Raw genomic sequence first — 52759 nt, 5'->3', positions numbered from 1 at the left:
CTTCCGTATCGGGTAGGGTGGGCGGGTATGCCACGCGAGGCGTCCGCAGGAGGTGTCGTCATCCGGGAGAGCGCCGGCCACTGGGAGGTGGTCGTCATCCGTCCCCATGGCCGCACCTTGTGGGCGCTCCCCAAGGGGCACGTGGACCCAGGTGAGTCGCCGGAGCAGACGGCCAGCCGCGAGGTGCGTGAGGAGACGGGGCTGTCCGTGTCGCTCATGGCCCCGCTGGGCGAGATTCGCTACGTGTACCAGTTCCGCGGACAGCGCATCTTCAAGCGCGTCCACTTCTTCCTGTTCCGCTATCAGGAGGGGGAGCTGGGGCCGCTGCCGGGACCGCGCATCGAGGTGGACGAGGTGCGCTGGGTGCCGGTGGTCCAACTGGTGCCACTGCTGGGCTACAAAGGAGAGAAGGCCGTTGCCTCGCGGGCGGTGCGCTGGTTGCGCTCCCAGGGCCTGCTCCCCGAAGCCCCCTCCCCGGTGAGCATTGCCGGGAAGGAAGGGGGCTGAAGGGAACCGCGGGGACTACTTGGGCTCGTCGCCCGTGTACTTGCCGGACAGCGCCTCGCGCACGTCACGGTCGAACTTCACGCGGCCGGTGGCCACCTCGCGCAGGGACAGCACGGGGGGCTTGTTCTTGGACTGCTCGAGGATGGGGCGGGCACCCGCCATCAGCTGCCGCGCGCGCTTGGCGCCGAGCAGCACCAGCGCGAACCGGTTGTCGACGAGGGGGAGGCAGTCTTCGACGGTAACGCGAGCCATGGAACGTCCTTCGGATTTCGGTGGGGCTACTGGAAGCCTCTGAACCTAAAGAGCACCCCCCGGCGAGTCAAGGAAGGACGCACCGGAGGGCAGCCGGGCGGGCGGCCCGTGGCTGGAAAGACGGCGATGAACAGGGCGACGAGGCCCCGGCTGCCAGCCCGCTCGCGTGGAGGATGGCCAGGTCCACGCCCAGCAGCACCTCCGCCACGCCGCTCAAGTCGACGCGAACGCCTCGCCGACGATGGCGCGCGCCTCCTGGAGGATGTCTTGGAGGTGGGCTTCGTCGCGGAAGCTCTCCGCGTAGATTTTGTAGACGTCCTCGGTGCCGGAGGGACGCGCGGCGAACCAGCCGTTCTCCGCCACCACCTTGAGCCCGCCGATGTCCGCGTTGTTGCCGGGCGCGCGGGTGAGGCGCTGGAGGATGGGCTCACCGGCCAGCGTGGTGGCCTTCACCGCCTCCGGGGACAGCTTCTTCAGCGCGGCCTTCTGCGCGGCGGTGGCCGGCTGGTCGATGCGCGTGTAGTGCGGCGCGCCGAACTTCGCCGCCAGGGACTGGTAGTGCTCACCGGGGTCCTTTCCGGTGCGCGCGAGGATCTCCACCGACAGCAGGTCCAGGATGATGCCGTCCTTGTCGGTGGTCCACACCGTGCCGTCTCGGCGGAGGAACGACGCGCCGGCGCTTTCCTCGCCGCCGAAGCCGAGCGAGCCGTCCAGCAGCCCGTCCACGAACCACTTGAAGCCCACCGGCACCTCGACGACTCGGCGGCCCAGGTCCTTCGCCACGCGGTCGATGAGGCTGCTGCTCACCAGTGTCTTGCCCACCGCGGTGCCGGGCTTCCAGCCGGGCCGGTTGCGATAGAGGTAGTCGATGGCGACCGCCAGGTAGTGGTTCGGGTTCATCAGCCCCAGGCTGCGGGTGACGATGCCGTGCCGGTCCGAGTCCGCGTCGTTGCCAAACGCGATGTCATACGCGTCCTTCAGGCGCACCAGGTTCGCCATGGCATGCGGGGACGAGCAGTCCATGCGAATCTTCCCGTCGTGGTCCAGCGGCATGAACCGGAACGTCGGGTCCACCGTGGGGTTCACCACGTGCAGGTTCAGCCCGTAGCGCGTGGCGATGGGCTCCCAGTACGCGACGTTGGAGCCGCCGAGCGGGTCCGCGCCGATGCGCAGCTTCGCACCGCGCAGGGCCTCCATGTCGATGACGGTGCCCAGGTCCTCCACGTACGGGGTGATGAAGTCGTACGGCTTCACCGTGGGCGCGGTGCGCGCGCGCTCGTGGGGGATGCGCTGGACGCCCTCGTTGCCCGCACCCAGCAGCGCGTTGGCGCGCTTCTCGATGACGGAGGTGACGTTCGTGTCCGCGGGGCCGCCGTTGGGCGGGTTGTACTTGATGCCACCGTCTTCCGGCGGGTTGTGGGACGGGGTGATGACGATGCCGTCCGCGAACCCCGCCGTGCGGCCGCGGTTGTACGTGAGGATGGCGTGGGAGATGACGGGCGTGGGCGTGGCGCCGTCGGTGAAGCGCACCTGCACGCCGTTCGCCGCCAGCACCTCCAGCGCCGTCTGCTGCGCGGGGGAGGAGAGGGCGTGGGTGTCCATGCCCAGGAAGAGCGGCCCGTCGATGCCCTGCTGCTGGCGGTACTCGCAGATGGCCTGCGTCACCGCGAGGATGTGGCCTTCGTTGAAGCTGTTGCGCGCGGAGGAACCGCGGTGCCCGGAGGTGCCGAAGGCCACGCGTTGCTCCGGCACGTCCACGTCGGGCCGGCCGGAGAAGTACGCGGCGCGCAGTTTCTCGGGGTCGATGAGGAAGTCTTCCGGAGGGGGCTTGCCAGCGAGCGGGTGGGCCATGGCCGCGGAACATAGCCATGCCCCACGGCGGAAGGCTCAACGATTCTGGCGAGCGTGCACCGCGTTACATCCTCCGGTGACGCGGCGCCGACGCTCAGGGCGTGAGGTTCTGCGTGTAGACGTCCGCGCTGATGTACACGGGGCGCATCCCCAGGTAGCGGTCACCAATCCGTTGGTTCCACAGACAGGAGTCGAAAGTCGTCTGTGGCGCATGAATGGCGTGGGCGTCTCCGGCCCAGAACGCGCCGTTGGCGGCCTCGGCGTAGAAGTAGGCTTGCCGGTGTGTCGTGTTGAGGACGTAGGCCGACTGCCCATTGTCGATGGACCACCAACCCCGCGTTCCCCAGACGCCCCAGGCGCCGCACCGGGCCGGGTCGTAGAACGAGATGCAGATCCAGATTCGATGGCCGTAGGAGTTCCGGAAATGGAGCTGGAACGAGCTCGCGAGCCCGGCGCCCGGGTCTGCCGCGGCAGCGGGCTCGGTGTCGTAGGGCGTCCGAATGAGCCCTGGGGAGGCGTTCACGCCAGGGTGTCCGGCGAGCCCGTCCCATTGGCGGGAGGCCAGGACGACTTCACGCGACGGGGCATCGCCCCACGCCCCGGTGGGATGGGGCTCCAGGCCACGGGCGCGCGCGGTGGACAGGCCACCGGCACCCAGGCCCATCAGTGTGCCTGCTCGAAGGATCCACCGCCGGTTCATCAGGAGCTGCTCGGATGGTCTCGCCACGAATCCCCCCTTGGGAATGGAAGAGCCGCTGCATCCTAGGATGGCGGGTCTTTCCGACTTAGGCGCGTGGCGCCAGCCTGTGCGCTGGTGAACAGATAAGGCTTCTGGGCCCTGTCTGTCTTTGTCTGGCGTTGGCGTGGCGGACCGCGCGCCACGGATTCCGCTCAGGCGGTGGAGACGCTCGGCGAGGCAGGGGCCGTCTCTGGAGGCTCGTCGGAGGGCGTGGCCGCGTTCTCCGGAAGGAACGCGAGCAGCACCAGCGCGGGCACGGCGAGCAGCACGGTGCCGGCGAAGAAGGTGGGCCAGCCCAGCCACTCAGCCAGGTAGCCGGAGGAGGCGGAGATGAGGCGGTTGGCCACCGTGCCCAGCGCGGACAGGAGCGCGTACTGCGTGGCGCTGAAGCTCTTGTGGCACAGCGACATCAGGTAGGCGGCGAAGGCCGTCACCGCCAGACCGCCGCAGAGGTTGTCCACGGTGATGGTGGCCGCCAGCATCAGGTCGTTCTTTCCCACCAGCGCCAGCCCCATGAACATCAGGTTGGTGAGGGCTTGCGCCGCGCCGAAGACGAAGAGGCTGCGCCGCGTGCCCAGCTTCACCATCAGCACGCCGGCCAGCAGTCCACCCGCGATGGTGGACACCATGCCCAGGCCCTTGCTGAGCGCGCCAATCTCCGTGTTGGAGAAGCCCAGCTCTTTGTAGAAGGGCGTCACCATTCCGGCGGCGATGGCGTCTCCCAGCTTGTAGAGCACCAGGAAGAGGATGACGGCGACGGCGCCCTTGCGCGTGAAGTACTCCACGAAGGGCTTCACCACCGCGTCCGTCAGGTTGCGCGGCGGCTTCGAGCCCTGGGGCTCAGGGGCCAGGAGCGTGGCCACCACACCCACGGCCATCAGCAGGCCCATGATGAAGTACGTCTGGGACCAGCCGGCGATGTCCGACAGCGTCAGGGCCAGGGCGCCAGCGGTGAGCATGCCCAGTCGGTAGCCGGTGATGTACGTGGAGTTGCCGAGGCCGCGCTCCTCCACGGTGAGGATGTCCGTGCGCCACGCGTCCGCGACGATGTCCTGACTGGCGGACAGGAACGTCACCAGCACGGCCATGGCGGCCATGGTCACCGGCGCGTCCTTGGGATTCACCAGGCCCATGGCGGCAATGGCGCCCATGAGCAGCACTTGCGTCACCAGCATCCACCCGCGCCGCCGGCCCAGGAAGGGCAGGGTGTAGCGGTCCATCAACGGCGCCCAGAGCACCTTGAAGGTGTACGGCATGCTCACGAGGCCGAAGACGCCAATCGTCTTCAGGTTGACGCCTTCGTCCTTCATCCACGCGGACAGCGTGACGCCCGTCAACCACAGGGGCAGGCCCGAGGCGAAACCAACGGCCACGAGCAGCCAGATGCGCGGGCTCTTGAGAACTTCGAGGATGGAGGGCTTGGACATGGAGGGCGCGGGAGAACAGCGGCCAGCATAGAGAATCCACCCCGCACGTCACCATTCATGCGCGGGAATGTCCGCTCGGCTGTCCTCCTAGCCGGCCAGCACGTCCAGCACCGCCATGCCCCGGCCGTCCGGGGCCCGTCGCGCGCCCTTGGTGCGTGTCATCGCGCCAGCGCGGCATGAATCCAGGATGGCGATGCGGATGCTCGAGGAGGGCTCCGCGAGCCAGCGCTTGAGGTCGTCGAACCCCAGCCTCGTGTCGCCCAGCCGCAGCAGGAGCGCATGCATCTTCCCGGCGTCGTCCCGAGCGAAGCGCAGCGGACGCGTGTCGGCGCCGCCCTGGTCATCGCCGGCCACCAGCGCGAAGCGGCGCAGCGTGTCCGCGTCCGCGGCGGACGCTGTCAGGGCGAGCACCCGCGCCAGGGCGCGCGTGAGGCCGGGCAGACGGCTCATGGCTTCTGCAGCACCCAGTGCGTCTGCGCTCCGGGGACTTCCAGTTCGGCCATCCGGCCGACGTCGCCATCCGCCTGGGCAAAGGCGCGCCGGGCGGCTTCCACCAGCGTCTCCTGGGGCAGGGGCTCGTCACTCAGCACGACGATGACGCGCTCATCTCCGGAGCCGGTGAACTCCCAGCCTCCGGGCAGCCAGTGCTGTCCGCTGCCGGGTGCCACGGGGGCGCTGGCGCCCGCCTCCGGATACAGCGGCGTCACCTCGCCAATGGCGTCCACCGACAACGCCGCCACGTAGCGGTGCGTCCCCGCCTTGTAGCCCACGATGACCCGCTCACCCAGGTCGAGCGCCTCGGGCCTGTCCGGAATGGCCTCCCGCTGCGGCCCCAGCCCCCCTCCGATGAGCAGCTCCGCCGTCGCGCCGCCCTTGAGTCGGTTGAGTCCCACGATGGCGCCCGACTCCGCAGTGGAGTCCAGCAGCGGGCGTACCAGCACCACCACCAGCAGCGACGCGGCGATGGCCACGGTCGTCGCCACCCAGCGGCGCGGCGGTGGCCGGGCGGAGTCCTGCTGCCGCCGCAGGGCCTGCTCCTCGCTGGCCTCGAAGCGCTCGAAGGGGACTTCCGCTTCGAACCGTGTCTGGGCTTTCTGGATGCCGCGCAGGGCCTGGGCGCAGGTCTCGCACGAGGCCGCATGGGCCTGGACGCGGGCGGCTTCGGTGGCGGCCAGCTCTCCGGCGCTCAGGCGGCGCAGTGTCCATTCCGATTCGTGCGCACTCATGGGACCTTCAGCTCCTCTCCACCCAGCGCCGCGAAGTGCTCCCGCCGCTTGCGGAGGGTGGGCACCGAGCGGCTCACCAGCGCGGCCACTTCTTCCAACGTCATTCCATCGACGTGGGAGTGGATGGCGGCCGCCTGTGTCTCCACGTCCACGCGCACCAGCAACCGGCGCACCAGGTCCGGCGTCTCCATGGCCTCCTGCCCGCCATGGCCTTCAGGATAGTACTCGGCCTGTGGGCCTTCACCGTAGAAGGCCGTCAGTCCCTGCCCGTTGTTCCTGGAGGGCGAGCGCATCTCCACCATCGCCTGGGAGGGCAGTCCTTCCCGGAAGGTGCCTTCGTCGCTCGTCGCGTTGTCGCAGCCCGTCACCAGCAGGGCGGCACACAGCAAGCTCTTGCGCAGCATGGTCCTCGTTCCCTTCGAACGGCCCCCGGCGGGCCGTGCAGCAGCGTGTCTGCCTGCATGGACACAGCTCGGCCGGAAAACGGAAAAGGCGCCTGCAGGGTGCGCGAAACGTCCGGAATCACAATGCTTGTAGGTTGGCTGCCCGCTCCCCAGGCATCTATTCCGCACCAGCGGACGGCCGAAATTCTCAGTCCCTACCTTTCGGCCATGGAAAAGAGACACCCCAACCATCCCGGCGAGATGGGTACGGACGCGCAGCTGGCAGAGCGTGAGCGGGCCCCGGACGAAATCAACGCCCGGGCCAGGGCCGTCGGGTTGCTTATCGACGCCGGGGTGCCCTTCGTCGTGGGCGGTGCCTACGCCTATGCGACGTACACCGGCATCTACCGCGACACGAAGGACCTGGACCTCTTCCCCCGCAAGGCGGACGCGCTCCGGGCGCTGCAAGTCCTGGAGAAGGACGGTTGGCGCACCGAGCGCGCGGACGAGGTCTGGCTCTACAAGGCCTTCAAGGGCGACTACTTCGTCGACTTCATCTTCTCCTCCGGCAACGGCGTGGCGGTGGTGGACGACGAGTGGTTCGAACACGCCCCGCGCGCCACCATCTTCGGGCACGAGTGTCTGGTCGCTCCCGCCGAGGAGATGATCTGGTCCAAGGCGTTCGTGAACGAGCGCGAGCGTTATGACGGCGCGGACGTGAACCACCTGCTGCTGAAGGCGGGCCGGAACATGGACTGGGACCGGATGATGCGCCGGTTCGACCGGTACTGGGAGGTCCTGCTCAGTCACCTGATGATGTTCCGCTTCGCCTATCCGTCCGAGCGGGACGCCATTCCCGAATGGGTGATGGCGGAGCTGATGAGCCGCACGCTGCACACCCTGCGCGAGGGGTGCTGGGAAGAGAAGCTGTGCCGCGGCAACCTGATTTCCCGCGTGAACTATCACGTGGACATCCACCACTGGGGCTTCAGTGACGGGAGGTCCTGGGACGAGAACGAACGACAGCGAGGGGACGAGAGTGGCGCGCGATCCGGGCTCGAAAATTCGGTTGGCGGCGGTCGGTGACCTGCACTGCCGGGAGGACCACCACGGTCGCTTCCGGCAACTGGTCAAGCAGGTGAACGCCACGGCGGACCTGCTCGTGTTGTGCGGCGACCTCACCGACCGCGGAATGATTGAAGAGGGCAAGGTGCTGGCGGAGGAGCTGTCCGCGCTCCGCGTTCCCTGCGCCGCGGTGCTCGGCAACCACGACTATGAGCACAACCAGGTGAAGGAGATTTGCAGCGAGCTGGCCAAGGTCGGCGTCCACGTGTTGGACGGGGACCACTTCATCTTCGAGAAGGTCCTGGGCGTGGCAGGAGTGAAGGGCTTTGGCGGCGGCTTCGGCAACGCGACGCTCCAGGCCTTTGGCGAGGGCCAGACGAAGGCCTTCGTGCAGGAGGCCGTCACGGAGTCGCTCAAGCTGGAGGCCGCGCTGAGCCACCTCGACGTGGAGAAGAAGGTGGTCATCATGCACTACGCCCCGGTGCCGGACACGCTGGAGGGGGAGAACATCGAGATTCGCCCCTTTCTGGGCACCAGCCGCCTGTCCATGCCCATTGACCACTACGGCGCGGAGGCGGTGTTCCACGGGCACGCGCACCACGGCGCTCGCAACGGAAAGACGAAGAGCGGCATCCCCGTCTACAACGTGGCCATGCCCCTGTTGGCGAAGCACACCCCGGACCAGCGGTATGTGTTGCTGGAGGTGTAGCTACTCCATCGCGTGTTCCGCGTCGTCCTGCCCCGGCGGGGGACGGAGGTCATCAAGCTGTGAGCCTCGCCAGGTCCTTGTTCCGCACCGGCGCTCGTGAAGGGATGCCGGTGACGGACGCTGACCTGGCGTGTATGGGCCCTGTCTGACGGTAAGTCGGGGACGGGGGCTCAGGGAGCCTGCTCCGTCTTCGCGGGCGGCTTCGGTGCGTCGGGGGCCTTCGCTGCTTCCTGCAAGTCCTCGGGCCTGGTGGGCAACGTCAGTCGTGACTCGGGCACCTTGAGGACGTCGGGGCCGGAGCCGCGGGCGTAGATCGTGCCGGGTTCGTCGGGGACTTCAGTGCCGAGCCAGAGCCGCGCCAGTTCGCGTCCGTCCGCGCCTAGCAGCACGGCGCCGGGGGAGTCCTCCGTCACGCCATACCGGGCCCAATTCTTGGGGTTCGTCTCGCCGTAGCCCGTGGCCTTCAGTCCTTCCAGCGCGCGCAGCAGCGAGGCGAGCTTGAAGTGCTGGGCCTTGCCCCGCTGCGGGGCCTCCATGTCCCAGTGCCCGGCGCCTTCGTTGGCTTCCGACGCGCTCACCACGGTGATGGCGGGCGCGCCACCGCCCGGGTGGAACACGATGCGGCGGACGTCCTGGCGCCGGAACTCCAGCACGCGCCGGTCCTTCAGCTCCCGGACGCTCACGTCCAGCACGCCGAGGGCGTCCTCGGGCACCTCACCCAACACGGCTTGCGTCCCCTGCTCGCGCAACGCATAGGCGCGCACGGCGCCGTCGTCCGTCACGCGGGACATCCGCACGCGCACTGGCTCGCCCGGGCCACCGGTGAAGCGGGCGTCCACCACCGGGGCCTCCAGACCCAAGCGTTTCCGGGACTCCGGCGTGTCTTCGGGGAAGGACAGTGCCCGCTGCTCCACCAGGGCCTTCAGCAGCTCCGCGACACGCATCGCGTTCGCGTTGGCGGCCACCGGCGCGACCAGCTGCCAGCCCGCGCCGTCCGCGTCTCGCGCCAGTTGATACGCACCCTGCGGCGCCTTCACCTCGATGCCCTTCAGCGTACGCTCGTCCAAAGGTGTCAGGAGGTCCTTGGCGCGCAGGGCGAAGGTGTCCCGGTCCAGGGCCCAGCGCACCGTCCCCGCGGCGGCGTGGACCGCCGGCTCCGTGTCTCGGTGTACGTAGACGGAGCCGTCGTAGGTGTTCTCCTTGCCACAGTGCAGCGTCACCGTGCGCTGGCGAGCGGGGTCCTGCGCCCCCTGGCCTTGGGCATCTGGCACGAAGGCCTGGGCCGTGACGGTGAAGAGGGGCGGTTTCAGGCCGTACGCGTCCAGGTCGGCGTCGGTGGGCGCCTCCTTCACGGTGGCGCTGAAGCTCGAAGACGCCAGTGTGCCGAGGATGGTCTCCACCACGGCCGCCTCCGCGCGAGCGGACACGGGCGCTGTCAGCTTCCATGTGCCGTCCTGCTCGCGAACCAGCTCTGTGGTGTCGCCCCGGGCCCGCACCGTCAAGTGTGTGAAGACAGGCTTCGCGGCAGGCGCCCCGTTGTCCTGTCCGCGCGTCTCCTCCATCCCCGTGATGAAGAGGCGCTGCTGGGCGTCGGCTTTCCGCCGGGCCTCGCTCGCTTCGGACGCCTTCTCACCGGTGCATGCGGTGAGCCCCAGGCCCACCGTGACGACGGTGAGGATGTTCCACCGCCACCGTCCGCGGGCCGGCATCACTTGTTGCGCCTCGACAGCCAGATGGCCAGGCCCACGCCCAGCAGCGTCAGCGGCATGAGGTCCGTGGCGAAGAATCGGATGCGGCTGAGCGTCGCCGCGTCCAGCTCCAGCGTGGACACCTCGCGGTCCGGCGGGCGGATGGTGATTTTCGTGAGCTGGTTGGACGCCCAGCCCAGCGCGTTCATCACCAGGTTGCGGTTGGGCTCATGGCCCCAGTTCGGGTCCAGGAGGAGCTCCGAGTCTCCCATCACCACCAGGCGCGCTTCATCAAAGCGCTTGCCCGGCGAGGCCTGGGTATCACGCGTCACGGCGGCCACCAGCACCAACTGGCCCGTCTTCTCGCCATCCGAAGGCACCGCGTTCTCCTCTGGCGTGCTCTCCACCCATCCGTACTGGGACGTGAGGACCACCGGCTGCACCTGGACGCCCGGCGCCATCCCCATGCGCAGCAGGGTCAGGCTGCGTGGGGTGGGGAACTCCACGTTGAGTCCCCGCTGGTGCAGCGGCTTGCCAATCTCGTGGTCGCTGTAGAAGAGCGACAGCACCACGAAGGGATTGCCGCTGTTGTACTGCGCGTCCGCGACGATGCCCTCATCCACCTGCACGCCGTGCTCCGCCAGCAGTCCGTCCAGGCCATCACGGAGGCCGGCGTCAGCGAAGTAGAGCATGCGTCCTCCGGAGGCGAGATAGCGCTGGAGCAGCTCCTTCTCCGGCGCGGTGTAGGGCCCCCGGGCCCCCGCGATGATGACCAGCGCGGCGTCCCGTGGCACGTCTTGGACACCCGCGAGGTTCAGCGGTTCCGCGGTGTAGCCCTCCTGGAGCAACTGCCTCCGGAATTCGGACAGGCTGGCGCCCGGGTCCTGGGGCGGCGCCTGCTCCTTGTCCAGTGGCCACTCCCCGTGGCCGGTGACGAAATAGACCTTCTGGGTGCCCACCGCGTTCAGCTTGAGGACCGCGTGTGTCAGCTCCTGCTCGGACACGGTGGCGAGCAGCGTGTGCGTGGCGTACTCGCCCTCGCCGCGTACCAGCACCACCGCCGTCTGGCCCTCACGCACCTGGTACTTCGCGGCCAGGTCCGGGCTTCGGCGCGGGTCCTTGAAGGTGTACTCGAACTTCCCCGGCGCTTCGGCATGGTAGAGCGCGAAGAGCGCTTCCAACTGGCCGTACTGGGCATGCGCCGGGGTGATGAACGCGATGGCGCGCACCTGGTCGGGAATGGCGGCCAACGTGGACACCGTCTGCGGCGCCAGCGTGTGGATGCGTGCCTGCGTCAAATCCCAGCGCCGGTTCTGCTTGAAGGCCAGGTAGTTCACCGCCACCAGCGCGGCGAACACGCCCAGCGTGGTGAGCACCGTGGTGGCGAAGAAGCTGCTGGAGCGGCGGGTGGCGAACTGGCCGAACTGCCGGTAGTTCGTCGCGCCGTAGATGCCCACCAGCACCAGCCCCGCGCCCGCCTTCACGGCGGCGGTGACGGCGCTGTCCGAGGTGATGAACAGGGTGAACGGACTCGACAGCAACAGCAGCAGTCCGAACGCGCCCAGGACCTTGCCGACATGAGCCGCCTTCATGTCAGGCCCACCGCTGCGCATCCACCGTGCGGTGGGTGAGGAAGAGCGAGAAGCCGATGACGGAGGCGAAGAACACCAGCGACTGCGCGTCCAGCACGCCCTTGATCATCCCCTGCAACTGGAGGTCGCAGGCGACGTAGGACAGCGCGGAGCGCAGCGGCTCCTCCGCGCGGCGGGCCACCTGGCCCAGCAGCATCCACGCCAGCAGGACACAGAAGGTGAGGAAGGCCGCCAGCATCTGGCTCTCCGTCAGCGCGGAGATGAACAGGCCCACGGCCATGCAGGTGGCGCCCCACAGCAGCAGCGCGCCGTAGCCCAGCAGGACGGTGGACCACTCCAGCGCCAGCCCGGACTCGCTGTGGCCCAGCACGGACAGCAGTAGCGGGAAGACGAGCGTGAGCGCCAGCGTGGCGGAGATGACGCCCAGGCCGCCCAGGTACTTGCCCAGCACGATTTCAATGGGCCGCACCGGGGCCGTCATCAGCAGCTCGAAGGTGCGGTTGCGCTTCTCCTCCGCGAACAGCCGCATGGACAGGAACGGCGTGACGACCAGGGTGATGACCAGGACGCTGCCCCACAGCTCCACCACCACCCCGTCCGTGAGGTTGCGGTACATGTTGAAGTCCGGGGACATCTGCGCCCAGCCCACCCGGCGCGCCACGCCCTGGACGTCGTTGAACGCCTGCAGCAGGTCCATGAAGTAGAAGGCCGTCAGCGCCGCCATCGCCGTGAAGACGGCGTAGGCCCACGGCGTGGTGAAGTAGATGGACAGTTCCTTGCGGGCAATCGCCAGGGCGGTGCGCATGGAGGCGGGGTCCTCGAAAAGGGGGCCGCGCTCAGGCGGCGGTCAGCTTGATGAAGACTTCTTCCAGCGACGCGTTCTCCGCCTGCCCGTGGATGCGGGCCAGTTGGGAGATGTCGTCGTACGCGGCCATCTTTCCCTGGTGGATGATGAGCACCTTCTGGCACGTCATCGTGACCTCCGGGAGGATGTGCGTGGAGAGGATGACGGTGTGCTTGCCGGCCAGGCCCTTGATGAGGGCGCGCAGCTCGGCGCGCTGTGCGGGGTCCAGGCCTTCGGTGGGTTCGTCCAGGATGAGCACCGGCGGGGAGCCGAGCAGCGCCTGGGCAATTCCCACACGCTGCTTGTAGCCCTTGGACAGGTTCTGGATGACGCGGTCCATGACGTGCGTCACGCCCATGAGTGCGGCCACCCGCTCCAACTCGGCCTTGAGGGCGCTCCCCGACAGCCCCTTCAACGAGGCGACGAAGCGCAGATAGCCTCGCACCGTCATCTCCACATAGAGCGGCGGCATCTCCGGCAGGTAGCCGATGCGGCGCTTCACCTCGAGCGGCTGGGCCTCCACGTCATAGCCCCCGACGCGGACCACCCCCTCCGACGGCGGGAGGAAGCCGGTGAGGATTTTCATGGTGGTGGACTTGCCCGCCCCGTTGGGGCCCAGGAACCCGAGAATCTCACCCGCCTCGACCTGGAAGGTGAGGTCGTCCACGGCCACCCGGTCTCGGTATCGCTTCGTGAGGTGCTGGACCTCGATCATCGGCATGGGCGCGGTATTAAACCCGACATTGGCGTGTCAAGGCGACACCGACTCCGGGTGTGGGCGGCGTTCTGCGGCTGGCCAGACTTCTGCAGGGAGGCCTACCAGTGTGGTTTTCCGGACACGCCGAACAAGGGTAGTGAGTCGAATCATGCCAATCGTGGTCCAGAAGTACGGCGGCTCGTCGGTCGCCGGCGTGGAGAAGCTCCGCAAGGTCGCCCAGCGGGTGAAGGACAAGCGCGAGGCGGGCTATCAGGTGGTGGTGGTGGTGAGCGCCATGGGCGACACCACGGATGAACTGCTGGCGCTGGCGAAGGGCGTTTCGGTGGACCCGCCGCGCCGCGAACTGGACATGCTGCTCACGTGTGGCGAGCGCATCTCCATGGCGCTGCTCTCCATGGCGCTCCAGGAGATGGATGTGCCGGCCATCAGCTTCACCGGAAGCCAGAGCGGCATCATCACCACGGACGCGCACGCGCAGGCCCGCATCGTGGAGGTGCGGCCGTACCGCATCCACGACGAGCTGGCGCGCGGCAAGGTCGTCATCGTCGCGGGCTACCAGGGTGTCTCCTTCAAGAAGGAAGTGACGACGCTGGGGCGCGGCGGCTCGGACACGACGGCGGTGGCGCTGGCGGCGGCGCTGGACGCGGAGGCGTGTGAAATCTACTCGGACGTGGACGGCGTGTTCAGCGCGGACCCCCGGGTGGTGCCGGACGCGCGCAAGCTGGAGTCGCTGAGCTACGACGAGATGCAGGAGTTGGCGAGCGCGGGCGCCACGGTGCTCAACGCGCAGGCGGTGGAGTGGGCCAAGGCGCGCGGCATCACCATTCTCGCGCGCACCGCGCACGGCCAGGGAACGGGCACCGCGGTCCAGGAGCTGGCCGTCCCCACGGACCACCGCCTCAAGGGCGTCACCGCCGACGCGGAGATGGCCGTGCTTTCCGCCTCGGAGCCCATCCGCCTGGCGGAGCTGCTGGAATTCCTGGATGCGCGCGCCGTGCGCGGGCGGACGCTGGACTGCGAGGGCTCGGTGGGTGGGGTACGCAGGACGGTCATCACCGTGCCCCTGGCGGACATCCACGGTGCGGACGCGCTGCGCCGGGAGCTGGCCACGCGCTTCGGTGACGCCGTGTCCTGGCGCGAGGACCTGGGCACCGTCACCTGCGTGGGCGTGGGGTTGAACGCCGACTGGGCGCCGCTGCGCCGCGCGCTGGCCGCCGCCGAGGAGTTGGGGGCGCACGTCCACGCGGCCCATACGTCGCCTTTGCAACTGACGCTGCTGGTGGACAAAGCACACCTGAAGGCGCTGACGGCCCGGCTGCACCGAGAGCTCTTGGGAGGGTAGGCCTTTCCCATCCCTGGGCTTTTGTTCGGGTGCTCCATCCCAATCATTGCTCCAGGAGGGCACCCGCTTCCCTCCTGAGTGTTCGTGGCTACCCTCCGGTCAATCGCCGTGGCTTGGAGGAACGGAATGGCTCAGGCAGGGCGTTGGGCGGGCTGGGTGTGCGGGCTCGCGCTCGTGTTCGGGGGCATTGGCTGTGAGGGGACGGCCTTGCGCCCGGTGATACCGGGTGACAAACACGACACGCCTCCCCTGAACGACGGCTATGACGGCGGCGACGGTGAGCCGCATCCAGGCATCCTTGACGCGGGTGTGCCGGACGCCGGCACCGGGCAGCCCGATGCGGGCCAGGTGGAGCTGCCCGCGCGAGACGCGGACGCCGTGCGCGAGGAGAACCGCCGCCCGGGGACCCGGGCGTGGCGCATCACCCGCAACGCCCACAGCCGCGAAATCGAAGGCTATGCCCTGAAGGCGACGCTGACGCAGGGCGAGGTGCTGCGCGTCGCCGTGTCGGTCTCCGAGGCCCGGACCTTCCGCTGGTACGTGTACCGGATGGGGCACTACGGCGGCACGGGCGCTCGTGAACTGGCGCGCGGAGGCCCGGTGGCGGGTGTGCGCCAGGGCGACTGTCCCGCGGACCGGTCCACGGGCCTCGTCGCCTGTCGCTGGGCGCCCACGCTGGAGATACCCGTCGGTGAACACTGGGTGCGCGGCGTGTACGTGGTGAAGCTGGTGCGTGAGGACAACCACCAGCGCTACGTGCCCTTCTTCGTGCGCGACGCGAATCCGCGTGCCGAGGTTGCCGTCCTCATCCCCACCGCCACCTGGGCCGCCTACAACACCTGGGGGGGCACCAGCCTCTATGACGACCGCGACCGGGTGATGCGCGAGCACGGCGTCAGCCGCGCCTTCCGGGTGTCCTATGACCGGCCCAACTACCGGGGGCATGGCAGTGGCCACCTGCTGACGGACGACCTGAGCCTGGTTCAGTGGCTGGAGTCGCAGGACCTGGACGTGGGCTACTTCACCGACGAGGACCTGGACGCCAGCTACGACTTCCTGGCCGGCGCCAAGGCCTTCTTCATGTCGGGCCACGACGAGTACTGGAGCCCGCGCATCCGCGAGCACGCGGACCGGGCGGTGGCGGAAGGCCGGTCGCTGCTCAACCTGGGCGCGAACAATGCGTACTGGCAGATTCAGATGGAGCCATCCCAGGACGGCCGGCCTCGGCGCATCATCGCCTGCTACAAGGGCCACGCGAACGACCCGTACACGGGCGCCCAGCGCACGGTGAAGTTCCGCGAGCGCGTCGTGGGCCGTCCGGAGAACGCGCTCCTGGGCGTGCAGTTCTCCTCTCGCTGGCACCAGTTCGGCTTCCCTGCCGTCATCACCAACCCGGGGCACTGGGCACTGGCGGGCTCGGGGCTGAAGGCCGGTGACACGCTGTGGATGGCCAACGGCTACGAAGTGGACCAGTTGGTGAGCAACGGCAGCTCGCCGGAGGGCCTGGAGGTGCTGGCCGAGTCCCCATTGCTGTCGCTCCAGGGCGCCTTCGGCTTCGGCCACATGGTGCTGCGCAAGCAGGGCAGCGCCTACGTCTTCTCCTCGGGCGGAATCGACTTCGTGCGCACGCTGGCCTCCGAGGACATGGCGGACCCGCGCGCGGCCCGCATCGTCGCGAACGTGCTCTACAAGGCGCTGGGCCGGCCGGTACCCGACACGCTGGTGCGCTTCGAGCGGCAGAACGCGTCGAGCGCGCAGGGGCCCTCCGCGGCCGATGTGCGCACGGTGGCGGGCGTGCCGGGAAAGCGTGTCCGCGCCGGTGTCCCCGTGGCGGGCAACTCGCTGGGGGCGCCCACCGCGGTGGCCCTGCTGCCGGATGGGGGCCTCGTGGTCGCGGACGGCATGGGCAACGCGGTGAAGCGCGTGACGCCGGGGGGCGAGGTGACGACGGTGGCCTCCGGCCTCAATGGCCCCATGGGCATCGCCGCGGACGCCGCGGGCAACGTGTATGTGGCCGACACGGACCACTACGTCATCCGCCGCATCGATCCGGAAGGGAAGGTGGAGGTGTTCGCGGGTGGGACGCCGGGCCTGATGGACGGCCCCGCGAAGCAGGCGGCCTTCAACCAGCCCACGGGCCTGGCGGTGACGCCGGATGGCACCGCGCTGCTGGTGGCGGACATGAACAACGGCGTGATTCGCCGCATCGACCTGGTGGCGGAGGGCCACCCGGTGACGACGCTACAGGGTGACTGGCTCTACCGGCCCTCGGGCGTGGCGGTGAGCGCGGATGGGAACACGCTGTTCGTCGTCGAGTCCGGCATGTCCCGGGTGGTGCGCATCCGCGACGGTCTCACGTCGGTGGTGGCGGGCACGACGCCGGGCTTCCGTGACGGCGCGCCGGAGTCGTCCCAGTTCCTGCCGTACCTGGGCATCGCGGTGCTGAAGGATGGCTCGCTCGCGGTGTCGGACCCGGGCAACTACCGCGTGCGCCGCGTCGTCCTGAACGCGGACGGCAACGCGCGGAAGGTGACGACGCTGGCCGGCAGCGGGCGCTACGGCCACTCGGACGGGCCGGGAGATGCTGCGGACCTCGTCCTCCCGGCCGGTCTGACGGTGGGGCCGGACGGCCGCCTCTACGTGGCGGACGCCGGCAATTCGCTGGTGCGCGCGATTACTCCATGAGCGCGGCGGTGGTGGCCTCGGGGCAGTCCGACGCCACCGCGCCGATGTCCGGCGCGGTGCCGCAGTAGGGCAGCCTCAGGTCCGTGCCCCGGTCCACCGCACACTCGCCGGGCATCAGCGTGTCCAGGTCCACCAGCGGCCCGCCGCTCTCATCCGAGTCGAACTCCACGCCGTTCGACAGCCAGTGGGCGAGCGTGCTGCCCACCCACCCGCTCTGTGGGGCGACGAAGATGCCCGTGTGGAACGCGGCGTCGACCAGGGAGAGGTTGGACGTCATGCTGAGTCCGGGGGCGGACAGGCCCATGCTGACGGCGTTGCGCGTGGCGAACAGGTTGTTGCCCGCGTCGGTGCTGATGCCGCTCCCGAACGCGCCGTGGTGCAGCTCGTTGCCCGCGAGCACGGTGCCCGTGGTCCCCGGACGTCGAACTCGAAGCCCTCGATGCGCCAGTGGGGGCGCTGCACGTGGGCCATGAACCAGCCGCTGTGGGTGGGAACGAGTATGGGCAGGTCCTCGCCACGCAGGGTGATGGGGGCCTCGGCGGTGCCGGCCTTGGCGCTGGCGTCGATGTTGAGCTTCTCTGTGTAGTGCCTCTCTGGACGCGGATGATTTCCCCCGGGCCCACCCGCGTCAGGGCCTTGGAGATGGTGCGCAGCGGCTTTTCACGCGAGCCATTCGCCGAGTCATTGCCAGACGGGCTGACGTACCACTCCCGAGCGTAGGCGCGCGGCTCCGGTGTTTGCGGCTCAGGGACGGGAGGCGGCTGCTCCACCACGGGCGTGTCGTCTTCGTCATCGTGGCCAGAAACGTCGTCGTTGTCGTTCCGCGGCGTGGGCGTCAGCATGTTGGAGGCCGAGGGCGAGCCGACAACGTTCCTTTCGCCGCGCCGTATTCTGCCGGAGGCCGCGCACGAGCCCTTCTCTGAATCCGCTCCCTCACTGTTCCAGCCGCAGGCGGAGTGCTGGCTGCGCCAGTCAGTCGAGCAGGGGAGTGGGACTTCAGTCCGGCGCGCGGGTGCTGCCCAGAATCCAGGAAAGGTACGGCGCGTGCCCCTCCGCGATGTCCACGCGCAGCACCTCCGGGACGTTGTAGGGATGCAGTTCGACGATGCGCGCGCGCAGCGGCTCGAAGAGGGCCGCGCGCGTCTTGAGGAGGAGCAGGACCTCAGGCTCGTCCTGGACCTTCCCCTCCCACCGATAGATGGAGCGCAAGCCGGGAACGATGTTGCCGCAGGCTGCGAGCTGCGCCTCCACCAGCGCGCGGGCCAGCTCGGCGGCCTTGTCCTCGGTGGGCGCGGTGACGAGGACGATGATGGCGTCAGTCATGGAAGCAGGATGCGCGAAGCCTCCGCCGGCCGTCGAGCGGGATGGCGCAGACAGCCGTCCCGCGTGACGTGACTATCGTCCCTGGGGCCGCCCGTTGCCCGCTGCATGGTGCATGGGCGCGTTCATTTCCTGTCGGGGGCGGCGCCGGTCCGGCGTCTCCTTCGGAAACTCGACGAAGGTGCACAGCTCGCACAGCCGGCTGTAGATGCGCTCGCCCACGCGCTCTCGCAGGAGCTCCGCCTCTCGGGCCGCGCTGCGCGAGTCGTCGGTGGTGCGGTAGCCCGACGGCGCCGCGCTTCGCATGGCGCGCCTCTCCGGCTCCAGGGAGTAGTTCGTCGCGAACAGCGTGGTGCGGCCCGCGTTGTAGCGGCGGGCAATCAGCTCATCGAGGGTCTCCATCTCAAAGGGGCTTCCGCGGCCCTTGCCCAGCTCGTCGATGGCCAGCACCTCCACCTCCGACAGGGGTCCGATGATTTCGCCGCCGCTCTTGCCCTCCTGAAAGCCACGCCGGATGGTCGCGTAGAGGAGGGAGATTTCGACGTAGCGCCCACGCACGCCCAGCTCCAGCGCCAGGTGCGCCAGCGTCGCCGCCAGGAGGTGGGTCTTCCCGGTACCTACAGGCCCGCTGATGATGTAGCCCTTAGACGACCCGCCTTGGACGTATTGATAGGCGAACTGCATCGCCACACTCCGGCCCCTGTCTTGTGCCTCCTCATAGGAGCGGTAGTTCTCAAAGTTCGCATGCGCTGCTGAGGCAGGCAGCCCCAGCGCATCGAAGCGAGCAATGCGCGTTCGCAGCTTGGTGCATGTGCACGTCTCCATCACCTCATAGCGCCGGGGGCCCATCTTCTGGCTGAACTCGCCCTCGCGCTCGACCAGCACGTGCCCGCGCCCCCCGCACACCGAGCAGTGCTCGGAGCACGCGCAGATGCGCGCCTGGGCCTGGTCCCCGCGGCGCTCGATGACATAGGTCCGCCCGCCGCACACACCACACGCCTCGCCATTCGCCTTTGGAGCCATCTCACGCACCGCCATACCAGAGCCTCTCCTCGGCCGTCAGTCCACTGAACGGGCAGTCAGGCGTCCCGCCCACCTACATCTCCTTCACGCCCAGCCGCCGGCGCACCGTCGCCAGCACCCGGAAGCGCCGGGACACCTTGCGGGCGCGCGGCGACATCACCTGTTGTTCCGCGGACGCCGCCAGGGCCTCACGCCACACGGCGCACCGGTCCAGGAAGGGCAGGGCGCGCAGCACCAGCAGGAACGCCAGCGCTTCCTGGGCATCCATGGCCGCCGGCTCTTCCGGGACATGCGCCAGGACGGTGATGCGCAGGTTGCGCACACGGTGCGACAGCGCTTCGTTCCGCCCCGCCAGGTCCTCGAGCGCCGCGCACAGCCGCGCGTGCCGCGTCTCTTCCCAGGAACGGGCCCGCTTGCGCTTGGGGCTGGAGGAGGGTTCCTCACCCGCGCCCGCCGCCAGCTCCCGGTACTTCTTGATCTCCGACTCCACCTGCCGTCGGCACGCGCGCAGCGAGCGCAGCACCGGCTCTCCGGGCCGCGCGTCCCAGAGGGCCTTCTCCGCCGAGCGGGAGATGCCGCGCGCCACCACCTCGAAGGGAACGCCTTCCCGGGCCCAGGTCGTCAAAAGCTCGGTGTCCAGCGCGGAGAGCATCAGCCCCGCACCACGCACAGCGAGGAAGTAGTCCTGCACCAGCTCTTCGAAGCTGGCGCTTTCGGGGAGGAGACTCATGATCCGACGCGTACTCCAGTGCAGGGAGGCCGGACAACCGACCGTCCGTTCCCCCATACCTGGCAGGTCCGACATGGCAACTCCAGCGCGCCGATTTTCACAGCGAATCTGGAAGATTTTGAACCGACGCTCCCCGAGGAAAGCAGGCGGCCAGTCAGTGTTGACCCGCCGCGCGGAAACCGCGCATAGTGAGGGTCCCCGAATGGAAATTCCCGAAGATTCCCGGACACTTGCCTACCAAGCAAGCAACTGGGGACGCCGGTGCCCCTCTCCTAGGAAGACCATGCGCCGTTCGCTTCTCGTCTGCCTCGTCCTCCTGGCCACGGCCTCCGCCGCCCAGGAGAAGAAAGCCCCGCGCGATGCCGATCTCGGCCGGAAGTCCGCCACCGCGGTGGACAAGTCCCTGGCTGGCGACATCACCCGTGAAAAGAAGAAAGAAGAGGTCGCCCCCGCGCTCCAGTACGACCAGTTCCGGCTGGGCGTCGAGCTGCAGGTGGCCTCCAAGCGGCGCGAGCAGATCCAGTCGCTGAAGAAGATCATCTCCCTGTCGCCGGATCCGAAGGAGGCCCCCAGCCTCCTGTTCCGCCTGGGCGAGTTCTACTGGGAGGAGTCCAAGTTCTTCTTCTTCGAGGCCAACCGGAAGGATGACGACCTCATCCAGGCCATGAACCGCAACGACGCCGCGGGCCAGCAGCGGGCCAAGGCGGAGAAGGCGGAGTTCAGCGCGAAGCAGAAGGAGTACGGCAAGCTCGCGGTGGAGCAGTACACGAAGATCGTCCAGGAGTACCCGAACTTCGAGCGCACCGACGAGGTGCTCTTCTTCCTCGGCCAGTACCTCATGGAGGATGGCCAGGACCGCAAGGCGCTGGTGGCCTTCAAGCGCCTGGTGGAGAAGCACCCGCAGTCGAAGTTCATCCCGGACGCCTACTTCGCCTTCGGCGAGTACTACTTCAACAACTCCAAGGGGAAGCGCCCGGAGCTGGAGAAGGCGCTGGTGGCGTACAAGAAGGCCGCCGAGTTCCCCGAGAGCCAGGTGTACGCCTTCGCCCTCTACAAGCAGGGCTGGTGCCACTACAACATGGGCGACTTCGAGTCGGCCAAGGACAAGTTCAAGACGGTGGTGCTCTACGGTGAACTCGCCGGCGCCAACGCTCTGGAGAAGGACGGCGGCAAGGGCGGCGGCCGAAGCTCGCTGCTGCGCGAGGCGCGCACCGACTACGTGCGGGCGTTCGCGCACCACGGTGACGTGGCGCAGGCCCGGGCGGAGTTCGGCAAGGTGGCCACCAACCCGGAAGACCGCTTCACGATGCTGAAGCAGTTGGCCAACCTGTACTACGGCGATGGCAAGGACCGCGAGGCGGCCATCACCTACAACGGCCTCATCAAGGAGAAGCCGCTGTCCCCCGAGGCGCCTGGTTTCCAGGGCCGCATCGTCGACTGCATCCTCCGCATGGGCAACAAGGAGCGCACCGTGGTCCAGGTGCGCCGGCTCGTGAAGATCATGAAGGAGGTCGAGGGCTCCGGAGTCATCAAGGAGGACAAGGACAAGAAGCTGCTGGCGGAGGCGAAGGAGCTGTCCGAGCGCACGCTGTCCAACCTCGCCGTCACCTGGCACAACGAGGGCAAGAAGACGCGCAACGAGGAGACGTTCCGCTACGCGGACGCGGTGTACAGCGACTACCTCACGCTCTTCCCGGAGAACCCCAAGGCGTACGACCTGCGCTTCTTCTGGGCCGAACTGCTGAACGACAGCCTGCAGAACTTCGACAAGGCCGCCGCCAACTACACGCTCGTCGTGCTCCAGGACGCCAAGGTGCTGGAGGCCAAGGACGACAAGGGCAAGCCGAAGCCGGGCAAGCCGGGCAAGTGGCTGCAGAACGCCGCCTACAACGCGGTGCTGGCCTACGACGAGGTCGTCAAGGCGGGCGAGGCGCGGGGCGAGGGCAAGAGCGAGGCGGTGGGCTCGGACATCACCAAGAAGGCCACCATCCCCACGCTGAAGAAGGCGCTGCTCGACGCGTGTGAGCGCTACCTCAAGTACGTGCCCAAGGGTGAGAAGCGGGTGGAGATCGCCTTCAAGGCGGCCAACATCTACTACCGCCACAACCACTTCGACGAGGCGGTGCTGCGCTTCAGCGAGATCGCGCTCGGCTACCCCGAGTACAAGTTCGAGAACGGCGAGCGCGCGGCGGAGATCTCCGCCAACCTCATCCTCGACTCGTACCACCTGCTGCAGGACTACGCGAAGGTGAACGAGTGGGCGCGGCGCTTCTACGCCAATGACAAGCTGGCGGTGGGCAAGTTCCGCGACGACCTGGCGAAGCTCATCGAGCAGTCGTCCTTCAAGCTCGTCAGCCAGCTGGAGGAGAAGAAGGAGTTCGAGAAGGCCGCCGAGGCGTACCTCGCCTTCGTGAAGGACTTCCCGCAGACGGAGATCGCCGACCTGGCGCTCTACAACGCGTCCGTCGACTACTACAAGGCGAAGCGCCTGGATAAGGCCATCGAGGTGCGCAAGCGCCTGTTCGCCGAGTACCCGCGCTCCAAGCACGTGCCGGACTCCATCTACGCGAACGCGGAGGCGCTGGAGGCCATTGGCGACTTCGAGGACGCGGCGGCAACGTACGAGGCCTACGTGCGCGGCTACGAGCGCAGCCTGGGTGACAAGGGCAACGCCAAGGCGCGTGGTGGCGGCAAGAAGAAGCGGGGCGCGGTGGACGACAACAAGCCCGCGGTGGTGCAGAAGTGGGACGAGTCCAAGGCGCAGGTGGCGCTCTTCAACGCCGCCACCTACCGAGAGGGCCTGGGCCAGGTGAAGGCGGCGCTGCGCAACCGCGAGCACTACCTGACGCTGTGGCCGCGCGCGAAGGACGCCGACGAAATCCGCCTCTCCATCATCGACCTGACGGCCAAGAGCGGCGCCGCGTTCAAGGCCATCAAGATGCTGGAGGAGTACGAGCGCGACAACATGCGCTCCCCCAGCCGGTTCCTGGCCGCCGAGGGCCGCATCGTCGACCTGTACAAGAAGATGGGCAAGACGCGCGACGTGGCCCGCATGCAGAAGCGCATCTTCGAGCACTTCGACCAGCTGCCCCGCCGCGTGCAGGGCTCGCTGGAGAAGCCGGCGCTCGCCACGGCCGCGCAGGCGCAGTTCCTGTCGGTGGACCTGGACTGGAACGAGTACCGGCGCCTGAAGCTGTACTGGGGTGCTCCGCCGTCGCCGGACCGCTTCAAGGCGAGCATCCAGGACAAGAGCCGCGCGCTCCAGGTGGTGGAGAAGAAGTACGTGCAGACGGTGACGCTGGGCGCGCCCGAGCCCGCCATCTGCGCGCTGCACCGCATTGGCCTGGCGTATGACCACTTCGCCGACCGCCTCATCAACGCGCCCATGCCGCGCGGCCTGGATGAGGAGTCGGAGCAGGCGCTGCGCGACGAGTTCGCCAACCAGGCGCAACCGCTCAAGGACAAGGCGACCGAGGCGTTCTCCGCCACGGTGGCCAAGAGCCGCGAGCTGGACGTCTACAACGATTGCGCCGCGGAGAGCCTGAAGCTGCTGCGCACCACGTACCAGCCGGACCGCTACCCCGACATGCCCGATGAGAAGGTGGCGCTGAAGGGCCGCGTGCAGCTCATCGGCGGCGACCTGCTGGCCAACATCCAGGACGTGCCGCCGCCGGCGCCCAAGGCGGCGGACGCGCAGCAGGCCCGGGCGGAGACGCTGCAGGAGGACCTGACGGACCTCACCGCGCAGCTGCGCTCGCAGACCGAGACTCAGGTGGACGCCCGCCCGGCGGCCACCACCAACGGCGCCACTCCCGCGAAGCAGGGCGGGAATGACGAGGAGCCGGAGGACTTCCTCTAATGAACCGGACCACCCGCACCATGCGCCTGTTCCCCCTGTTGGCGGCCGTCTCGCTGGCCGCCGCCGGTTGTACGTCCTCCAAGGCCACCGGCCCGAGCACCAAGACGGCGGATCCGAACGCCGGCAAGACGGAGGCCCTGCAGCCCATCTCCAACACGGCCAAGGCCCGCTTCGAGGACGCGCTGAAGGCGTTCGACACGCAGAAGAAGGCCAAGGCCATCGACTACCCGTCGCTGGAGCGGAAGTTCCAGTCCGCTCTGGAGGCGGACGGGAACCTCGCCGAGGCCGACTACAACCTGGGCGTGCTCGCCGAGCGTCAGGGCAAGCTGACCGAGGCGCGCAACCATTACAAGACGGCGCTCACGAAGAAGCCCTCGCTGCGTCAGGCCTCTGAGAACCTGGCGGTGATGGAGCAGAACGCGGGCAACGTCGCCGGCGCGGTGGCGCTGTACCAGGAGGTGCTCCAGCGCTACCCGGATGACGCGCAGTCACGCGCGCGGCTGGCGGAGATCTTCCGGCAGCAGGGGGACCACACCAAGGCCATGGACCTGACGCGCGCCGCGCTGATGCGCGACCCGCAGTCCACCACCGCGTTGAAGGTGATGATCCGCAGCTACCTGGATCGCAAGCAGCTCGCCATGGCGAAGCTGGTGGCCCTGCGCGGCGTGAAGCTGGACGCGGCGGACCCGGAGCTCCACCACGCCGTGGGCCTCATCCTCCTGCAGGAAGGGGACGTGGATGACGCGCGCCTGTCCTTCAAGAAGGCGCTGGAGGTTCGCGAGGACTACGTGCCGTCGCACGTGGAGCTGGCGCAGCTGGCCCTGGCCGCGGAGAACTACCCCACCGCCGAGCAGCACCTGCGCCGCATCCTCCAGGCGGACGGGAAGAACGCCGCCGCGCACCTGGACCTGGGCGTCGCCTACAAGGGCATGGGCCAGTTCGACAAGGCCATGCAGGAGTACGACGAGGCGGAGAAGCTCGACCCCGAGCTGGCGGCCGTGAACCTCAACCGCGCCATCATCCTCCACAAGGTGAAGGACGCGCCCGAGCGCGCCTCGGAGCTGTACCGCAAGTACATCGCCATGGCCGGCGGTGAGGTGGCGCTGCCCGCCGAGGCCCCCGTGTTCGCCCTGCTGCGCGAAGTGGAGGTCGTCGTCAACGCGAAGCGCGAGGCCAAGTTCGCCGAGGAGCAGGCGAAGCAGATGGAGGAGCTGCAGAAGCAGCAGCAGGCCCAGATGCAGGCCGCGGAGAAGGCGGCCGGGACGGCGAACCCGCCCGCCACCACCGCGACGCCGGCTTCCGGCACGGGCCCCGCGCCCCAGGTCACTCCCGCCAGCGGCAACACGCCGCCAGCGCCCGCCCCCGTAAACGGAAACTCCGACCAGAAGAATGCAGGCTCGGCGGAACCCGGGGAGCCGGAAGACGACCTGCTGTGAAAGTTGGGACGCCCCCGAGTGCCTTCGCTGTGGCGGGGGCGCGGGGGATGATGCGAACCTTGTGTTTCCCCCTCATCCGGGGATTCGGTGTGCGAAGGGGCCTTCGGGTCCCTTCCGGGAGGCAGTGATGCGGAAGGCGTTGATGCTGTGTGCGGTGCTCGCGGTGACGCCCGCCCTGGCCCAGGACGAGGGCTCGAACCCGGGTGGTCCAGGGGAGGGCAATGTGCGCTACTCCAAGACGACCAACATCGACTTCGAGGACGACACCATCGAGGGCGACCTCACGAAGCCGGATGGCGAGTACATCGATGCGCGTGAGCGGGTGAAGCACTCGAACCTCATCCGCATCCGCGAGGACTTCGAGGACAAGGTGATGCAGTCCGTGGGCGAGCTGTAGCCAGCGCCACAACGCGGCGGGAACCCACCGCCGCGCGCGTTGTCTGACGCCGTACCCACTTTACGTTGGAGCCCCCATGGCCGTTCCTCTGACACTCAAGGTCTTCAAGGGCGACTCGCTGGTCGCCTCCAAGGACTACGAGCGCGACATCATCAAGATTGGCCGTCTCTCCTCGGCGCACCTGTGCCTGGAGGATGAGAAGGTCAGCCGCATCCACTCCGTCATCGAGGTCGCCAGCGACGGCGCCATGTCCATCATCGACATGGGCAGCGTCGAGGGCACGTACGTCAACGGCAAGCGCGTCACCAAGGGGCTCCTCTCCTTCGGCGATGAAATCCGCGTGGGTGGCACCACCATCCGTCTGGAAAACCCGGCCGCGGTGGCCGCGGTGAACCTGGCGGCCGCGGCGGCCAGCTCGGAGGTGGTGACGGAGAAGAATCCGGTCATCGCGGCGCCGGCGCCGGCCGAGAGCCTGGCGCAGGCCGCGGTGGCCGCTCCGGCCGTGGGTGCCATCGACCCGTCCTTCGCCGCCACCCAGCAGAACCCGGTGGCCGCTCCCGCCGAGCCCGCGCCGGCCCCCGTCGTGGCAGCGCCGGAGGAAGCCGCGCCGCGCGTGCGAACGGTTCGCCGCACGAAGTCCAGCGGCCCGTTGGGCGTGGGCCTGCGCTTCGCGTGGGGTGACCAGCGCGTGGGCGAGTTCTTCATGGCTCCCGGTAGGAAGGGGGCCTTCGTCGTCGGCAGCGCCGCGGGCGTGGACTTTGTCATGGGTGACGCCCGCCTGGGCGCCCCGAAGTTCGACGCGGTTCGTTCGGACGGCCAGTCCTTCACCGTTCGCTTCACCGCGAAGATGAAGGGCGAGCTCACCCGCAAGGGCGAGACGCTGGACCTGAAGGCCGTCATCGAGTCCGGCAAGGCCTCGCATGAGGGCGAGGCGTACTCGCTCACGCTGGACGCGGAGGACTTCATCTGGGTGGACCTGGGCGGCGTGACGCTTGAGGTGGCCTTCCAGCCCGTGCCCAAGCGCATCGTGGTGCCGCTGGGCGAGTCCATGGACTACACCGCGCTCAACATCTTCCTGGTGCTGTTCTTCATCGCGACGGCGTTCGTCATCACCGCGATGAACCGCACCGTCGCGGGGGACGAATACGCGGACGAGCTGTCGGCGGACAACGCCCGTATCGCCAAGCTCATCATCAAGCCGCCGGAGGCGCAGAAGAACAAGTTCCTCGAGCGCCTCAACCAGCAGAAGGAGCAGAAGAAGAGCGGGGAGATGGCGGCGAAGAACCGCGGCGACGAAGGTCAGATGGGCAAGAAGGAGGCGCCCAAGACCAACAATCGCACCGCGCCCAAGGGTGACCCGAACAAGAAGGACGAGGCGCGCGCGCTGACGGCGAAGATCTTCGGCGGCGGCAAGGGCGGCATCTCCACGGTGTTCGGCAAGAGCGGCCTGGGCGGCGACCTGAAGAGCGCCATGGGCAACATGTTCGGCGCCAAGGCGGGCAACTCCGGTGGCTTCGGTGGCATGGGGCTGCGCGGCACGAGCGGCGGCGGCGGCGGCACGGGTGACACCATCGGCATTGGCGGCATTGGCACCAAGGGCCGTGGCGGCGGCACCGGCACCTACGGCAGCGGCGTGGGCGTGCTGGGCGGCAAGCAGAGCGTCGACGTGGGCATCACCTCGTCCGACCCGGAGGTCATGGGCTCGCTGGACAAGGAGCTCATCCGCCAGGTCATCCATCGCAACCGCGGACAGATCCGCTATTGCTTCGAGAGCCTCCTCAACCGCTTCCCGAAGCTGGGCGGCAAGGTGGCGGTGAAGTTCGTCATCGCGGGCAATGGCTCGGTCGCCTCGTCGTCGGTGGCGCAGTCCACGGCGGCCAACGCGGAGCTGGAGACGTGCGTGGCCGGACGTGTTCGCACCTGGAAGTTCCCCGAGCCGAAGGGCGGCGGCGTGGTGGTCGTCACGTATCCGTTCATCTTCAAGCAGTCCGGCGAATAGCGCCGGGTGGCCTTTCTCCGGGTGGGCAGGCCTGACGCAGGTCTGCCCACCGCGCCTTTCCCCGGCTCCCACTCCCCCGAGGGGGCCGGGCCAACGTCAGGACCGCATGAAAGCCCTCGCCTCACTTGCCCTGTGCGCTTCGTTCGTTCTCCCCACGGTCGCGAGCGCCCAGCAGCCCACCACTGCCCAGGGTGACCGCCCGGCTGTCACGTTCGATGAAATCGAGCGAGGCATCTACTTCGCGGTGCTCGGTGGCCCCCTGTTCATCACCAACCCGCCGGCGGCCGAAGGCACGCCGCGTCCGTTCTCCTCCGGGCCCATGGCGCAGGTGGAGGTGGGCGTGGACCTGGGCGAGCACGTGTCCGTCGGCCTGTTCCTCATGGGCTCGAGCGTGCGGACGGGCGCTCAGTACGTGGGCAACTCCGGCGGCGCGGTGTCGGGTGACTTCTCCACCCTGATCCCCGGCGCGGTGTTGCGTGCTCGCCTGGTGGGGTTCGCTGACAGTCAGGAAGTGAAGCGCACCTGGTTCTATCTCCGTGCAGGTGCTGGCTATGCGATGTTCTCGCCGCAGCGGCTCCTCCCCGATTCCGACATTCTTGTGTTTGCCGGGCCCGGAGTGGAGTACTACACACGGCTGCGCCACTTTTCCGTAGGGCTCGAGGTGACGGGGCAGTACCTCGTCTCCGGGGGCTCGTTCGGGTTCGCGGTGGCGCCGAACATTCGCTACGCGTTCTAGCGGGAGAAAGACGTGCCTCAGGAGAATGGAAGCGGTGGGCCGCGCCCGGGTGGGCGTGGTCGTGACGGGGGTGCACCGGGCCAAGGTCCTCGCCGTGACGGACCGGGTGGTTTTGGTGGCCGTGGCGGGCCCGGACGCGGTGACGGCCGTGGGCGTGGAGATGGCCGTGGCCGCGGGCGTGATCGCGAAGAGGGCCCCGTGGGCCCTGGCCAGCGCGTCATCTCCGAGCTGAGCATCCTGGAGAAGGCGCTCTCCAAGACGGATTTCGGGGCGGAGAAGGCGCCGCTGCAGGCCATTGTCCGCTCGCTTCGGCCTATGCGGCTGAAGTCGCTGGACGACCTGGACCTGAACACGCGTGGCCGCCTCATCACCACGCTGCTGCGCGTGCAGCGTCAGCCGAAGCCGGCCGCGCCCGAGGCGCCCGCCGCCGCGGAGGCCGCTGCTCCCTCCGAGGCGCCGGCCCCGGTGGAGGCCGCCGCGCCCACCGAGGGTGAGGCTCTCGCCGAGGGTGGGGCGCCCGCCGAGGCACCTGCCGCCGCCGAGGGTGAGGCCGCCGCGCCCGCCGAGGCCGCTGCTCCCGCCGTGGACGCGGCGCGAGAGAAGTTCGATGCGTGGACGGACGTCATCTTCCTCGTCGGTCAGGCCTGGCGTGCCGCGGGTGATGCCGAGCGCGCGGAGGCGGCCTTCGCGGCCAGCGGCCGTCAGCCCGGTCCCGAGGCCGAGGAGCCCGTCGCGGCGCCTCGCTCCGAGGAGCGCCGTGAGCGTCCCGAGCGCGGGGAGCGCCGTGAGCGTGGCCCTCGGCCCGAGCGCGGTGAGCGTGCCGCTTCGGGTGAGCGTCGTGAGCGTCCGGAGCGCCGCGAGCGTCCTGCCCGGGGTGAGCGTCCGGAGCGTGCCGAGCGCCCGGAGCGTGGCGAGCGTCCGCTGCCGGAGCTGACGGGCACCTGGGACGAGCAGGCGAAGCAGCTCGAGACCATGGGCCGTACCCGCGACGCGGGCCGGCTGCACGAGCGCAACAACTCCTTCGCGGAGGCGGCTCGCCTCTTCGAGGCGGGTGGCGACCTCAAGAGCGCCCTGCGCAACGCCCTGGCCGGGAGCGACAACGACACGGCCCGCCGTCTGGTGGGGACGCTGCCGCCGGATCAGCTCGCGCCCACGCTGGAGAAGGCCGGCGCCTACGAACTCCTCATGGAGCACTTCGTCGGCAAGGGTGACTTCGAGAACGTGGCCCGCCTCTATGAGCGCGCCCGTCAGTTCGACCAGGCGGCGCTCGCCTACGAGCGTTCCGGGAAGCTCACCCTGGCGCGCAAGTCGTACGAGCGCGCCCGGGACATCGCCAGCGCCAACCGCATCCGTGGGCTCGAGGTGAAGAGCCTGGTGGAGCGGGGTGATCGGCTTGGTGCCGCCACCCTGTTGGCGGCCGTGGGCCAGCGCCGCGAGGCGGTGGAGGTCCTCAGCCCGCTGCCTCCGCCCAAGGCCTTCCACTTCATGCAGCGTCTGAAGCTGGACGACGAGGCGAAGGAGCTGGCGCAGAAGGAGCTGGCCCGGGCCGAGCAGGAGCAGAAGCCGGCCGGCCGCGCCCGGTGGCTGGAGCTGCTGGGTGACCTCGCCGCCGCCGCCGAGGCGTGGGAGGGCGCTGGCCGCAAGGACAAGGCGCTCCCGCTCCACGAGAAGCTTGGCAACCTGCCTCGCGCCGCTCAGCTCGCGGAGGAGCTGCAGCAGCGTGACAAGGCCATTGCCCTCTACACTCAGCTGAACGACAGCGCGGGTGTGGAGCGTGCGAAGGCGCTTCCGGAGACGACCGCACCTGCCCAGGCCCCCGCGGCGGATGCGGCGGACGGAAGCGAGGGTGGCGAAGGTGGCGAGACGCCGCCTGATGCCCCCTCGGCCGGGTAGCAAGAAGGCCAATGATTCCCGCCGTTTGGCGGGTTTTGCAGGATTGCTCGGGGGCGCTGGCGACCGGTAGAGTTCCGGTCTCTGGCGCCCTCGCTGCTTTTTCTTTCCATTCCAAGGCCCGCCCCTCCATGCAACAGCCCACGCCCTCGTCGCGTCCCACGCTGCGCGTGTCCGATGACCGCACCTTCGTCGAAACCGAAGCGGCACTCGACAAGGCCGGCCGTGTCGAGGAATTGATTCGCCTCTACGAGGGGCGCTCGCGCGATGTCGTCTCCGATGAAGCGGTGCGCCTGCTGTGCCGCGCCGCGGAGCTCGCGCATGATCGGCAGCGCAACACGCAGCGCGCGGAGGAACTGCTCAAGCGCGCGTTGCTGGTGGCGAAGGATCCGCTCCCCGCGCTCCGAGGCCTGAAGCGGCTGCACGAGTCGCGGCAGGATGGCGCCGCGCTGGCGGACGTCCTGGAGCGGTTGGGCGGCGTCACGCAGGGCGAGGAGTGCGCGGGCCACTACCTGAAGGCGGCCGACGTCTACGAGCAGAAGTTGTTCCGGCGCGACCGCGCGGTGCTGTGCCTGCAGCGTGCGGCGCGCGCGAAGCCGGACCGCGCCACCTTCCGGCGCGTGCGTCAGTTGCTGTTGTCGGAAGAGCGCTTCCAGCCGGCCTTCGAGGCCTTGGAACGCGAGCGCGCGGCGCTGGGGGACGCGGGCATGGCGGAGGAGTACGCCGCGCTCGCCGAGCGGCTGGTGGACGACCCCACCGAGCATGAACTGGCGCAGCGGGTGGTGGATGTCGCCCAGGCGTTGGAGCCGCAGAACGCGCGGCTGGAGAAGACCGCGCGCGCGTTGCAGCGCTTCGAGCAGACGTGGCGTGACCGCGTGCGGATGCTGCGCAGCATGTCGCTGGAGGAGCGCGACAGGAAGAGCGCTGCGCGCCTGTCGCTGCTCGTGGCGAAGCTCTTCGCCTGGTACGACCCGGGCGCGGCTGCGAAGGTGAAGGAGGCGCTGGACCGCTGCTTCCTGCTGTGGCCGGGCATGCCCGAAGGCCTGTCGCTCATCGAGAAGCTGACGCTGCGCTCGGGCGGTGATTTCGCGCCGGCGATCGAGCAGATCGAGGCGATGGCGGGCGAGGTGAAGGACCGCACCGCGCAGGTGGACCTGTGGCTGCGCGTGGGCACGCTGCGCCTTGGCCGGATGAACGACGCGGACGGCGCGCTGGCGGCCTTCGAGAAGGCCGTGGCGGCGGACCCGTCCCGCGCGGACGCGGCCAGCCTGGCGGCCGAGCAGCTCCTGGAGAAGGGCCGGGCTCCGGAAGCCGTCGCGGTGCTGGAGCGCTATCTGGGCACGGTGAAGGACCGCTCCACCCAGGCGGGCATGCGGCTGCGGCTGGCGGACCTGTTCCTGACGCAGCTCAAGGACGCGGACGCCGCGCGTGAGCACCTGGAAGCGGCGCTGAAGCTGGACCCCACGCAGGCGTTGGCGGCCTTCCAACTGGCGCGGCTGTTGGCCGAGGACGACGAGCTGGAAGCCGTGGTGCCGCTGCTGGACCTGGCCCTGCTGGCGCCACGTCCGCGCCCGGAGCGGGTGGCCTTCTGCGAAGCGCTCGCGCTGATGTTCGAGGAGAAGGACGACGCGCGCGGGGCCTTCGAGGTGCTGTCGCGCGCCCTGGAGCTGGATCCGGGCCGTCCGCTGCTGTTGGGCACGGTGGTGGAGCACGCGGAGAAGGCCCAGGTGCAGCCCGCGCTGGCGCTAGCCCTGCAACGCGCGGCGGAAGCGGCGCCGGTGGCGGAGGTGGCGGCAACGATCTGGCGGCAGTTGGCCCAGTTGCTCCAGGGCCCCCTGGCGGACCCGTCGCGCGCGGAGGCCGCATGGCGGGAAGTGCTGGCACGCGCGCCGGGTGACGCGGCCGCCGTGGAGGCGGTGAAGTCGCTGCAGGCGGCCGCGGCGCTCGCGGACGACCCGAAGGCGCGGCTGGAGGCGGACGTGGCCCGGCGCGAGGCAGCCGGCGCGGCGCCCGAGGACCTGGAGCCATTGGCGCGTCAGTTGGTGCAGCTCGCGCCAGAGGATGCGGCGGGCGTGCAGCGACTGCAGGCGCTGTGCGTGGCCTTGTCGAAGTTCGACGAGGCAGCGGCGCTCGCGGGACGGTTGGCGGGCCTGGCGGAGACGCAGCTGGAGCGCAACGAGTGGACGGCGCGCCAGGCGAAGCTGTACGCCGAGCGGTTGGGGCGTCAGGAGGACGCGACGGACCTGTTCCTCGGCCTGCTCTCCGAGAACGTCTCCACCGGCGTGGTGGTGGGCGGACTGGAGCGGCTGGCGGCGGCGGGCATTCGCACGGCGGAGGTGACAGAGGCGCTGGCGGCGCACTACGGCCGCAGCGGCGACCACCAGCGGCAGGTGGCGGCGCTCCAGCAGCAGTTGGAGGTGACGACGGAGCCCACGGCCCGCAAGCGCCTGTTCTCGTTGCTGGCCAGCATCCATGAGAAGCAGCTCGCGGACAGCCGCGCGGCCTTCGACGTCCAGGTGCGCGCGCTGCGCGAGGACGCGAAGGACGAGGGCACCCGCGCGGAGGCGCTGAGGCTGGCCAGGGACTTGTCCGCGCACGCGGAGCTGGGGCGTGTGCTGCGCACGCTGGCCTCCGAGTCCGAGGACCCCGCGGTGGCCGTGCCGTTGCTGCTCGAGGCCGCGAGCCTGGCGGAAGAGGGCGCGCTCGCCGCGGAGGCCATCGCGGCGCTGGAAGCGGCGGTGACCCGTGCGCCCGAGTCGAACGCGGTGCTGCAGCGGCTGGTGCGTCTGTACGGGCGCGCGGGTCGGTCCGCGGACGCGGAAGGACTGCTGCGCAAGCGCATCCAGGGCGCGCGTGGGCAGGAGCGGTTGGAGCTGCTGCTTCAGTTGGTGGACCTCAACTCGGAGCTGGGACGCGATGCGCAGGCGGCCGAGGCGCTGCAGTCCGCGCTTTCGCACGGCGCCGAGGAAGGCCGGCATCTGCCGCGTCTGGCGGAGCTGTACGAGAAGGCGGGCCGGACGCGCGAGCTGGGAGACACGCTGGCGCGGATGATTGCGCTGGCCGAGTCCGCGGGTGACGCGGACAGAGTGGCGCGACTGAAGCTGCGCCGTGCGCACCTGCTGCAGGAGTCGCAGGATGGCAGCGCGGAGGCGGTGCAGAGCTTCGCGGACATCCTGCTCCAGCGCCCCACGGACCCGGATGCGCTGGCGGCACTGGAGGCCATGCTCGCCTCGGGCTCGGCGCGCGAGGCCGCTGCGCGTGTGCTGGTGCCTGCCTTCGAGCGCACCAAGGACCACCGCAAGCTGGTGGCCACGTTGGATGTTCTGGCGGAAGTGGCGAAGGACGACGCCGCGCGAGTGCAGGCACTGCGACACGCGGCGCAGGTGCACCTGACGCACCTGCGGCAGCCGGAGCTGGCCTTCGCGGCGCTGGCGCGCGCACTGCGCCTGGCGCCCGGTGACGCGGGGCTGCGCTCGTCGGCGCGGCAGGCGGCGGAGGACGCGGACTCGCTGGACAGCTACGCGGAAATCATCGCGGAGCTGGCGGAGGAAGGGGACGTCGGCTCCGCGCGACTGGCGCTGCTGCGCGAGCTGGCCGAGGTGCAGGAGAAGAAGCTGGACGACAAGGCCGGCGCGGTGAAGGCGCTGCGCGACCTGCTGGCCATCGAGCCGGGCAACCTGGACTGCCTGCGCGCCCTTCAGCGCTTGCATCGCGCGGGGGAGGAATGGGCGGCGCTCGCCGAGGTGCTGGAGAAGCTGGCCGCGGCATCGCCGGAGCCCGCCGAGCAGCTGGCATTCTTGCGCGAGGCGGCGCTGCTGCACGAGACGAAATTGATGGACAAGGAGAGCGCCGCGGACGCCTGGCGCGTCATCGCGGAGCGCGACCCGGCGAGCCGTGAAGCCGCGGCGACCCTGGACCGGCTCTACACCGAGAGTGGCCGTCACGCCGACCTGGCCTGGGCGCTGGCGCTGCGCCGCAACCAGGAAGGGCAGAGCCCGCAGGGGCGTGAAGTCTCCTTCCGTCTGGCGGAACTCCAGCGCACGGTCCTGGATGACCCGAACGCGGCGCTGGGCCTCTACCGGAAGATCCTGGCCGAGGATTCGGGCCATCCAGGTGCGCGCGCGGCGCTCGAGGCCTGGGTGAAGGCAGCAGTGCCCGCGAGCGGCGCGGCGCTGGATGTGCTCGACCCGGTGCTGGTGCAGGTGGGCGACCACGCCCGCCGTGTGGCGCTGCGTGAAGCGCGGATGACTTCCGCGCTCACCGTGGAGAAGATCCTCCTCTCGGGAGAGGTTCGCCGCATCTACGAGCGCGACATGCTCCAGCCCTCGCTGGCGTTCATGTCCGCGGTGAAGTCCTTCGCGCAGGGGCTGGACCGGGAAGGCGTGCAGCCGGACCTGGAGCGGCTGGCGCGCGAGACGGGCTCTCACGAGGTGCTGGCCGAAATCTACGAGACGGCGGCGACGGAGCTGAACGCGGGGGACCCCGCGGCGCTGGAGCTGCTGCGGCGCTCGGCGGAGCTGCGCGAGTCGTTGGACCAGCCCGAAGAGGCTGCGCGGCTGTGGAAGAGCCTGCTGGCGGACGCGCCTCAGGACCGGCAGGCGCTGGAGGCCCTCTCCCGTCTGTACGAGAAGGGGGAGAACGCCAAGAGCCTGTCGGAGGTCTACACGCGTCAGGCGCAGCTCGCCACCGACCCGGAGGAGCGCGTGGGGCTGCTCCTCAAGGCGGGCGAGGCGTACGCGAACGCGGGTGAAGACGCGAAGGCCATCGAGACGTATCGCTCCGCGCTGGCGCTCCGGAAGGTGCCCGAGGGCCTGCTCGCGCTGGAAAAGCTCTACGCGAAGTCCCGGCGCTTCGTGGAGCAGGCGGACGTGCTGGACCAGCTCGCGGATGGCGCCGCGGATGAAGGCGCACGGCGCAACTGGCTGCTGAAGCGCGCCCAGCTCCTGGAGAAGGAGGTGGGGCCGGCGGAGTCGCTGCCGGTGTACCGGCGTCTGCTGGAGCTGGCGCCTGGAGACGGACAGGTGGTGGCGGGCCTGGAGCGGCTGATGGCGCACGAGGCGCCTCGCTCCGAAGCGGCGCGCCTGCTGGAGCCTGTCTACCGGGGCGTCAACGACACCCGGAAGCTGGTGGACGTGCTCGAGGTGCTGCTGCCGGGCGTGGCGCCCGAGCGGCGGCTGGAGCACCTCCAGGAGATCGCCACCCTGCGCGAGGCGCTGGGGCAGACGTCGCTCGCCTTCGTCGCACGCCTGCGCGCCTTCAACGAGGCGCCGCAGGAAGCCGCGGTGCGCGACGAACTGGAGCGGCTCGCGGCCGACTCCGGTGCGTTCGAGGAGGTGGCGGCGGCCTACGAAGACCAGCTGGAGCTCGGCGCGCAGGATCCGCTCGCCGGTGACTTGTGGCGGCGCCTGGCGGGCATCTACGACAACCGCCTCAAGCGTTATGACCTGGCCGTCCGTGCGATGGAGGAGATGTCGCGCAGGGACCCGAAGAACAAGTCGGTGTTGGACGCCATCGCCCGGGTCCACCGCCGCACGGGCGCGCACCGCGAGCTGGCGCTCGTCATGCGCCGTCAGGTGGCGGCCGAGGCGAACGCGTCCTCGCAGGTGAACCTGCTCTTCGAGCTGGCGCACCTGGCCGAGGAGACGCTGGCGGACAAGTCGCTGGCGGCGCAGTCGTACCGGGAAATCCTCGGACTGCGGCCGGAGAACGCCAACGCGCTGAAGCTGCTGGGGCGGGTGCTCGCGGAGATGGAGCGCTGGCCGGAGCTGGCGCAGCACATCGAGCGGGAAATCCAGCTCGCGGACGAGCGTGGCGCCCAGGAAGAGGCGTCCGACCTTCGAGTGCGCTTGGGCCGGCTGAAGGTGTCGCGTCTGGACGACCCGCGCGGCGCACTGGAGCTGTACCAGGCCGTGCTGGAGCGCCGGGCGGGGCATGCCGGTGCGGTGGGCGCGCTGGAGGAGATGGCGCGCTCGGAGAGCCCGCTGCGTGGCGCCGCGGCCAGCGCGCTGGAGCCCGTCTTCGCCTCGGTGGGCAACCACCTGAAGCAGGTGGAGATGCTGGAGTCCCGTGCCTCGGCGGAGGCCGTGCCGCAGGAGCGCGCAGCGCTGCTGCGCCGCATCGCGGAAATCTACGCCGGCTCGCTGGAGAACGCGGAGATGGGCTTCCTGGCCGCCACGCGCGCGCTGCGCGAGCTGCCAGATGATCTGCGTTCGTTGGAGCTGTGCGTCGCGCTGGTGGACAAGGCCGAGGCGCCCGAGGAACTGGCCGCCATCCTGACGGAGGTGGTGGGCAAGGCAGGGGATGCGTCACGCGCCGAGCTGTACCGCGCGCTGGCCCGCATCCAGACGGACCTGGGCGAGCCCTCCGAGGCGCTGGTGTCGTGGAAGCGCGTGCTGGAGCTGCGGCCCACGGACACCGAAGCGCTGGATGGCACGGTGCGGCTGGTGGCGTCGCAGGGCAAGCCTACGGAGCTGCTGGAGGTGCTGCGCCGGCAGCTCGCGGTGGCGGAGGACCCGGCGCGTCGCGCCACGGTGCTCTTCCAGATGGGCACGCTGCAGGAGGAGCAGCTCAATGATGCGCTGGGCGCGCTGGCCACCTTCCGGCGCCTGCTGGAACTCAAGCCGGACGACCTGCCCACGCTGGAGCGCATGGAGGCGCTCTGCCAGAAGCAGGAGCGTTGGCCGGAGCTGGCGGACGCACTGGCTCGCCGCATCGCGCTGATTTCCGCGGAGGAGGGACTGGAACTGAAGTTCCGTCTGGCCATCGTGCGCGAGTCGCGGCTGCTGGACCGCACAGGCGCGCTGGCGCTGTACGGCGAGGTGCTGTCCGTGCAGGCCAACCATGCGGGCGCGGTGGGCCGCATGGAGGCGCTGGTGGCCCGCGAGCCGCAGAACCTGCTCGCGGTGGAGACGTTGCTGCGTGCCCTTCGCATCAGCGGCGACATCACGCGCCTGGCGCAGGTCATCGAGACGCGCGTGGGCGTGTCGGGCGACGCATTCGAGCGCAAGGCGCTCCTGGGCGAGCTGGCCACGCTGCGGGAGTCCCAGGAGGAGTCGGAGCTGGCCTTCCTGGCCCTCTTCCGCGCCTTCAAGGAAGACCCGAACGACGCCGCCGTCCGTGCTCGGTTGGAGAACGCGGCAGATGCGTCCGCCAGCTATGACGAGCTGCTGGCCGCGTACGAGGAGGCTCTGCCGCGCGTGGCCGAGGCCGCGGATGCCGCGCAGGTCTGCCTCCGGTTGGGACAGATGCTGGAGACGAAGCTGCGCGACTCGGACCGCGCCATCTCCTACTACGAGCGTGCGCGCACGCTGCACCCCACGGTGCAGGAGCCGTCGCTGGTGGCGTTGGACAGGCTGTACCTCCAACTGGAGGCCTGGCCGGAGCTGGCGGGCATCTTGGAGGCACTGGTCGCTGGCGTGACGGAGCCCTCGGACCGGGTGGGCTACTTGTTCCGCCTGGGCCAGCTCTACCAGGAGCGGCTGGACAGCCCGGACCGCGCGGCGGGTGCCTACGAAGGCATCCTGGCGTTGGACCCGGAGCACCTCGCGTCGGCGCGGCTGTTGGAGGGCATCTACGAGTCGGCGGGCGCGTCGGAGAAGCTCTACGGCATCCTGAAGCTCCAGGCGGAGAAGGTGTCTGGCGCCGAGCGCGACCGCGTGCTGGCGAAGATGGCGCAGGTCTCCGCCGAAGGACTGGCGGACCTGGGCGGGTCCATCGACCTGTACCGCGAGCTGCTGGCGAAGAACGCGCGCAACGAGCAGGCTTTCTCCGCGCTGGAGTCTCTCTACGAGCGCGCCGACCGGCCGCAGGACCTGCGTGAGCTGCTGGAGGGCCGGCTGGCGGTGACGCTGGACCCCCGCGAGGTCGTGCGGCTCAATGAGCGCCTGGGCCGCGTCGTGTACCGCCTGCTGAAGCAGCCGGAACAGGCCGTGCCGTACTTCAAGGCCGCGCTGGACCGGGATGCACGTCACCGTGGCGTGCTCGACACGCTGCGCGAGCTGTACGACGAGACGGGCCAGCGTGAAGAGTTGGTGGGCGTGCTGCGCCGGCTGATTCCTCTTCAGGAGAGCAGTGACGGCGTGAAGGCGCTGCGTCTGCGCCTGGCGGAAGTCCTGGCCGGCATGGGCCGCCGCGAGGAGTCCCTGGACGCCGCCCGGCGCGCGCTGGAAGTGGAGCCGCACCAGGTTCCCGAGCTGGACCGCGTGCACGAGCTCTTCGTCTCATTGCGTGCGTGGAACGACGCGGTGCGCGCGCTGGAGTTGAAGGTGCAGGTGCACCTCCTGACGGAGGAGCGTGAGCAGGCTGTCGCTGCTTACTTCGCGGTGGCGGACCTGTGGGTGGGGCAGGGCGGCAAGCCCGAGCTGTCCTCGGGCGCGCTGGAGAAGGTGCTCGAGCTGGACCCCGCCAACCGCACCGCCTACGAGCGCGCGTGCGACCTGTACCGGACGCACAACGACTGGCGTGCGTACGCCCAGGTGATGGACCGCTACATGCCCCACCTCGTCACGGACGAGGAGAAGCTGGCCGCGCTGCGCGAGCTGGCCCGGGTGCAGGAAGCGCGGCTGGGACAGAAGGACGTGGCCTTCCTGGCGCTGTGCCGTGCGCTCCAGTTGGACGCGTCGGACGACACGCTGCGCGAGGAGGTGGAGCGGCTGGCCGACGAGACGGGCAGCCACGAGGAGCTGGCCGCCGTCTACGAGGAGGTCGCCGACGAGCTGCCGCGTGGCGCACTGGCCGAGCGGCTCTACGCGACGCTGGCGCGTGTCCACGACACGCACCTGGATGACCCGCAGGCGGCGGAAGCGGCGTTCCGGAAGATTCTCGAGTTCGACCCGACCAACGCCACCGCGCTGGATGGGCTCGCCGCGGTGTTCCAGCGGCGTGGCCGTCAGCGTGAGTACGTGGTGGCGCTGGAGCAGAAGCTGGAGGCCGCCGGCTCCATCGAGCAGCGCAAGGGCATCCTCCGCGAGATTGCCCGCGTCTGGGACGAGCAGTTGGAGGACCCCGTCGAGTCCGCCAGCGCGCTGCTGCGTGCGTTGGAGCTCGAGCCCGACGCGGAGACGCTCGGCGTGCTCACCGCGCTGTACCGTCGTCAGCGGTCGTGGCCGGACGTCGCGTCCACGCTGCTTCGGGCCAGGGACCTGGCGGACAGCATCGAGGAGCGCGCGCGCATCCAGGTGGAGGTGGCGGGCGTCTACGAGCGTGACATCGGCGACGACGAGTCGGCGGTGGCCGCGTACCGGCAGGCGCTGGAGCTGGACCCCGTCAACCGCGAGGCGCTGGACTCGCTGGAGCGGCTCCACACGCGGTTGGACCACCCGGCGGACCTGCTCGCCATCTACGAGCGGATGTTGGAGCTGAGCGAGGACTGGCGCGAGAAGATTCGCGTCCTCTTCCGCAGCGCGACCATCTGGGAGGACAAGTACCAGAACCCGGCGAACGCGGACGTCTGCGTGGAGAGCGTGCTCGCCATCGATCCGCAGAACGTCCAGGCCATCAAGACGCTCATCCGGCTGCGCCGGGCGCAGGCGCGGTGGGAGGACCTCATCGCGGCGTACGAGCGGCAGCTCGCGCTGGCCGTCAGCCCGCAGGAGCAGGCCGAGCTCTACGTGGACATCGGCAACGTCCAGTACCAGCAGCTCAAGGCGCTGGACCGCGCGGTGAACAACTACCACGCGGCGCTCGCGGTGGACGCTGAGTGCCGTCCGGCGTTGCACGCGCTGGGCACGATGTACGAGCGCAGCGGCAACTGGCCCTTCGCGCTGGAGATGCTGTCGAAGGAGGCGGAGCTCGCCGGGCAGTCAAAGGACGCGGTGGAGCTGTACTACCGCCTGGGCAAGATCAACGAGGACATGCTGATGGACACGGGCAGCGCCCGGACCGCCTATCAGCAGGCGCTCGCGGTGGACCCCGGCCACCTGCCCAGCATCCGCGCCCTCAAGGGCATCCAGGAGCAGGAGAAGGACTGGAGCGGCTACGAGCAGACCCTGCGTCAGGAGGCGGAGCAGACCGAGGACCCGGCCGCCAAGGGCCGCGCGTTGCTGGACGTCGCGCGCTACCACGCGGAGACGCGCGAGGACCGGGACACCGCCACCGGCTACTGGCAGGAAGCGCTGAAGCACATCCCGGACAGCCTGGAGGCCGCGCGCCCGCTGTCGGACGTGTACATCGCGCATGAGGACTGGGCCTCCGGCGAGCGGATGCTGGACATCGTCACGCGGAAGATGGCGGAGATGGCGGTGGCGGACAAGGACTCCGTCTCCGCCGCGGACCTCTGCCGTCAGCTCTACCGCCTGGGCTACGTGGCGGAGAAGCTGGGCAAGCGTGACAAGGCGCTGGGCTGCTACGAGAAGGCCTACGAGCTGGACGCGACGTACCTGCCCGCGCTGGAGGGCTACGGCAACCTGCTGGTGCAGACGCGCCGCTACGAAGGCGCGCTCAAGGTCTTCCAGACCATCCTCATCCACCACCGCGAGGAGCTGACGGACCTGGAGGTGGTGGAGGTGTACTGGCAGCTCGGCGACATCCACGCCGCGCTGAACCAGACGGACCGCGCGCAGAACCACTTCGAGAAGGCGCTGGCCATCGATCCGGGCCACGAGCCGACGCTGCGCGCGTTGGTGGCGCTCCTGGAGAAGCAGGGCCAGTACGAGAAGTCCGCCGAGCTGCGGCAGCAGTTGGTGGGTGTGCTGGAGGGCGAGGCCCGCGCGAAGGTGTGCCTGGAGCTGGGCCGCATCGCGCGTGACGAGCTGCACGACCCGTACATGGCCATTGACGCCTTCACCAACGCGCTCAAGTCCCAGCCGGACGCGCCGGAGGTGATGGACCAGCTCTACGTCCTGCTGCGCGAGACGCGTCAGGGCCAGAAGGCGGCGGACGTGCTGGCGCGCATGTTGGCGCTCCCCGCGCTGGGCCTGGAGCCGCACAAGGCCAAGCGCGTCTGGTTCGCGCTGGGCGAGCTGCGCCGCGATGACCTGAAGGACGTGGAGGGCGCCACCGAGGCCTTCAACGCCGCCCTGGACCTGGACCCGCGCTTCGTGGAGGCCTTCAGCGCGCTGGAGGCGATGCTCGGCGCGGCGCGCCAGTGGAAGCAACTGGAGGAGAACTACACGAAGATGCTGGGCCGGCTGCCCAAGACGCCGGAGACGCACGTGGCGCGCATGGCGCTGTGGCGCGCGCTCGGCGACCTGTACCTCCAGGTGCTGAAGCACCCGGAAGGCGCGGTGGCCGCGTACGGCGTGGCCGCCAAGGGCCTGCCCGAAGACGCGGCGGTGCAGGAGGCCTTCGCGGACCTCGCCGGACAGATGCCGGGCCGGGAGGACGAGGCCATCGCCGCGCTCCGCCGCGCGCTGCCGAACACGACGGACCCGCGCAAGGTGGTGGGCGCGCTGGTGCGTTTGTCCGCGCTGCGCAAGAACTACGATGGCGCCTGGCTCGCCGCGCAGGCGGTGTCCGGTCTGCTGGGCGAGGCAGGGGAGGACGAGCAGGAGATCCTCACCAAGTTGGGGCCCTACGCGAAGAACAAGGAGAAGGTGGAGCCGCGTCCGCTGAACGACCAGCTGTGGCACAACCACCTGTTCCATCCGAAGGCGCGCGGCCCGCTAGCGGAGCTGCTGGGCCTCCTCTTCGCGAAGGTGGGGCACCTGTACGCGGTGCCGTCCCAGCAGTACCAACTGGTGCCCAAGCGCCACCGCATCGACGTGGCCAGTGCGCCCGAGTACCACGTCCACCACTATCGGTACGTGGCGCGCGTGCTGGGCATGGAGGCGGTGGAGCTGTATTCGCCCTTCCTCGTGGCGACGCGCGAGCGGATGGCGAAGCGCTCCAACGAGCCGGCGCCCGAGCCGCTCATCAACGTGGAGTTGCTCCAGACGCACCCGGCCTCGCTGCGCGTGGGCGGCAAGTACTTCGCGGAGCAGGGCCAGAAGGAGGTCTATTACCTCCTGGGCCGCACCCTGGCGCTGGCGCGCTCCGAGCTGGCCTTCAGCCAGCGCGTGGCCCCCGAGCGGCTGGAGGCCATCCTCCAGGCGGCGCTGAGCCTCGTTGTGGGCAACGTGCGCATCGCGGAAGCGCAGCACCTGGTGGAGCCGGAGCGTCGGCTGCTGGAGCGGAGCCTCAACGAGCCGGACCGCGCGGTGCTGGCGAAGGCGGCGCGTGCCTGGTTGCCCACCGCGACGCCGCAGGCAGTGCGGCAGTACCTGGAGGGCGCGGAGCTCACCGCGGCGCGGGCGGGTCTGCTCGCTGCGGGAGAGATGGAGCCGGTGCGCCGCATGGTGCAGGGCGAGACGGGCTCCGCCTTCCGCGTCCCGGTGCGTAACAAGCTGCGAGAACTGTTGGTGTTCGCCACCTCCGAGGACCTGCACGAGCTGCGCGTCGCCGTGGGTACGCACGTGGAGGTACAGGTGCGCAGGTAGGGACAGACCCCGACGTGGGGTCGTACGTTAAAAGGCAGGCGGGCGGACTTGGCTCCGAACCTTGACCCCTCCGTCTGCCACTTCTACGATTCAGGCGGGATTTCTCCCGTCATTTCCGAGGCTTACGGGAACGATGCGTTTCGTCTGCGACAGCTGCCGCGCGCAGTACATGATCAGCGACGACAAGATTGGCCCCAAAGGGGTCAAGGTTCGTTGCAAGAAGTGCGGCCACACCATCACCGTGCGTCCCGCTGGCGCGACGGCCGCGAAGGACTCCGCGTCTGAGTCTTCGACCTCCGAGGCTTCCGCCTCGACTGACGTGGGCAAGGGGAGTGACGCGTCCGCCGCCACGATGCCGGCGACGCTGGGCACGCCGCCCGAAGGCGGTCTCTTCACCGACGTGGAAGAGGACGAGATTGGCGCCGTCTTCGACCAGGTGCTGAGTTCCGGCACGCAGAAGATTCCCACCGAGGCCGCGAACGAAGCCGCCGCGCGCGAAGCGTCCGCGGAGAACGTGCGCAAGCTGGCCGAAGCGGAGGCCGAGCCGGACAAGGAAGAAGCCAAGGCCAACGCGGCGGCGCACGAGTGGTACGTGGCCATCGACGAGAAGCAGGTCGGCCCCTTCAACGTCGAGAAGGTCAAGGACCTGTGGGACCGCGGCGAGGTGGGCCCGGACAGCCTCTGCTGGCGCTCGGGCTTCAGTGATTGGATTCCGTTGTCGGAGACGGCGGAGCTGGCGTCGGTGTTGGCGCCGCGGCCCTCCAAGCCCGTCATCGTCGCGCCAGAGCCTGTGTCCGGCTCGACGCCCGCGGTGTCCTCGGGCCCCGTGCAGTCCGCCTTCAGCGCGGGCAAGGGGGCGCGTGGTGATTCCGGGCCCGCGGGCGCTTCCGAGGAGGCCGTGGGCTGGAAGCCGTCCGCGGCCAGCGTGCTGGCCTCGCTGGTGAAGGAAGAGAACGACGCGCTGTCGAAGCCGCCTCCGACGCCCGCGCCCGCGCTGGGCCGGGAGCCAGTGTCGCAGTCGCGACTGCTGGACGTGCCCATGCCGCCGCCGGAGCCGGTGTCCTCGCCGTCTCTGCGGGGCGCGGAAGTGCCGATGGCGCAACCCATGGCCTCGCCCATGCCGTATGGGCAGCAGCCCATGCAGCAGTATCCGCAGCCGGCGCCCATGCCGTATGGGCATCAGCCGGGGCCGCAGTATGCGCAGCCCATGCCCGCGCCGTACCCGCCGCAGCCGAGCTACCCGGCTCCCTATCCGCCGCAGGGTGGGGGCAAGGGCAAGACGGGGCTCTTCGTTGGCATTGCCGCGGGGCTGCTCCTGGTCGGAGGTGGCGCCGCGGCGCTCTTCCTGAAGGGCGGGTCTGGCGCGGACGCGGCACAGGCGAATCCCCCGGTCGTCGCGGCGACGCCCGTGGCCACGCCGTCGCCGACACCCAGCAGCCCTCCGCCTCCTCAGGCGAACACGGCTCCCGTGGCGGCCGCTCAGCCACCCGTGAATTCCGCGACGGCGCCTCCGCCCCCGCCCACGGAGGTCGCTGCGGCGCCGGTGAACACGCCTCCGCCGGAGACGCCGCCCACGGCCGTCGCGGCGGCGCCCGTGGCCACGCCGACGCCGCCTCCGGTTGAAACGCCGAAGCCCGCGGAGACGGCGGTGGCGAAGGCCGAGCGGCCCACCAATCGACGCACCTCGTCGTCGTCGCGCCGGGAGGACTCGGAGCCGCGCGCGTCCGCGCCGGCGCGTGCGGAGCGGCCCTCGTCGAGCGATTCGGATGATGACTTCGACGAGCTCTTCGGCACGAAGAAGTCGGCGCCGGAGGCGAAGCCGTCGTCGGCGCGTCCGACGGCCTACGTCCCTCCTGAGCCTGGGGGCGGGGTTCCGGACCGGCTGCAGCAGTCGGACATCATGGCGGTGGTGCTGGCCAACAAGCCGGCCATCATCAAGTGCGTCAACGAGCAGAAGAAGAAGGATCCGTCGTTGAGCGGCAAGCTGGTGATGCGCTGGACCATCCAGACGAGTGGCAAGACGAGCGCGGTGTCGTGCCGCACGGATGAGTTCCGCACCACCTACATGGCGAGCTGCATTTCCGGGCTCATCAAGAGCTGGTCCTTCCCGCGTCACAAGCGGCAGGGCGAGCCCATCGACTTCCCGTTCACCTTCTGAGCGGTGGGGAGCGTCCACTGAGGCTATCGCGACATGAACGTCGCGATGGCCTCCGCTCCCGCTGTCTGCTTGCGCGAAGGGTGAATTTCGTGGCCGAGCAGCCGTCCAGGTGGCGTCGACACTCGTTGACACGTCTGGACGGGCGGGACTAAGCCTCACTTGCTCGCATGGTTGTTGGGGCCTGTAGTCAGTGGCCGGAGGCCCCCCGGGCGGCGTTCCAAACAAGAGGAAATCTCAACATGCAGCTTCGCAAGATGATGTTGGTGCTCACTGCGCTTGGCGCGATGAGCGGTCTCATGGCTGGTTGCGGTGACGACTCAACGTCCCCGGGCGCGTGCACCAGCAACGACGAGTGCGGCGAGTCGGAGATCTGTCACCCGACCGCCCAAGTCTGCGTGCAGACCTGTAACTCTGGTTCGGACTGCCCCTCCACGGCGAAGACCTGCGCCCCGCTGGGCGGCACGTCGACCACGAGCATCTGCCAGTGCTCCACGGACGTGCTCTGCAACGGTGGCACGGACTCTGAGTCCACGGGCCTGGTCTGCTCCAACCTGGACAACGTCTGCGTGACGGCCTGCACGTCCGACACTGAGTGCACCGGCGACCGGACCTGTAATGTCAGCACCGGCCAGTGCGAAGAGGGTGACACCGGGCCCGCGAGCTGCACCGGCGAGGGCCTGTCCACCTGCGCTTACGGCCAGATCTGCTCCAGTGGCACCTGCTCCGCGCCGCCCGCGCCGACGTGCCAGAACTACAAGGACTTCCCGAACAAGGCGGACCTCGGCACCACGGGCCCGATCATCTACAAGGTGGGCTTCGTCAATGCGACGACGGACACTGCGTTCTGTCCTGCTAACCTGCCCAAGCGTCTGCGCATCCGCATCAACGCGTACTCCAACACGCCGTTCCCGGACACCTCCACGGAGCTGAGCCGCTTCTTCTACGTCCAGACGGACGGTGGTCGTCTCAACGCGTCCATCAGCCGCTCGGAGGGCAACTACATTGTCACTGGCGCCAACCGCAGCAACGCGGAGATCATCGTCAACCTCTGCGTCGCCGCGACTAGCACCACCAACTCGGCTGGCTTCTACTTCAGCGACGGCAACTTCGTCTGCCATCAGTCGAACTACCAGTAATCGATTGAGCAGGTGAGTCATCGAGCCCCGCTCCGGTTGTAGGGGCGGGGCTCGCTCATTCCGACGAGAGGTACGCTGAATTTCGGCCGGGCCTATGCGTCCCATTCATGCCGCGGAAATCCCGGCGTCTTGAAAAGGAGAATCGATGCTGTCTACCAAGCTGATGCGAACGCTGACCCTCGGTCTGACCCTGGTTGCTCCGGCGGCAATGGCTGAAGGCGCTTCGGAGCGGCTGAACTGCGCGGAGGGCACGGTTCAGCTCGGTTCCAAGGAGGAGGGCTTGTCGTGTGTGAAGTCCGGCACGAAGGCAGGCGCCCGCACCTCACACGGTGCGTACGTTGAGTACCATCCGAATGGCGTGAAGGCGGCACAGGGGCAGTTCGAGAACGGTCTCAAGGTTGGCACCTGGACCTTCTACGATGCGTCAGGCAACAAGCGCGGCACTGCGGAGTTCAAGGATGGCGGCTGGCATGGCCAGCGCGTCATGTACTTCCCCAGCGGCAAGCCCCAGAGAATCGAGGAGTACAAGAACGGCCGTAAAAATGGCGTGGTCAAGGATCTCGCTGAAGACGGCCGGGTATTGAGCCAAGTCCGGTACGAAAACAACCGCGAGGTTGCTGCCCAGTAGCTGGTTGGCCGTTTGGTCGTAATGAGGGTCCTCTCCCGATGGGGGAGGGCCCTCGTTCGTTTGAGAAGACTTCCCCATCCGAGTGGGCTCGGCTAGGAAGCTCAAGTGTGAAGGTGCCTTCGCTTATACCTGTTTTGCCGGACATCCCCATCTGCACGGTGGGTCGGATGGGGCTGCGTGAACTGGAGCGTATCCGGTTGATTCTCCGCGGAGGGTCGGTAATCGACTGGCGGCGAATGCACTTCCAGTCCCGTGGGGAGGTGGACAACTTCCTCAGGTTGCTCCAGTTGGATGTGTCTCGTCCCTACGATGATGAGTGGGCACGTGCCGTCTTGGCTGAAGCTGTTGAGTACCTTCGGAAGACGTTCAACTACCGCGTCGCAGATGCGGTGGCGAGGCCAGAGGAAATCCATGACTTGTTCCTCTACGCGTCTGGTGTCAAGGGGGCGCCCCGTCACCGACGGATTGCGTGTGTCGTTCTGAAGGTGATGCACGTCATTCAGCACATTGAAGGGCGAGACCTGCTCTTCCGGCTACCTGTGTCAGAGGCGGAGTTGGCAGAACTCATCATGGAGCGGGTGATGGGAGTTGCCGCCGAGATGCAGTCCAAAGGGCTGCCCATTGCGGAGTTCGCGCACTCCATCAAGACCCAGGACTCGCTTGTCACCAAGTTGCTGGCGAAGAAGGAGACCGTTGCCGCCCAAGTCTACGACAGGACCCGGTTCCGGGTGGTGACCAAGAGGCGGGAGGACTTGCTGCCGGTTCTCTACTACCTCTCCCAGCGCCTCTTCCCCTTTCACTTGGTTGTCCCGGGGCAAACTGAAAACACGCTGATGCCGTTCAAGGCTGTGCTCGCTGAGAACCCTCACTTCGAGCAGTACATCCCACGACTCCATCTGGATCGTGACTACGAAGATCGAGAGAACACTGGGGGGAACACTTTTTCGGGCAATACCTACCGCGCGCTCAACTTCGTGGTAGACCTCCCCATGCGAATGGATGCCTATCTGCCCACTCCGGAAGAAGACACCCGGCAGCGAAAGGGGAGAATCATCATCTCGCTTGTCGAATTCCAGATTGTCGATGAAGAAACCGCGCGACTTAATGAGCGTGGAGACAATGCGCACGAGGCCTACAAACGGCGCCAGAAACAGCGAGTGTTGAAGCGTCTGAGCCAGGGACTCGTTGTGCCCAAGCGACAAGAATAAGAGTTCCTCCAGGAACTGGGAGGCGAACCGAGCGCCAATGGTTCGCCTCGCGATCTATGTCAAGGATACTCGTAAATGACTTCAAGATCGGCCAGCGTAGGATGTGTAGTTGGGCTTGAACGCAGTTCGTCAGTGTCTCTGTCGTTATCTGTTTCCGAGGTGAACCGGATGCGGAACTGGGACCTGTAGTTTGCTTCGTCCCGGCGTGACCAGTTCGTGGTCACGTACGACGTTACGTCGAACTGCCCTGGGGTTCCCGTGTCTGCCTCGGCGATGGTGAAGCCCGGGGCAAGGGGGCGGGCGGTGTAGGCTGCGGTGAGTACTGGGTTCTCGGTCTCTTCTGCATGCGATTGGGGGAGCGATTCACCCACGTCTACGGGTTCCAACAGGAGGGGCCCAAGCTTTTCGAAGGGATTGCCCAGTCGAAGTGACAACCACCACCTGACGGTCGCTCGATTGATTCGGATGGTGTCCAAAGGCAATGTGTCGAGCTTGAATGCAAGGAACAGCCGACTGCCCTGTTGGGCACCATTATCGCCGATGCGCTCAAGTTCGTACGTGTTGTAGGACCGGTAGTGGCGTACGGATGACCCTGCTGTGATGGTTCCGCTTGCCGAGTAGATGAGTGGCATGGTCATCGTAGCCTGGCGGACGATGCGGAATTCCTGTTTGGCGAGATCCTGTAACGCATTCCCATTTTTGTCCTTGGCAAAGGTGGAGATCTGCCAAGCAATGGTGGCGCCATATGCAGCGCTTGCAGGTGACGTGTAGGTCATCACCGTCTCTGCCTCGTTCCACGAGAAGCTCCCTGAGTTGAGTCCCGCAGGCGAGGTGATGGCGAACGCCGCCTGGACGGAATTCTTGTCCATGGGTTCTGAAAAGAGAACCTCGATGACTGTGTCTCGAGCTACGCCGATGGCGGCCTGTCCCGGCGTCGTGTTGAGGAGGGTAGGCGCAGTGGTGTCGGGGGCTGGGCCCGTCGTCGTGAATGTGAACGAGCGCGTTCCTGTCAATGATTGGCCAGCGCCGTTCTCTGCATTCACGGTGACTGTATAGGTCGTGTTCTCAGCCAATGCTGCCGCTGGATGCACGATGGCCGTTGCTCCCTGATGGGCCCATTCGGTGCGGGCCAGCGTCACTTGGGGTTGAATCGTCACGTTCAGCGAGTCCTCTTCGATGGGACTCGAAAACGTCAGGACGAATTGGGTGTCGATGGGGACTTGCGTCGACCCACCTGCTGGCAGGGTATTGAGCAAGGTCAGCGTTCGCGGCTCCTCGGAGCCTGCGTCGGGCTGTGTGCCGGCATCCGCTTCGGGCCCGTTCGGGAGCGGTTCAACCTCCGGAACGTTGATGCAGGCCGTCGCTGTGGAGAAGACGAACAACAGGGAAAAGAAGCGTCGTCGGTAGTGCATGCTGTTGCTCATCGCAAGAACTGTTCCGGGCATGGTCGCTCGGAATGCTGGCCGAGATGTGCGGCGGCCACGTCTCTTCTGCCTCTTCCTACGAGACGAGGGCAAGCCACCGCAGGCGTCCACGCTGACCGTGGACCAGTTGAGACGGGCGTCTCACCTTCTGGACAGCTCCCTCTAAAAACACGAACGCCCGCCCTCCCAGCACGGATGCGGGGAGGCGGGCGTGGGCACCGGGGCCGCGAGCGGCCTACTTCTTCTTCCGGTTCTTCTTCTTGTTCTCCTTCTCCCGCTTGCGGCGCTCCTTGATGGCGTCGCGGTCCTCGCTCTTGCCTGCGGCGGAGGGCGGCGCGTAGCCCATCAACCGGGCCTTGGCCATGGCGGCCTGGCCCATGGGCGGCGTGTAGCCGGGTGCAATCTGCGGCAGCTGCATGGGCATGCCCATGCCGGGCATGCCGCCGCTCATCATCTTCTCCATCATCTTCGGGTCGCCGCCGAACATGCTGGAGAGGTCCATGTTCTTCATCTGCGACAGCTGACCCAGCTGCTTGAAGCCGGGGATGCGGCCCAAGAGGCCCGGATTCTGGCCGATGGTGCCCATTACCTGCTGCATCATTCCGAACTTCTGGAGCAGCTCCTTGACCTCTTCGACCTTGCGGCCGCTGCCCTTGGCGATGCGGTTGATGCGGCTGTTGTTGACGGTATCTGGCCGCAGGCGCTCCTTCGCCGTCATCGAGTCGTACATCGACTCGATCTTCGTGAGTTCCTTCTCGTCCGGATTGAGGTGCTCGGTGAGGTCGCCGAAGAGGGGGAACTTCTCCAGCAGGTCCTTGAGCGGTCCCATCTTCCGGACCATGCGGATCTGCTCGACGAAGTCCTTCATCGTGAACTGGCCGGACAGGAGCTTCTTGGCATCCTCCTCGGCCTTCTTCTCGTCGACGACCTTCTCGAAGTCCTTCATCAGGCCGACGATGTCGCCGAACCCGAGGATGCGGCCCGCGAGGCCGGCTGGGCGGAACTCCTCCAGCTTGTCCATGGACTCGCCCATGCCGAGGAACTTGATGGGCTTGCCCGTGACTTCCTTGATGGACAGCGCGGCGCCGCCGCGGGCGTCACCGTCCAGCTTGGTGAGGATGAATCCGTCCAGCGTCAGCCGCCGGTCGAACTCCGCCGCCGTGCGCACGGCGTCCTGACCAATCATCGCGTCGCACACCAGCAGGATGTTGTCCGGCTGGACGTTGCCCTTGATGGACTCCAGTTCGGCCATCAGGGACTCGTCGATGGCGAGCCGGCCGGCGGTGTCGATGAGCACCACGTCGCACTTCTGCTCGCGCGCGGCGGCGTAGCCCCGCTTGGCGAGCTCGGGCGGCTGGATGCCGGGCTCGTGGTAGACGGGGACCTTGAGCCGCTCGCCCAGGACCTTGAGTTGATCCACGGCGGCGGGGCGGTAGATGTCGGCTGCGACGAGCAGGGGCTTGCGCCCTTCCTGGAGGAGCCGGCTGGCGAGCTTTCCGGTCGTGGTCGTCTTACCGGAGCCCTGGAGGCCCACCATCATGATGCCGGACAGCTGGCCCTTGGGCTTCAGCTTCAAGCTGGTGTCGACGGGCCCCATGAGGGCCTCCAGCTCGTCGTGGCAGATCTTGATGAAGTGGTCCATCGGGCTGACCTTGCGCTTCTGGCCAGCCGTGTCGGTGATGGTCGTCTGCACCAACTCGCCCACGGACTTCTCGCGGACGCGGGCGACAAACTTCTTCACGACGTCGAAGGCGACGTCAGCCTCGAGCAGGGAGACGCGGATGTCGCGCAGCGACTCGTCGACCAGCTCCGGGGTGAGCTCGCTCTTGCCGGCGAGGCGGTTCTTGGCGGCGCGGAAGCCCTTGGTTACGGTCTCGAGCATGGGGGGCGCTTTATAACAGGGTCAGGCGAGATGCGACGGTGGAGCACACCCGGCCGTCGAACTGTGAAGAGAAGGGGGCCCGAAACCGGCCTCCCTGGCGGCGAATCCGACCCGGGGCCCTGGATTCTTCAACGCTCTTGAGGGGTTGGCGCATCCCTGGGCACCCCGGCGCGGGCCACGAGGCATCGCCGGGCGCGAAATGAGGCGCTCAGGCCTGCCTGGAGCCCCAGCGGAGAAGGAAGAGCGCCTGAGGCTGCACGAGGCCTTTGCCGGAGGTAGGACAGGCCCTGTAGGGTGCTGCCCGCAGCAAGGCACGAGTGGCGGAACTGGCAGACGCAGCGGACTTAAAATCCGCTGGCCCGTAAGGGCCGTCCGGGTTCGATCCCCGGCTCGTGCATTGAACTGTTCAGTGATTACGTGCGGTTAGGAGCGGCCTCCTTCCATGTTGCACGTATGTCGCACGGCAGAGCGAGAGGCCGGTCCAAAACGGCGACTGCCTCTCTCCGAGTGTCGGGGCTCAGGTGGGCGTAGCGATTCGTCATCTCGATGGTCGCGTGCCCTATCAGCTCCTGAATCACCTTCAGCGGGATACCCCTCATCGCGAGATGGCTGCCGTAGGTATGGCGCAGGTCGTGCCAGCCGATTTGCCCCACTTCGCGGGTGATGCCCGCCGCCCGGAGGGCGCGACCCAGCGGTGCCGCCATCTTGCCCTTGGTGAGTGGCTGCCCGTCCTCCTGACAGAAGACGAACCGCCCCCGACGGTGCCGGTGGGCGTTGAGCGCATCAACCACGGAGGCGGGCAAGTCGACCGTCCGTTCACGCCCACCCTTCGGCAAACCCTCTATCCCGCGCCAAATGGTCCTGCGAACGTGAAGCAGGCCCCGCGTCAGGGTCAGGTCGTGCCACCGGAGCCCGATCAGCTCCCCCTGCCGAAGCCCCGTCTTGATGGCGACGCGCAGCAACGTGCGCCATTCGGGCTCAGCGACGGCGAGAAGCTGATCCGCTTCCTCAAAGCTCAGGAAGTCGAAGGGAGGCTTCGGTAGCTTCCCAAAGGGCTTTACGCGCGGCGCCTGCCGGATGACCCCATGCTCTTCTGCGAGCGTCAGGAGCTTGTGAAGCACGGTCAGCACGTTGTTGATGGTCTTCAGGCTCAGGGGCTTGGGCTCGCTACGCTGCCGCTTCCGGATGGCTCGCTTTGACGCGGAGTCCTTCCGCTTGTGAGCTGCCGACTTCTTCTTGCGCATGTGCGCCTTGAAGTCTTCGATTTCGGCCAAGCCGATGTTCGCGAGCGCCACCTTCCCGAAGAATGGGAGGATATGATCTCTGAGAATCTGTCGTTTGCTGTCGACGCTTGAGTGCTTGTTGTGAAGTTGCCCCGGTTTCGTGGAGTTCCACCCGCTGTGCGAAAAGGGTCCCACGATGCCGAAGTCACGTCCCCCATACCCGCCGGAGTTCCGTGAGCGGGTCGTCGAGCTGTTGAAAGCCGGCCGCT

At 68.5% G+C, this 52759-nt stretch carries 34 protein-coding genes, 1 tRNA gene and 2 pseudogenes; 18 read left to right on the top strand and 19 right to left on the bottom strand.

Features of this window, described 5'->3' with window-relative positions; genetic code table 11:
• Positions 1–27 precede the first annotated feature (27 nt).
• The gene (locus FMQ63_RS24045; protein WP_011554873.1) at positions 28–507 is read left to right on the top strand and encodes an NUDIX hydrolase; all 480 of its coding nucleotides are present in this window, start codon (positions 28–30) and stop codon (positions 505–507) included.
• 15 nt (positions 508–522) lie between these two features.
• Here the strand turns inward: FMQ63_RS24045 and rpoZ are convergent, their stop codons facing one another.
• From rpoZ to FMQ63_RS24010, 7 genes are all read right to left on the bottom strand, one after another.
• Positions 523–759, bottom strand: coding sequence for a DNA-directed RNA polymerase subunit omega (gene rpoZ, locus FMQ63_RS24040; RefSeq protein ID WP_011554872.1), 237 nt, complete (start codon positions 757–759; stop codon positions 523–525).
• A 213-nt stretch (positions 760–972) separates the two neighbouring features.
• Positions 973–2610, bottom strand: coding sequence for a phosphoglucomutase (alpha-D-glucose-1,6-bisphosphate-dependent) (gene pgm, locus FMQ63_RS24035; RefSeq protein WP_011554870.1), 1638 nt, complete (start codon positions 2608–2610; stop codon positions 973–975).
• Positions 2611–2704: 94 nt separating this feature from the next.
• On the bottom strand, positions 2705–3337 hold the full coding sequence (locus FMQ63_RS24030) for a DUF1036 domain-containing protein (RefSeq protein ID WP_225909371.1): 633 nt from the start codon (positions 3335–3337) through the stop codon (positions 2705–2707).
• A gap of 164 nt (positions 3338–3501) precedes the next feature.
• Positions 3502–4776 (bottom strand): AmpG family muropeptide MFS transporter, encoded by a 1275-nt coding sequence (locus tag FMQ63_RS24025; RefSeq protein WP_011554869.1) that lies wholly within the window; start codon positions 4774–4776, stop codon positions 3502–3504.
• A gap of 87 nt (positions 4777–4863) precedes the next feature.
• Complete coding sequence (locus FMQ63_RS24020; RefSeq protein ID WP_011554868.1) at positions 4864–5226, bottom strand: hypothetical protein; 363 nt, start codon at positions 5224–5226, stop codon at positions 4864–4866.
• Complete coding sequence (locus FMQ63_RS24015; protein ID WP_011554867.1) at positions 5223–6002, bottom strand: DUF4384 domain-containing protein; 780 nt, start codon at positions 6000–6002, stop codon at positions 5223–5225. The genes FMQ63_RS24020 and FMQ63_RS24015 overlap by 4 nt, the downstream gene beginning before the upstream one ends.
• Positions 5999–6406, bottom strand: coding sequence for a hypothetical protein (locus FMQ63_RS24010; RefSeq protein WP_011554866.1), 408 nt, complete (start codon positions 6404–6406; stop codon positions 5999–6001). The genes FMQ63_RS24015 and FMQ63_RS24010 overlap by 4 nt, the downstream gene beginning before the upstream one ends.
• A gap of 240 nt (positions 6407–6646) precedes the next feature.
• Between FMQ63_RS24010 and FMQ63_RS24005 the strand changes: the two genes are divergently transcribed.
• Both FMQ63_RS24005 and FMQ63_RS24000 read left to right on the top strand, forming a co-directional pair.
• On the top strand, positions 6647–7471 hold the full coding sequence (locus FMQ63_RS24005; protein ID WP_026114276.1) for a nucleotidyltransferase: 825 nt from the start codon (positions 6647–6649) through the stop codon (positions 7469–7471).
• On the top strand, positions 7455–8159 hold the full coding sequence (locus FMQ63_RS24000) for a metallophosphoesterase (RefSeq protein WP_011554864.1): 705 nt from the start codon (positions 7455–7457) through the stop codon (positions 8157–8159). Before FMQ63_RS24005 ends, FMQ63_RS24000 begins: the two co-directional genes overlap by 17 nt.
• A gap of 170 nt (positions 8160–8329) precedes the next feature.
• Here FMQ63_RS24000 and FMQ63_RS23995 read toward each other — a convergent pair whose 3' ends face one another.
• Genes FMQ63_RS23995 through FMQ63_RS23980 form a run of 4 tightly spaced genes read right to left on the bottom strand, consistent with a single transcriptional unit; the run spans position 8330 to position 12998 of the window.
• Positions 8330–9868: a DUF4340 domain-containing protein gene (locus FMQ63_RS23995; protein ID WP_216609210.1), complete on the bottom strand. Its 1539-nt coding sequence runs from the start codon at positions 9866–9868 to the stop codon at positions 8330–8332.
• Entirely contained in the window at positions 9868–11439 is a 1572-nt protein-coding gene (locus FMQ63_RS23990) for a GldG family protein (protein ID WP_011554862.1), read from the bottom strand. The genes FMQ63_RS23995 and FMQ63_RS23990 overlap by 1 nt, the downstream gene beginning before the upstream one ends.
• A gap of 1 nt (position 11440) precedes the next feature.
• Positions 11441–12244, bottom strand: a complete 804-nt coding sequence (locus tag FMQ63_RS23985; protein ID WP_011554861.1) for an ABC transporter permease — start codon at positions 12242–12244, stop codon at positions 11441–11443.
• Between the two features lie 31 nt (positions 12245–12275).
• Complete coding sequence (locus FMQ63_RS23980; protein WP_011554860.1) at positions 12276–12998, bottom strand: ABC transporter ATP-binding protein; 723 nt, start codon at positions 12996–12998, stop codon at positions 12276–12278.
• Positions 12999–13149: 151 nt separating this feature from the next.
• Here FMQ63_RS23980 and FMQ63_RS23975 point away from each other — a divergent pair, with 151 nt between their 5' ends.
• Positions 13150–14343 carry an aspartate kinase gene (locus FMQ63_RS23975; RefSeq protein ID WP_011554859.1) on the top strand — a complete coding sequence of 398 codons (1194 nt, stop codon included), beginning with the start codon at positions 13150–13152 and terminating at the stop codon, positions 14341–14343.
• Positions 14344–14469: 126 nt separating this feature from the next.
• The gene (locus tag FMQ63_RS23970) at positions 14470–17028 is read left to right on the top strand and encodes a N,N-dimethylformamidase beta subunit family domain-containing protein (RefSeq protein ID WP_026114275.1); all 2559 of its coding nucleotides are present in this window, start codon (positions 14470–14472) and stop codon (positions 17026–17028) included.
• On the opposite strand, the gene FMQ63_RS23965 is transcribed toward FMQ63_RS23970, so the two are convergent.
• The 5 genes and pseudogenes from FMQ63_RS23965 to FMQ63_RS23945 form a co-directional block, all read right to left on the bottom strand.
• A complete protein-coding gene (locus FMQ63_RS23965) occupies positions 17018–17428 on the bottom strand; it encodes a hypothetical protein (protein ID WP_011554857.1) in 411 nt (136 codons plus the stop codon). The two genes, FMQ63_RS23970 and FMQ63_RS23965, sit on opposite strands and share 11 nt — an antisense overlap.
• A gap of 229 nt (positions 17429–17657) precedes the next feature.
• A pseudogene (locus tag FMQ63_RS23960) lies at positions 17658–17870 on the bottom strand (hypothetical protein); the annotation flags it as partial.
• 154 nt (positions 17871–18024) lie between these two features.
• A complete protein-coding gene (gene cutA, locus FMQ63_RS23955) occupies positions 18025–18351 on the bottom strand; it encodes a divalent-cation tolerance protein CutA (RefSeq protein ID WP_011554856.1) in 327 nt (108 codons plus the stop codon).
• Between the two features lie 72 nt (positions 18352–18423).
• Positions 18424–19386, bottom strand: a complete 963-nt coding sequence (locus FMQ63_RS23950) for an ATP-binding protein (protein WP_011554855.1) — start codon at positions 19384–19386, stop codon at positions 18424–18426.
• 58 nt (positions 19387–19444) lie between these two features.
• A complete protein-coding gene (locus FMQ63_RS23945) occupies positions 19445–20101 on the bottom strand; it encodes a hypothetical protein (RefSeq protein ID WP_171443714.1) in 657 nt (218 codons plus the stop codon).
• Positions 20102–20384: 283 nt separating this feature from the next.
• Between FMQ63_RS23945 and FMQ63_RS23940 the strand changes: the two genes are divergently transcribed.
• The 12 genes from FMQ63_RS23940 to FMQ63_RS23890 all read left to right on the top strand — a co-directional run bounded on the left by FMQ63_RS23940 (position 20385) and on the right by FMQ63_RS23890 (position 47961).
• Positions 20385–23960, top strand: coding sequence for a tetratricopeptide repeat protein (locus tag FMQ63_RS23940; RefSeq protein ID WP_026114273.1), 3576 nt, complete (start codon positions 20385–20387; stop codon positions 23958–23960).
• Positions 23960–25396 carry an adventurous gliding motility TPR repeat lipoprotein GltE gene (gene gltE, locus FMQ63_RS23935; protein WP_011554852.1) on the top strand — a complete coding sequence of 479 codons (1437 nt, stop codon included), beginning with the start codon at positions 23960–23962 and terminating at the stop codon, positions 25394–25396. The genes FMQ63_RS23940 and gltE overlap by 1 nt, the downstream gene beginning before the upstream one ends.
• Positions 25397–25523: 127 nt before the next feature.
• Positions 25524–25793 carry an adventurous gliding motility protein CglF gene (gene cglF, locus FMQ63_RS23930; RefSeq protein ID WP_020478881.1) on the top strand — a complete coding sequence of 90 codons (270 nt, stop codon included), beginning with the start codon at positions 25524–25526 and terminating at the stop codon, positions 25791–25793.
• Between the two features lie 76 nt (positions 25794–25869).
• Positions 25870–27792: an adventurous gliding motility protein GltG gene (gene gltG / locus FMQ63_RS23925; RefSeq protein ID WP_011554850.1), complete on the top strand. Its 1923-nt coding sequence runs from the start codon at positions 25870–25872 to the stop codon at positions 27790–27792.
• Between the two features lie 106 nt (positions 27793–27898).
• Positions 27899–28528, top strand: a complete 630-nt coding sequence (cglE, locus tag FMQ63_RS23920) for an adventurous gliding motility protein CglE (RefSeq protein ID WP_011554849.1) — start codon at positions 27899–27901, stop codon at positions 28526–28528.
• Positions 28529–28553: 25 nt separating this feature from the next.
• Positions 28554–28760: a hypothetical protein gene (locus FMQ63_RS37545; protein WP_171452319.1), complete on the top strand. Its 207-nt coding sequence runs from the start codon at positions 28554–28556 to the stop codon at positions 28758–28760.
• Positions 28727–30421, top strand: a complete 1695-nt coding sequence (locus tag FMQ63_RS23915; RefSeq protein ID WP_171452318.1) for a DEAD/DEAH box helicase — start codon at positions 28727–28729, stop codon at positions 30419–30421. Before FMQ63_RS37545 ends, FMQ63_RS23915 begins: the two co-directional genes overlap by 34 nt.
• A 128-nt stretch (positions 30422–30549) precedes the next feature.
• Positions 30550–42831, top strand: a complete 12282-nt coding sequence (locus FMQ63_RS23910) for a tetratricopeptide repeat protein (RefSeq protein ID WP_020480789.1) — start codon at positions 30550–30552, stop codon at positions 42829–42831.
• A 133-nt stretch (positions 42832–42964) separates the two neighbouring features.
• Entirely contained in the window at positions 42965–44989 is a 2025-nt protein-coding gene (gltJ, locus tag FMQ63_RS23905; protein ID WP_011554846.1) for an adventurous gliding motility protein GltJ, read from the top strand.
• 239 nt (positions 44990–45228) lie between these two features.
• A complete protein-coding gene (locus tag FMQ63_RS23900; RefSeq protein ID WP_225909370.1) occupies positions 45229–46125 on the top strand; it encodes a hypothetical protein in 897 nt (298 codons plus the stop codon).
• 145 nt (positions 46126–46270) lie between these two features.
• On the top strand, positions 46271–46753 hold the full coding sequence (locus tag FMQ63_RS23895; protein ID WP_011554843.1) for a toxin-antitoxin system YwqK family antitoxin: 483 nt from the start codon (positions 46271–46273) through the stop codon (positions 46751–46753).
• 38 nt (positions 46754–46791) lie between these two features.
• The gene (locus tag FMQ63_RS23890; protein WP_011554841.1) at positions 46792–47961 is read left to right on the top strand and encodes a TIGR04552 family protein; all 1170 of its coding nucleotides are present in this window, start codon (positions 46792–46794) and stop codon (positions 47959–47961) included.
• Between the two features lie 59 nt (positions 47962–48020).
• On the opposite strand, the gene FMQ63_RS23885 is transcribed toward FMQ63_RS23890, so the two are convergent.
• Together FMQ63_RS23885 and ffh are read right to left on the bottom strand one after the other, a co-directional pair.
• Positions 48021–49373, bottom strand: coding sequence for an Ig-like domain-containing protein (locus FMQ63_RS23885; protein ID WP_011554840.1), 1353 nt, complete (start codon positions 49371–49373; stop codon positions 48021–48023).
• 247 nt (positions 49374–49620) lie between these two features.
• Positions 49621–51267: a signal recognition particle protein gene (gene ffh, locus FMQ63_RS23880; protein ID WP_011554838.1), complete on the bottom strand. Its 1647-nt coding sequence runs from the start codon at positions 51265–51267 to the stop codon at positions 49621–49623.
• A 311-nt stretch (positions 51268–51578) separates the two neighbouring features.
• Between ffh and FMQ63_RS23875 the strand changes: the two genes are divergently transcribed.
• Positions 51579–51664: transfer RNA gene (locus FMQ63_RS23875), tRNA-Leu, on the top strand.
• Between the two features lie 16 nt (positions 51665–51680).
• Here FMQ63_RS23875 and FMQ63_RS23870 read toward each other — a convergent pair.
• A pseudogene (locus FMQ63_RS23870) lies at positions 51681–52634 on the bottom strand (tyrosine-type recombinase/integrase); the annotation flags it as partial.
• Between the last annotated feature and the right edge of the window lie 125 nt (positions 52635–52759).

This window comes from Myxococcus sp. CA005 (assembly GCF_006518205.1).
Classification (GTDB): domain Bacteria; phylum Myxococcota; class Myxococcia; order Myxococcales; family Myxococcaceae; genus Myxococcus; species Myxococcus xanthus.
The sequence above is the reverse complement of the archived record's forward strand: the minus strand, read 5'-3'. Positions and strand labels throughout refer to the sequence as shown.

What these genes read in the sequence shown, in the direction of transcription:
- rpoZ (WP_011554872.1), bottom strand. Translation starts at nt 759, where the DNA reads ATGGCTCGCGTTACCGTCGAAGACTGCCTCCCCCTCGTCGACAACCGG.
- ffh (WP_011554838.1), bottom strand. Translation starts at nt 51,267, where the DNA reads ATGCTCGAGACCGTAACCAAGGGCTTCCGCGCCGCCAAGAACCGCCTC.
- FMQ63_RS23990 (WP_011554862.1), bottom strand. Translation starts at nt 11,439, where the DNA reads ATGAAGGCGGCTCATGTCGGCAAGGTCCTGGGCGCGTTCGGACTGCTG.
- FMQ63_RS23950 (WP_011554855.1), bottom strand. Translation starts at nt 19,386, where the DNA reads ATGGCGGTGCGTGAGATGGCTCCAAAGGCGAATGGCGAGGCGTGTGGT.
- FMQ63_RS23910 (WP_020480789.1), top strand. Translation starts at nt 30,550, where the DNA reads ATGCAACAGCCCACGCCCTCGTCGCGTCCCACGCTGCGCGTGTCCGAT.
- cglE (WP_011554849.1), top strand. Translation starts at nt 27,899, where the DNA reads ATGAAAGCCCTCGCCTCACTTGCCCTGTGCGCTTCGTTCGTTCTCCCC.
- FMQ63_RS23995 (WP_216609210.1), bottom strand. Translation starts at nt 9,868, where the DNA reads ATGCCGGCCCGCGGACGGTGGCGGTGGAACATCCTCACCGTCGTCACG.
- FMQ63_RS23945 (WP_171443714.1), bottom strand. Translation starts at nt 20,101, where the DNA reads ATGAGTCTCCTCCCCGAAAGCGCCAGCTTCGAAGAGCTGGTGCAGGAC.
- FMQ63_RS24015 (WP_011554867.1), bottom strand. Translation starts at nt 6,002, where the DNA reads ATGAGTGCGCACGAATCGGAATGGACACTGCGCCGCCTGAGCGCCGGA.
- FMQ63_RS24025 (WP_011554869.1), bottom strand. Translation starts at nt 4,776, where the DNA reads ATGTCCAAGCCCTCCATCCTCGAAGTTCTCAAGAGCCCGCGCATCTGG.
- gltG (WP_011554850.1), top strand. Translation starts at nt 25,870, where the DNA reads ATGGCCGTTCCTCTGACACTCAAGGTCTTCAAGGGCGACTCGCTGGTC.
- cglF (WP_020478881.1), top strand. Translation starts at nt 25,524, where the DNA reads ATGCGGAAGGCGTTGATGCTGTGTGCGGTGCTCGCGGTGACGCCCGCC.
- FMQ63_RS23975 (WP_011554859.1), top strand. Translation starts at nt 13,150, where the DNA reads ATGCCAATCGTGGTCCAGAAGTACGGCGGCTCGTCGGTCGCCGGCGTG.
- FMQ63_RS23980 (WP_011554860.1), bottom strand. Translation starts at nt 12,998, where the DNA reads ATGATCGAGGTCCAGCACCTCACGAAGCGATACCGAGACCGGGTGGCC.
- FMQ63_RS24010 (WP_011554866.1), bottom strand. Translation starts at nt 6,406, where the DNA reads ATGCTGCGCAAGAGCTTGCTGTGTGCCGCCCTGCTGGTGACGGGCTGC.
- FMQ63_RS23940 (WP_026114273.1), top strand. Translation starts at nt 20,385, where the DNA reads ATGCGCCGTTCGCTTCTCGTCTGCCTCGTCCTCCTGGCCACGGCCTCC.
- FMQ63_RS23970 (WP_026114275.1), top strand. Translation starts at nt 14,470, where the DNA reads ATGGCTCAGGCAGGGCGTTGGGCGGGCTGGGTGTGCGGGCTCGCGCTC.
- cutA (WP_011554856.1), bottom strand. Translation starts at nt 18,351, where the DNA reads ATGACTGACGCCATCATCGTCCTCGTCACCGCGCCCACCGAGGACAAG.
- FMQ63_RS23985 (WP_011554861.1), bottom strand. Translation starts at nt 12,244, where the DNA reads ATGCGCACCGCCCTGGCGATTGCCCGCAAGGAACTGTCCATCTACTTC.
- FMQ63_RS24005 (WP_026114276.1), top strand. Translation starts at nt 6,647, where the DNA reads ATGGGTACGGACGCGCAGCTGGCAGAGCGTGAGCGGGCCCCGGACGAA.
- gltE (WP_011554852.1), top strand. Translation starts at nt 23,960, where the DNA reads ATGAACCGGACCACCCGCACCATGCGCCTGTTCCCCCTGTTGGCGGCC.
- FMQ63_RS37545 (WP_171452319.1), top strand. Translation starts at nt 28,554, where the DNA reads ATGGAAGCGGTGGGCCGCGCCCGGGTGGGCGTGGTCGTGACGGGGGTG.
- FMQ63_RS23885 (WP_011554840.1), bottom strand. Translation starts at nt 49,373, where the DNA reads ATGCACTACCGACGACGCTTCTTTTCCCTGTTGTTCGTCTTCTCCACA.
- FMQ63_RS24045 (WP_011554873.1), top strand. Translation starts at nt 28, where the DNA reads ATGCCACGCGAGGCGTCCGCAGGAGGTGTCGTCATCCGGGAGAGCGCC.
- FMQ63_RS23890 (WP_011554841.1), top strand. Translation starts at nt 46,792, where the DNA reads ATGGGGGAGGGCCCTCGTTCGTTTGAGAAGACTTCCCCATCCGAGTGG.
- FMQ63_RS23895 (WP_011554843.1), top strand. Translation starts at nt 46,271, where the DNA reads ATGCTGTCTACCAAGCTGATGCGAACGCTGACCCTCGGTCTGACCCTG.
- FMQ63_RS23900 (WP_225909370.1), top strand. Translation starts at nt 45,229, where the DNA reads ATGCAGCTTCGCAAGATGATGTTGGTGCTCACTGCGCTTGGCGCGATG.
- gltJ (WP_011554846.1), top strand. Translation starts at nt 42,965, where the DNA reads ATGCGTTTCGTCTGCGACAGCTGCCGCGCGCAGTACATGATCAGCGAC.
- pgm (WP_011554870.1), bottom strand. Translation starts at nt 2,610, where the DNA reads ATGGCCCACCCGCTCGCTGGCAAGCCCCCTCCGGAAGACTTCCTCATC.
- FMQ63_RS24020 (WP_011554868.1), bottom strand. Translation starts at nt 5,226, where the DNA reads ATGAGCCGTCTGCCCGGCCTCACGCGCGCCCTGGCGCGGGTGCTCGCC.